Source organism: Marinomonas posidonica (genome assembly GCF_043643765.1).
Classification (GTDB): domain Bacteria; phylum Pseudomonadota; class Gammaproteobacteria; order Pseudomonadales; family Marinomonadaceae; genus Marinomonas; species Marinomonas posidonica_A.
The window spans coordinates 78,260-135,930 of sequence record NZ_JBHZSP010000002.1; the positions used below are offsets into that span (position 1 = coordinate 78,260).

60 protein-coding genes and 2 tRNA genes (2 of these 62 running past the window's edge) are annotated in these 57,671 nt (G+C 42.5%); 19 read left to right on the plus strand and 43 right to left on the minus strand.

The genetic code is table 11. The features are described from left to right. The 3 genes in view from ACHUFM_RS02380 to ACHUFM_RS02390 are tightly spaced (at most 9 nt apart) and all read left to right on the plus strand, a layout consistent with a single transcriptional unit that may run on beyond the window. Positions 1-185, plus strand: the final stretch of a protein-coding gene (locus tag ACHUFM_RS02380; protein WP_394179199.1) for an arylesterase. It extends 439 nt beyond the left edge of the window; 185 of the gene's 624 nt are visible here — the last part of the coding sequence; the start codon falls outside the window, past its left edge; the stop codon is at positions 183-185. Between the two features lie 9 nt (positions 186-194). Further along, the gene (locus tag ACHUFM_RS02385; RefSeq protein WP_394179200.1) at positions 195-1,133 is read left to right on the plus strand and encodes a D-2-hydroxyacid dehydrogenase; all 939 of its coding nucleotides are present in this window, start codon (positions 195-197) and stop codon (positions 1,131-1,133) included. Continuing rightward, on the plus strand, positions 1,130-1,858 hold the full coding sequence (locus ACHUFM_RS02390) for a pseudouridine synthase (RefSeq protein ID WP_394179202.1): 729 nt from the start codon (positions 1,130-1,132) through the stop codon (positions 1,856-1,858). The genes ACHUFM_RS02385 and ACHUFM_RS02390 overlap by 4 nt, the downstream gene beginning before the upstream one ends. On the opposite strand, the gene ACHUFM_RS02395 is transcribed toward ACHUFM_RS02390, so the two are convergent. Next, positions 1,827-2,375: a GNAT family N-acetyltransferase gene (locus tag ACHUFM_RS02395; protein ID WP_394179204.1), complete on the minus strand. Its 549-nt coding sequence runs from the start codon at positions 2,373-2,375 to the stop codon at positions 1,827-1,829. The two genes, ACHUFM_RS02390 and ACHUFM_RS02395, sit on opposite strands and share 32 nt — an antisense overlap. 151 nt (positions 2,376-2,526) lie before the next feature. On the opposite strand from ACHUFM_RS02395, the gene yciH reads away from it, so the two are divergent. The 5 genes from yciH (at position 2,527) to ACHUFM_RS02420 (ending at position 6,344) form a co-directional block, all read left to right on the plus strand. Continuing rightward, entirely contained in the window at positions 2,527-2,871 is a 345-nt protein-coding gene (yciH, locus tag ACHUFM_RS02400; RefSeq protein WP_394179206.1) for a stress response translation initiation inhibitor YciH, read from the plus strand. A gap of 153 nt (positions 2,872-3,024) precedes the next feature. Then, positions 3,025-4,035, plus strand: a complete 1,011-nt coding sequence (locus ACHUFM_RS02405) for a GGDEF domain-containing protein (RefSeq protein WP_394179208.1) — start codon at positions 3,025-3,027, stop codon at positions 4,033-4,035. A 12-nt stretch (positions 4,036-4,047) separates the two neighbouring features. Further along, positions 4,048-4,455, plus strand: coding sequence for an acyl-CoA thioesterase (locus ACHUFM_RS02410; RefSeq protein ID WP_394179210.1), 408 nt, complete (start codon positions 4,048-4,050; stop codon positions 4,453-4,455). Positions 4,456-4,710: 255 nt separating this feature from the next. Then, entirely contained in the window at positions 4,711-5,034 is a 324-nt protein-coding gene (locus ACHUFM_RS02415) for a helix-turn-helix transcriptional regulator (protein ID WP_394179212.1), read from the plus strand. After that, positions 5,028-6,344, plus strand: coding sequence for a type II toxin-antitoxin system HipA family toxin (locus ACHUFM_RS02420; protein WP_394179214.1), 1,317 nt, complete (start codon positions 5,028-5,030; stop codon positions 6,342-6,344). Before ACHUFM_RS02415 ends, ACHUFM_RS02420 begins: the two co-directional genes overlap by 7 nt. A gap of 204 nt (positions 6,345-6,548) precedes the next feature. Here ACHUFM_RS02420 and ACHUFM_RS02425 read toward each other — a convergent pair. Both ACHUFM_RS02425 and ACHUFM_RS02430 read right to left on the minus strand, forming a co-directional pair. Continuing rightward, positions 6,549-6,636, minus strand: a tRNA-Ser gene (locus tag ACHUFM_RS02425). Positions 6,637-6,730: 94 nt separating this feature from the next. After that, entirely contained in the window at positions 6,731-7,297 is a 567-nt protein-coding gene (locus ACHUFM_RS02430) for a nitroreductase family protein (protein WP_394179216.1), read from the minus strand. Positions 7,298-7,408: 111 nt separating this feature from the next. Here ACHUFM_RS02430 and ACHUFM_RS02435 point away from each other — a divergent pair, with 111 nt between their 5' ends. After that, positions 7,409-8,932 carry a hypothetical protein gene (locus tag ACHUFM_RS02435; protein ID WP_394179218.1) on the plus strand — a complete coding sequence of 508 codons (1,524 nt, stop codon included), beginning with the start codon at positions 7,409-7,411 and terminating at the stop codon, positions 8,930-8,932. Positions 8,933-9,013: 81 nt separating this feature from the next. Here the strand turns inward: ACHUFM_RS02435 and nadA are convergent, their stop codons facing one another. The 13 genes from nadA to ACHUFM_RS02500 all read right to left on the minus strand — a co-directional run bounded on the left by nadA (position 9,014) and on the right by ACHUFM_RS02500 (position 19,886). After that, entirely contained in the window at positions 9,014-10,060 is a 1,047-nt protein-coding gene (gene nadA, locus ACHUFM_RS02440; RefSeq protein ID WP_394179220.1) for a quinolinate synthase NadA, read from the minus strand. A gap of 117 nt (positions 10,061-10,177) precedes the next feature. Next, positions 10,178-10,253: transfer RNA gene (locus ACHUFM_RS02445), tRNA-Lys, on the minus strand. Between the two features lie 41 nt (positions 10,254-10,294). After that, positions 10,295-11,110, minus strand: a complete 816-nt coding sequence (gene ybgF, locus ACHUFM_RS02450) for a tol-pal system protein YbgF (RefSeq protein ID WP_394179222.1) — start codon at positions 11,108-11,110, stop codon at positions 10,295-10,297. After that, positions 11,110-11,697: a peptidoglycan-associated lipoprotein Pal gene (gene pal, locus ACHUFM_RS02455; RefSeq protein WP_394179224.1), complete on the minus strand. Its 588-nt coding sequence runs from the start codon at positions 11,695-11,697 to the stop codon at positions 11,110-11,112. Before pal ends, ybgF begins: the two co-directional genes overlap by 1 nt. 19 nt (positions 11,698-11,716) lie before the next feature. Then, entirely contained in the window at positions 11,717-13,012 is a 1,296-nt protein-coding gene (tolB, locus tag ACHUFM_RS02460; protein WP_394179226.1) for a Tol-Pal system beta propeller repeat protein TolB, read from the minus strand. A gap of 1 nt (position 13,013) precedes the next feature. After that, positions 13,014-13,976 carry a cell envelope integrity protein TolA gene (locus tag ACHUFM_RS02465; protein ID WP_394179228.1) on the minus strand — a complete coding sequence of 321 codons (963 nt, stop codon included), beginning with the start codon at positions 13,974-13,976 and terminating at the stop codon, positions 13,014-13,016. A gap of 2 nt (positions 13,977-13,978) precedes the next feature. Continuing rightward, positions 13,979-14,404 (minus strand): protein TolR, encoded by a 426-nt coding sequence (gene tolR, locus ACHUFM_RS02470; protein ID WP_394179230.1) that lies wholly within the window; start codon positions 14,402-14,404, stop codon positions 13,979-13,981. Then, positions 14,404-15,084: a protein TolQ gene (gene tolQ, locus ACHUFM_RS02475; RefSeq protein ID WP_394179774.1), complete on the minus strand. Its 681-nt coding sequence runs from the start codon at positions 15,082-15,084 to the stop codon at positions 14,404-14,406. Before tolQ ends, tolR begins: the two co-directional genes overlap by 1 nt. Positions 15,085-15,093: 9 nt before the next feature. Then, entirely contained in the window at positions 15,094-16,107 is a 1,014-nt protein-coding gene (gene ruvB / locus ACHUFM_RS02480; RefSeq protein WP_394179232.1) for a Holliday junction branch migration DNA helicase RuvB, read from the minus strand. A 2-nt stretch (positions 16,108-16,109) separates the two neighbouring features. Further along, positions 16,110-16,712 (minus strand): Holliday junction branch migration protein RuvA, encoded by a 603-nt coding sequence (gene ruvA, locus ACHUFM_RS02485; RefSeq protein ID WP_394179234.1) that lies wholly within the window; start codon positions 16,710-16,712, stop codon positions 16,110-16,112. Beyond that, positions 16,709-17,266, minus strand: coding sequence for a crossover junction endodeoxyribonuclease RuvC (gene ruvC, locus ACHUFM_RS02490; RefSeq protein ID WP_394179236.1), 558 nt, complete (start codon positions 17,264-17,266; stop codon positions 16,709-16,711). The genes ruvA and ruvC overlap by 4 nt, the downstream gene beginning before the upstream one ends. Before the next feature lie 161 nt (positions 17,267-17,427). Beyond that, complete coding sequence (aspS, locus tag ACHUFM_RS02495; RefSeq protein ID WP_394179238.1) at positions 17,428-19,209, minus strand: aspartate--tRNA ligase; 1,782 nt, start codon at positions 19,207-19,209, stop codon at positions 17,428-17,430. 188 nt (positions 19,210-19,397) lie between these two features. Then, positions 19,398-19,886, minus strand: a complete 489-nt coding sequence (locus ACHUFM_RS02500) for a transcription elongation factor GreAB (protein WP_394179240.1) — start codon at positions 19,884-19,886, stop codon at positions 19,398-19,400. 172 nt (positions 19,887-20,058) lie between these two features. Here ACHUFM_RS02500 and ACHUFM_RS02505 point away from each other — a divergent pair, with 172 nt between their 5' ends. Next, entirely contained in the window at positions 20,059-20,415 is a 357-nt protein-coding gene (locus ACHUFM_RS02505; protein WP_394179242.1) for a MarR family winged helix-turn-helix transcriptional regulator, read from the plus strand. Between the two features lie 88 nt (positions 20,416-20,503). Continuing rightward, positions 20,504-21,238: a siderophore-interacting protein gene (locus tag ACHUFM_RS02510; protein WP_394179244.1), complete on the plus strand. Its 735-nt coding sequence runs from the start codon at positions 20,504-20,506 to the stop codon at positions 21,236-21,238. 98 nt (positions 21,239-21,336) lie between these two features. Here the strand turns inward: ACHUFM_RS02510 and cysN are convergent, their stop codons facing one another. The 3 genes from cysN to ACHUFM_RS02525 all read right to left on the minus strand — a co-directional run bounded on the left by cysN (position 21,337) and on the right by ACHUFM_RS02525 (position 25,010). After that, positions 21,337-22,950, minus strand: coding sequence for a sulfate adenylyltransferase subunit CysN (gene cysN, locus ACHUFM_RS02515; RefSeq protein ID WP_394179246.1), 1,614 nt, complete (start codon positions 22,948-22,950; stop codon positions 21,337-21,339). A 17-nt stretch (positions 22,951-22,967) separates the two neighbouring features. Next, positions 22,968-23,873 (minus strand): sulfate adenylyltransferase subunit CysD, encoded by a 906-nt coding sequence (gene cysD, locus ACHUFM_RS02520; protein WP_394179248.1) that lies wholly within the window; start codon positions 23,871-23,873, stop codon positions 22,968-22,970. A 195-nt stretch (positions 23,874-24,068) separates the two neighbouring features. Further along, on the minus strand, positions 24,069-25,010 hold the full coding sequence (locus tag ACHUFM_RS02525) for a hypothetical protein (protein WP_394179250.1): 942 nt from the start codon (positions 25,008-25,010) through the stop codon (positions 24,069-24,071). 156 nt (positions 25,011-25,166) lie between these two features. Between ACHUFM_RS02525 and ACHUFM_RS02530 the strand changes: the two genes are divergently transcribed. Next, the gene (locus ACHUFM_RS02530; protein WP_394179252.1) at positions 25,167-25,751 is read left to right on the plus strand and encodes a superoxide dismutase; all 585 of its coding nucleotides are present in this window, start codon (positions 25,167-25,169) and stop codon (positions 25,749-25,751) included. Between the two features lie 93 nt (positions 25,752-25,844). On the opposite strand, the gene ACHUFM_RS02535 is transcribed toward ACHUFM_RS02530, so the two are convergent. Both ACHUFM_RS02535 and ACHUFM_RS02540 read right to left on the minus strand, forming a co-directional pair. Beyond that, positions 25,845-26,285: a tellurite resistance TerB family protein gene (locus ACHUFM_RS02535; RefSeq protein WP_394179254.1), complete on the minus strand. Its 441-nt coding sequence runs from the start codon at positions 26,283-26,285 to the stop codon at positions 25,845-25,847. Then, positions 26,286-26,735, minus strand: coding sequence for a DUF6942 family protein (locus ACHUFM_RS02540; protein ID WP_394179256.1), 450 nt, complete (start codon positions 26,733-26,735; stop codon positions 26,286-26,288). A gap of 106 nt (positions 26,736-26,841) precedes the next feature. On the opposite strand from ACHUFM_RS02540, the gene ACHUFM_RS02545 reads away from it, so the two are divergent. The 4 genes from ACHUFM_RS02545 to ACHUFM_RS02560 all read left to right on the plus strand — a co-directional run bounded on the left by ACHUFM_RS02545 (position 26,842) and on the right by ACHUFM_RS02560 (position 30,040). Continuing rightward, on the plus strand, positions 26,842-27,240 hold the full coding sequence (locus ACHUFM_RS02545; protein WP_394179258.1) for a YeeE/YedE family protein: 399 nt from the start codon (positions 26,842-26,844) through the stop codon (positions 27,238-27,240). A gap of 9 nt (positions 27,241-27,249) precedes the next feature. Further along, complete coding sequence (locus tag ACHUFM_RS02550; RefSeq protein ID WP_394179260.1) at positions 27,250-27,669, plus strand: DUF6691 family protein; 420 nt, start codon at positions 27,250-27,252, stop codon at positions 27,667-27,669. A gap of 260 nt (positions 27,670-27,929) precedes the next feature. Next, a complete protein-coding gene (locus ACHUFM_RS02555) occupies positions 27,930-29,096 on the plus strand; it encodes a type III PLP-dependent enzyme (protein ID WP_394179262.1) in 1,167 nt (388 codons plus the stop codon). Between the two features lie 107 nt (positions 29,097-29,203). Further along, positions 29,204-30,040: an MOSC domain-containing protein gene (locus tag ACHUFM_RS02560; RefSeq protein ID WP_394179264.1), complete on the plus strand. Its 837-nt coding sequence runs from the start codon at positions 29,204-29,206 to the stop codon at positions 30,038-30,040. Between the two features lie 87 nt (positions 30,041-30,127). On the opposite strand, the gene ACHUFM_RS02565 is transcribed toward ACHUFM_RS02560, so the two are convergent. Continuing rightward, a complete protein-coding gene (locus tag ACHUFM_RS02565) occupies positions 30,128-31,714 on the minus strand; it encodes an ABC-F family ATPase (RefSeq protein ID WP_113874865.1) in 1,587 nt (528 codons plus the stop codon). Between the two features lie 316 nt (positions 31,715-32,030). On the opposite strand from ACHUFM_RS02565, the gene ACHUFM_RS02570 reads away from it, so the two are divergent. Next, the gene (locus ACHUFM_RS02570; RefSeq protein WP_113874777.1) at positions 32,031-32,525 is read left to right on the plus strand and encodes a cyclic nucleotide-binding domain-containing protein; all 495 of its coding nucleotides are present in this window, start codon (positions 32,031-32,033) and stop codon (positions 32,523-32,525) included. A gap of 41 nt (positions 32,526-32,566) precedes the next feature. On the opposite strand, the gene ACHUFM_RS02575 is transcribed toward ACHUFM_RS02570, so the two are convergent. The 11 genes from ACHUFM_RS02575 to ACHUFM_RS02625 all read right to left on the minus strand — a co-directional run bounded on the left by ACHUFM_RS02575 (position 32,567) and on the right by ACHUFM_RS02625 (position 46,821). Further along, positions 32,567-32,920 (minus strand): RidA family protein, encoded by a 354-nt coding sequence (locus tag ACHUFM_RS02575; protein WP_394179267.1) that lies wholly within the window; start codon positions 32,918-32,920, stop codon positions 32,567-32,569. A 107-nt stretch (positions 32,921-33,027) separates the two neighbouring features. Then, positions 33,028-33,636 carry a cob(I)yrinic acid a,c-diamide adenosyltransferase gene (gene cobO / locus ACHUFM_RS02580; protein WP_394179269.1) on the minus strand — a complete coding sequence of 203 codons (609 nt, stop codon included), beginning with the start codon at positions 33,634-33,636 and terminating at the stop codon, positions 33,028-33,030. A 26-nt stretch (positions 33,637-33,662) separates the two neighbouring features. Then, positions 33,663-37,397: a methionine synthase gene (gene metH, locus ACHUFM_RS02585; RefSeq protein ID WP_394179271.1), complete on the minus strand. Its 3,735-nt coding sequence runs from the start codon at positions 37,395-37,397 to the stop codon at positions 33,663-33,665. Between the two features lie 469 nt (positions 37,398-37,866). Then, positions 37,867-38,196 carry a hypothetical protein gene (locus tag ACHUFM_RS02590; protein ID WP_394179272.1) on the minus strand — a complete coding sequence of 110 codons (330 nt, stop codon included), beginning with the start codon at positions 38,194-38,196 and terminating at the stop codon, positions 37,867-37,869. Between the two features lie 310 nt (positions 38,197-38,506). Next, positions 38,507-39,991 (minus strand): coiled-coil domain-containing protein, encoded by a 1,485-nt coding sequence (locus ACHUFM_RS02595; protein WP_394179273.1) that lies wholly within the window; start codon positions 39,989-39,991, stop codon positions 38,507-38,509. 148 nt (positions 39,992-40,139) lie between these two features. Continuing rightward, complete coding sequence (pepN, locus tag ACHUFM_RS02600; RefSeq protein WP_394179275.1) at positions 40,140-42,773, minus strand: aminopeptidase N; 2,634 nt, start codon at positions 42,771-42,773, stop codon at positions 40,140-40,142. Between the two features lie 10 nt (positions 42,774-42,783). Beyond that, a complete protein-coding gene (locus ACHUFM_RS02605) occupies positions 42,784-43,608 on the minus strand; it encodes a DUF2797 domain-containing protein (RefSeq protein ID WP_394179277.1) in 825 nt (274 codons plus the stop codon). Continuing rightward, positions 43,608-43,889, minus strand: coding sequence for a YeaC family protein (locus ACHUFM_RS02610; protein ID WP_063334332.1), 282 nt, complete (start codon positions 43,887-43,889; stop codon positions 43,608-43,610). The genes ACHUFM_RS02605 and ACHUFM_RS02610 overlap by 1 nt, the downstream gene beginning before the upstream one ends. A gap of 34 nt (positions 43,890-43,923) precedes the next feature. Beyond that, a complete protein-coding gene (locus ACHUFM_RS02615) occupies positions 43,924-44,808 on the minus strand; it encodes a rhomboid family intramembrane serine protease (RefSeq protein WP_394179279.1) in 885 nt (294 codons plus the stop codon). A gap of 51 nt (positions 44,809-44,859) precedes the next feature. Then, positions 44,860-45,741, minus strand: coding sequence for an NAD(+) kinase (locus tag ACHUFM_RS02620; RefSeq protein ID WP_394179281.1), 882 nt, complete (start codon positions 45,739-45,741; stop codon positions 44,860-44,862). A 150-nt stretch (positions 45,742-45,891) separates the two neighbouring features. Further along, entirely contained in the window at positions 45,892-46,821 is a 930-nt protein-coding gene (locus ACHUFM_RS02625; protein WP_394179283.1) for a cysteine desulfhydrase, read from the minus strand. A gap of 187 nt (positions 46,822-47,008) precedes the next feature. On the opposite strand from ACHUFM_RS02625, the gene ACHUFM_RS02630 reads away from it, so the two are divergent. Next, a complete protein-coding gene (locus ACHUFM_RS02630; RefSeq protein WP_394179285.1) occupies positions 47,009-47,749 on the plus strand; it encodes a spermidine synthase in 741 nt (246 codons plus the stop codon). Between the two features lie 60 nt (positions 47,750-47,809). Here ACHUFM_RS02630 and pgm read toward each other — a convergent pair whose 3' ends face one another. Together pgm and ACHUFM_RS02640 are read right to left on the minus strand one after the other, a co-directional pair. Next, positions 47,810-49,450: a phosphoglucomutase (alpha-D-glucose-1,6-bisphosphate-dependent) gene (gene pgm, locus ACHUFM_RS02635; RefSeq protein WP_394179287.1), complete on the minus strand. Its 1,641-nt coding sequence runs from the start codon at positions 49,448-49,450 to the stop codon at positions 47,810-47,812. A gap of 164 nt (positions 49,451-49,614) precedes the next feature. Continuing rightward, positions 49,615-50,739: a beta-ketoacyl-ACP synthase III gene (locus ACHUFM_RS02640; RefSeq protein WP_394179289.1), complete on the minus strand. Its 1,125-nt coding sequence runs from the start codon at positions 50,737-50,739 to the stop codon at positions 49,615-49,617. A 206-nt stretch (positions 50,740-50,945) separates the two neighbouring features. Between ACHUFM_RS02640 and ACHUFM_RS02645 the strand changes: the two genes are divergently transcribed. Next, the gene (locus tag ACHUFM_RS02645; protein ID WP_394179291.1) at positions 50,946-52,088 is read left to right on the plus strand and encodes a patatin-like phospholipase family protein; all 1,143 of its coding nucleotides are present in this window, start codon (positions 50,946-50,948) and stop codon (positions 52,086-52,088) included. Here the strand turns inward: ACHUFM_RS02645 and murI are convergent. The 8 genes in view from murI to ACHUFM_RS02685 are tightly spaced (at most 26 nt apart) and all read right to left on the minus strand, a layout consistent with a single transcriptional unit that may run on beyond the window. Further along, a complete protein-coding gene (murI, locus tag ACHUFM_RS02650) occupies positions 52,085-52,888 on the minus strand; it encodes a glutamate racemase (RefSeq protein ID WP_394179293.1) in 804 nt (267 codons plus the stop codon). The two genes, ACHUFM_RS02645 and murI, sit on opposite strands and share 4 nt — an antisense overlap. Next, positions 52,885-53,982, minus strand: coding sequence for a UDP-N-acetylmuramate dehydrogenase (gene murB / locus ACHUFM_RS02655; RefSeq protein WP_394179295.1), 1,098 nt, complete (start codon positions 53,980-53,982; stop codon positions 52,885-52,887). Before murB ends, murI begins: the two co-directional genes overlap by 4 nt. A 23-nt stretch (positions 53,983-54,005) precedes the next feature. Then, positions 54,006-54,473, minus strand: coding sequence for a low molecular weight protein-tyrosine-phosphatase (locus ACHUFM_RS02660; RefSeq protein WP_394179297.1), 468 nt, complete (start codon positions 54,471-54,473; stop codon positions 54,006-54,008). Further along, the gene (locus tag ACHUFM_RS02665; protein ID WP_394179299.1) at positions 54,470-54,667 is read right to left on the minus strand and encodes a Trm112 family protein; all 198 of its coding nucleotides are present in this window, start codon (positions 54,665-54,667) and stop codon (positions 54,470-54,472) included. The genes ACHUFM_RS02660 and ACHUFM_RS02665 overlap by 4 nt, the downstream gene beginning before the upstream one ends. Beyond that, a complete protein-coding gene (lpxK, locus tag ACHUFM_RS02670; protein ID WP_394179302.1) occupies positions 54,660-55,697 on the minus strand; it encodes a tetraacyldisaccharide 4'-kinase in 1,038 nt (345 codons plus the stop codon). The genes ACHUFM_RS02665 and lpxK overlap by 8 nt, the downstream gene beginning before the upstream one ends. Further along, positions 55,694-56,116: an ExbD/TolR family protein gene (locus ACHUFM_RS02675; protein WP_394179304.1), complete on the minus strand. Its 423-nt coding sequence runs from the start codon at positions 56,114-56,116 to the stop codon at positions 55,694-55,696. The genes lpxK and ACHUFM_RS02675 overlap by 4 nt, the downstream gene beginning before the upstream one ends. Continuing rightward, positions 56,113-56,739 carry a MotA/TolQ/ExbB proton channel family protein gene (locus ACHUFM_RS02680; protein WP_063334339.1) on the minus strand — a complete coding sequence of 209 codons (627 nt, stop codon included), beginning with the start codon at positions 56,737-56,739 and terminating at the stop codon, positions 56,113-56,115. The genes ACHUFM_RS02675 and ACHUFM_RS02680 overlap by 4 nt, the downstream gene beginning before the upstream one ends. Before the next feature lie 26 nt (positions 56,740-56,765). Then, a protein-coding gene (locus ACHUFM_RS02685; RefSeq protein WP_394179307.1) for a ComEC/Rec2 family competence protein crosses the window boundary here: on the minus strand, positions 56,766-57,671 show its end. 1,005 nt of this gene lie beyond the right edge of the window; 906 of the gene's 1,911 nt are visible here — the last part of the coding sequence; its start codon lies beyond the right edge, outside the window; its stop codon occupies positions 56,766-56,768.

The following is a 57,671-nucleotide window of genomic DNA, read 5'->3' on the forward strand; positions in this document are numbered from 1 at the left end:
TTTTTGAGCTCTACAAAGACGTTGCCGATCAATATCAAATTGCCTATTTGCCCTTCATGCTGCAAAACGTCGCGCTCAATAAAGAACTTATGCAAAATGACGGACTACACCCTAATAAAGCAGGCCAACCGATAGTGCTAGAAAATATCCTGCCATATTTACAGCCATTATTAGACGAAAAATAAGGAAAATTAATGAAAGCCGTTTTTTTAGACAGAGGCTCCTTCCCTGAAAATTTGAGCATTCACTTCAACAAGAGCATTACCAACTATGTTGAATACCATAACACTCATGAAACAGAAGTCGTTGAGCGCATCCAAGATGCTGATATTGTACTCACAAATAAAGTGGTGATCAGTCGCGAGCAAATTAACAACGCCTCAGCCCTGAAACTCATTCAAGTGATGGCGACAGGAACCAATAACGTAGCCATGGAAGCTTGTGAAGAAAAAGGCATAAAAGTACAAAATGTAGAAGGATATTCCACCACCAGTGTCCCTGAACACACATTTGCCATGTTGTTAGCACTGCGTCGTAATCTTGTGCCCTACCTTCAAGAAGTACAGTCTGGTGCTTGGGGGAAATCGGAATTCTTTTGTTTAATGGATTACCCCATTAAAGATTTATCGGGTTCGAAAATAGCCATTATCGGTAGCGGTCAATTGGGAACACAAGTTTCTATACTGGCAAAGGCATTTGGCATGCAAGTCATGTTTGTAGAAAGGAAAAATCGAGCAGATATACGTGATGGTTATGTTTCTTTTGACCAAGCCATTCAGGACGCTGACATCATCAGTTTGCATTGCCCTTTAACCCCGGAGACTCAAAATTTAATAAGTGAACGTGAATTTAAGCGAATGCGAAATCATGCATTACTGATAAACATGGGCCGAGGCGGTATCGTCAATGAAGAAGCTCTTGTTAAAGCCATAGAATCAAAACAAATTGCTGGCGCGGCGTTTGATGTTGCAGCACAAGAACCTATGCCAAGCAACTCGCCATTATGCCGTTTAACACAATACCCTAACTTCTTACTGACGCCCCATGTTGCGTGGGCAAGTCAAGGCGCGATGGAAAAGTTAGTGCAGATTGCCATTAATCGTATACACGCGTTTGTAGAAACTCAAAAATGACGCTCGACATTCTTTATCAAGACGATTTTCTTGTGGCCGTAAACAAGCCCGCTGGTTTACTGGTGCATCGAACGTATTTGGCAAAAGGCGAAGAAGATGCTGTCGTTCAACGTTTAAGGGATCAAACCGGACAATGGGTATTTCCCGTCCATCGATTAGACCGAGGGACGTCTGGTGTTTTAGTGATGGCATTTTCGCCTGAGATCGCCCGTAGTTTGGCGGAGCAATTTAGTCAATCCCAAACCGATAAAATTTACCATTGTTTAGTGCGTGGATTCAGTCCAGAAGAAGGTAAAATCAATTACCCTCTTGCCAAATTGAATGAACAAAAAGGTCGTGCCCGATTCAAAATTTCCGGCACAGAAAAAGAAGCAGAAACATTTTTTAAGCGACTGCATCGATATCAACTCCCCATTCCAGTAAGTCGTTACCCTGAAATGCGGTTAAGTTTATTAGAAGTGACGCCCAAACAAGGTCGTAAGCATCAAATACGCCGGCATTTTAAACATCTGCTCAATCCATTAGTTGGTGATACGTGTTATGGCTGTCGGCACATAAACAAAGCCTTACGAGCGGAATGGGGAGAAGAATTACGACTCATGTTACATGCTTCTTCTTTGTCTTTTACTCATCCAATTAATGGCCATAGGTTAACCATTCAGGCTGAGTTCCCTGATACGTTACAAGATGTGATTAATAGGATAACACCCTATCAAGTTGATTAAAGTCTTGGCCTGGCTGTTGGTTTGCCGACCACCTAAAAACCCACCCTCCTTGAGGTTGCGCTTTTAGATTAACCGTTTCTGGGCAATATTCATCAACCCAAAAACCGCAGGATAACAAGACTTTCATTGAAGATTTATTAAAATCAGCGACTTTCGCATAAATTTCTTTTACCCCACGGCATGCCCAGACAAGCAATAGATGCTTCAAGGCAAATCGCGCGATGCCACGATTTATAAAGTGTTTATCTATGCGATACGAGACTTCAATAATTTCTTTAGTTCTGTCCAAGTATTGGGCATTGAAACGACCAATGATTTTGCCATCATGTAAACAGACTAAAAACTGCATTCCTGCCTCTTGGCTTTTAAGTCTTTTTTTTAACAAAGTTGGTGTTGGTCTATGGTCTACATAATGAGGTAAGAAATGAGCAAACCATTCTTGATTGTTTGTTTCAAATTGCAAAATATTGACTAAATCTTCTAATTTTGCAGGGCGTATGTACAGTAAATTGTTCATGTGTCTTTAGTGTCATTGAAGCGTATTTAAATGTTAGACCAGTTCACCAAAAATTGCGCTTTCTTGTTTTAATATTACTAATATTCACTTAAGCCCCTTCCTTGAAGTGATATACTTATTTTAAGCTGTATAAACATTTTAGAAGTTAGTTATGAAGAATCGTAATGTCGTTTATTCCACAGATCAGGGACGTTTATGTCCAGACTGTGAACAACCCTTCTCTGGGTGTCAATGCCAAACAACAGAAATTGTCGGTGACGGTAACGTTAAAATCGCGCTGGAAACGAAAGGCCGCAAAGGTAAAGGGGTGACAACGGTAAAAGGACTACCTTTAACAGAATCCCAACTAAAAAGCTTAGCCAAAAAGCTTAAGGCGCAATGCGGTACAGGTGGCTCTGTCAAAGACGGCCAAATCGAAATTCAAGGTGATAACCGACAAAAACTGAAAACACTGCTTGAAAAAGAAGGCTATTCCAGTAAATTTGTGGGTGGCTAAAATCACAATAATGGCCTTTAATTAGATAAGCTCATATTTCTGTCAATTTTTTATATATATCAACATCATCGATATGGCTGAGTAATTACTCAAAAGATGGAATACCGCCAAAAAAAGACTCTTTAATGGTGATGAGTTGCAGTAGAGGTACCTATGTTCCAACATAGTATGAAACAGGCCAATCAGCTTATGCGTTCGGCCCTTCCATTAATGGTCAAGTTGGACATTCCGCCAACGCCATACAATTATGGTATTTGGTATGAATACGCGTCAAATAACAACCCCAAATTGAATCAAGTTGTTGACCGCACCATTCGTCGTTTCGGCAGCTTACCGGCCTTTGTTTCAAAAGAACTGTTCAATGAATTTATTATTGCTGATGACATTAAGCAAGCAAATGCACAACACAAAAGCCTGGACGAACTTACAGAGAAACTGAATGACGAGAGTGCTTCTGTTACTAAAGAGCTGTCGACCTTTACTCAGTCTCTCAGTCATACCCGTGCAGCATTAAAAGTAAATACAGACAAAGAAAAACTCATACACATTGCGAATTTGCTTGATCGACGTACGTTCAAAGCTAACCAAGTAGTAGAGCAATTTGGTCAAACCGTGTCGGAAGTTCAAAATGAATTGACGCGTCTTAGACGAGAATTAGCTGAGGTTAAGAAAAGCACTGAAGTAGATCAGATGACCCTATTGGCAAACGAGAAAGGATTTGAACGCACCCTATTCTCTTTAGCCCCCTTCGCTGAAGATGACCTGACCCTCTTGATGATGGATATCGATAATTTGGCCCAAATAAATCAAGATTATGGCAAGAAAGTCGGATCTTCACTTATTTTGTATATAGCAAAGACGGTATCAAGCTTTTTACCTGATCGAGCGTATGTTGCGCGTCTTAAAGGCGGTCAGTTTGCGGTATTAATCAATGACATGGAGCTTGGTGAAGCCTCTGAACTGGCGGATGCCGTTCGATTGAATATTTCAAATCAGAAGATCCGCAACAAAGACAGCAATACGTTGTTGAAGCAAATTACAGTATCCATAGGTGTAGCGACATTACTAGGTGATGAAGGTCCAACGGAACTAGTACAGCGAGCTCAACATTATTTAACGTATGCGAAACGCTCTGGCAAAAATCGCATTGCTCATCATGTATAAAGGTAGAATATTGTGACATCGTTTGAATTCCAATCGAACCAAATACTTTTAGAAGTAAGAGACTATGAATGTGATATGCAAGGCATAGTCAATAACGCGGTCTATCAAAATTATCTTGAGCATGCTCGTCATAAATTCATAAAAACCAAAGGGTTGGATTTTGCAAAAATAACCGAACAGGGAATTAACTTGGTGTTAATTCGTGCTGAAATTGATTACAAGCGCTCATTAAAAAGCGGGGACACATTTTACATAGAAACGCATGCTGAACGTGAGTCAAAGCTCAAATTTGCTTTTTATCAGAAAGTGATACGTTGCCATGATCAACAAGTCATATTACAAGCAAAGATGCTGGTAGCATCCACCAATCAACAGGGAAGACCAATTGTTTTTGACCAAGCTGATACGTTGTTTGAATAAATCAAATAGCGTATTCATCAACATCGGTTTTCTCTTTTTAGACGCGTATTCTTAGCGCCAACCTACTCCTTGTTTTATTCCAGGCTTATCAAAATCGAACTAAAGTCCTTTTTTGGTTACTCTAGATATCATTTACCCATACAAAGTTACCAAAATGGAACTTTACATGGCCTATTGACATATCTTGAGTGAAGTCCTATTTTTAACTCATTAGTATCTAGAATATCATTAATGTAACTAATTTGGACCTTAATAATGTCAACAACTACAGCATTAGCCCTTGCAGAAGAGATTGGCGAACGCTTAAAACAAGCTAGACTCAATAGAAACTTAACTCAATCTGAGGTTGCCACACTGGCTGGCGTCGCTCGAAAAACCGTTCTGAATGCCGAAAAAGGTAAGGTCCAGCTTGAGGTTTTCATCGCTCTTTTGATGGCACTTGATTTAACCGAACAATTGGATTTATTTTTGCCAAAACAGCAAATCTCTCCTTTGCAACTCGCAAAATTACAAGGTAAGCAACGCCAAAGAGCCTCGGGCCAACGTCGTAATACAAATGAGGAACAAACCTCATGGTAATGGAAGTCGTCACTATCAAATATCATGATAATGAAGTCGGTGCCTTGAGTTTTGATTCAGAAAGAGGTGTAGGAGCTTTTGAATATGCGCCTAGTTTTATTAAAAAAGGTATTGAACTATCCCCCATCAAAATGCCATTAGCAAAACGCATCTACAGTTTTCCAGCATTAACCTATGACACCTTTAAAGGATTGCCCGGTTTGATTGCCGACTCATTGCCTGATGATTTTGGCAATGCTGTTTTAAACGCCTGGGTTGCCGCACAAGGCCGATCTCCAAGTGACATTACACCTTTACAGAGACTTCAGTATACCGGTAAGCGAGGCATGGGAGCTTTGGAATACACCCCAGCCACAAAATTCCGCAGCCTCAACGCATCACAATCCATTGAAGTCAAAACACTCATCACCATTGCCCAAGACATATTGGATTCCCGCAATCACTTTGAAATCGAATTGAATAAGAATGAACAGGAAGATCGTGAAGCCATGATGTCTTTGCTCTCAGTGGGCATGAGTGCTGGCGGAGCAAGACCTAAAGCAGTATTAGCATTCAATGACAAGTTTACTCAAGTGCGCTCAGGACAGACTGATGTACCAGATGGGTTTACGCACTACTTAATGAAGTTTGATGGTGTGAGCGAACACAACAAAAATCAAGAAACCTTTGGCGATCCACTTGGCTATGGCGCTATGGAATTCGTTTATCATTTAATGGCCAAAAAATGTGGCATTGATATGATGCCTTGCCACCTACTTCATGAAGGCAATCGAAGGCACTTCATTACCCAGCGTTTTGATCGAATTAAAAATGAAAAGATACATGTACAGACACTGAATGGACTGGCTCACGTTGATTACAAACAGCCGGGGTCATTCTCATACGCAGAATTATTTGGTATTGCTCGTCAGCTGAAGCTTTCCGCAGCGGAAGCAGAGCAATTATTGAGACGTATGATTTTTAATATCATCGCACGAAACCATGATGACCACGCAAAGAATTTTGCTTTTCGTCTAATAAACGGAAAATGGTCTCTCGCACCAGCTTATGACCTTGCCTACAGCTATAAGCCTGGCAGCAAATGGGTAAACAGTCACTGGATGAGTTTAAACGGTAAAAGAGACGATTTCAGTCGTGCTGATTTTTACAGCCTTGAAAAACTCAGCCCACTATTTAACAAAAGAAAAATAGACAGCATCATAGATGAAACCATTAAGCATGTCTCTTGCTGGCATCAATTGGCAACGGAATGGGAAGTCCCTAACACCTTAATAATAGAAATTAACAATAATCTTAGGCTGAACATTTAAAGATTAGATGCATACCAGATCGTTTTATATAAACATAAGATTCATGGTTTTAAGGCTAATTAAAAGAATTTCAGGTAACAGGTTGGGTAAATGAAGATATAGAGTTTTCTCTACCGTGCTAGTTATTGCTACTAGTACGATAGAGAGAATCTTGGATAAATCATTGATAAGTTAAATTTTTAACTATCAATGATTTAAGAAGAATGGCGGTGAGCAAGAGATTCGAACTCTTGATGCCTTTCGACATACACACTTTCCAGGCGTGCTCCTTCGGCCACTCGGACAGCTCACCAAAACCGATCAATACGCTCCGCGTAATGAGTGCGCATATATTAGTGATGGCGAACTCTTTTTGCAACCGATTTTTAAGGAATTATTGTTAAAAATTAATCTCTTACCCATTCCAGTCTGTCTGCAAGCATTGGATCCGGAGAAGGCTTTGCTTGCTCTTTAGCTGTCCCAACATAAATCAGGCCAACAATTTGATCATTTGAATCCAATTCCAAAAGATCTTTCGTTTTCTGGGTAAAACAAGCGGGTCCACTGCGCCACATACCGCCATAACCTAATGCGTTAAGCCCTAAAAGTACCTGCTGAGCTGCTGCAGATGTCGCCATAATTTGCTCAATGGCAGGTACTTTTGGATGATCTTGGATGTGCGCATAAATTAACAAAACAGCAGGAGCTCGATAGGCTTTTTTGATAAAGGAGTCTTTTTTGCTTTCAGGTAAAGCAGCCACTTCGGATAAAGCATGCTGCCAATATATCTCCCCAAGCTTAGCGCGCCCTTCTCCTTCATATATACGGTAACGCCATGGCTTAAGGTTACCATGATCTGCCGCTCGACTTGCTGCCTCAAGAATTTCTTGCCATTCATTATCTTGTGGCGCAGGTTCGGTTAAAGCAGGCTGAGATACACGATTACGTATAAACGTTAAAATTTCTTTACTCATAGAAAAACAAATTCCTTTAATATAAATCGTATGGATGGCAATACTTTAACATCCAGCAAACGTTAATGATAATGGATATCACATAAAACCTTTTTAGGTCTAGGAGTTTTTATGCCAAAGTGGCTAATTTGGACAACCCTTGAATTGACAACACTTCTCTTGGTGGGCTGTATTGCACTTGTTTGGTTATCCTATTCCCTAAAGAAGAAAATCTCTGAGCAAGAAGAAGCAGATCAAGCGGAATCCACAGAGAATGAACCACTGCCACAGGAAGATTCAAAAGAAGAAGATCAGTCCTATAAGCATTTTGCCCAATATCTTGATAAACAAATTAGCCATGCAGCTGAATCCATTAAACCTAACACAATGGAGCCACACCAAGTCAACACCTTGAAAATTTGGGGGACCGTATTAAAAGCAGAACGGGCTATTGTGCTAAACCAGGTCAGCGATAACCCAAAACCCATTTTAACGCGCTTCCTATCCAGTTTGTTGTATGCTCTATCCACTCCCAAGTTACAAACAACCAATCCTGAGGATTTAAATAAAAACCTTAAGAGCATGGAAGAGGAATTTTATCAGACCTCTGAGCTGCTGATTAGTAAAGAAGCTTTATCAAAGAATCAACAAAGACTCAATGACGATTTGCGTAAAAGTATTGACAATGCCGTCGCTAAATTACAGCGTTTAAAAGTCAAAAAGAATGAACAGCAACGATTACAAAAAGAAGCCGAAGCATTAAAAAAACGCATTTTACGACTTGAAGAATTACAGAGCCAAGAAGCCAGCCAAGCCAATGTCGTCTCTATCAAGGCCAATGCTGCCACAAAATCCAGTCAGCAAAACCGCTCAGCATCATATAAGCAAATTATGTCATTAAATAATTTAGCAGATCGACAAAAAATGGTGATCGATCAATTAAGAAATGAGCTTGAACATGCCGGACAAAACGCCTCTTCAAAACAAGCTGAAGAAGCACAAAAAGTCGCTGTTGATAAATTAGAGCGCATGTCAAAAGAGTCGCAAAGCCTCATTTTACAATTAGAGGCGGAGCTAGAAAATTCTGATTTAAGTATAGAGTCATTAAGACAGGACATTCAGTCTAAAGACGCTAAATTAGCAGAAATGGACAAGAAACTAAGCTCAAACAATGAAACAGTTATCGGCAACTTACAAACCTTGTCGAGTAATAAAAAAGCCGCATTAGGATCATTGAAAGAAGGTTTAAGTAATGCCATTGAATCCAACTCAACCAATAATTTATTAGAGCAAGAAAAAGATACTCAATCTTTAGAACGTTTACTACAAGAATCAGAAACCTGTGTCACCCTGCTGGCACAAGAGCTCGAAATGGCAGAGCAATCCAATAACGAATTGCAAACAAAAATGGACGCGCTCATTTTAAGCAACCCTGATTTTGGTGCAAACTCAATCCCATTAAAACAAGAGAAAGAACGAAATCGTAAGTTGGCACAAGCCACGACGCAACTAAAAGAGCAATTAGCCACTCATGTTGGGGAAAAAGATTACCAAGAATTGAGAATCAGCTATAACAAGAAGAGCTTAGAATATGATCGCTTGCAACTGGCGTATTCTGATTTGGAAATGAAATATTTGGGTACGCTAAATAAATAACCTTAAACCTAAGTGCAAAGTCTTTACAAGATTTACTTGATATAAAGAGCATGCACTCAGCTCTATTGCTTCTTTGAATGCCTAGCTTTTATTAAAATTTAGCATTCTTTGAAGCGGAATTAACGCCTTCTCGCGCAAAGAACCAGAAACTTCAATCTGACCAGACCCATCTCTCAAAGCATTGCGTAATAACTCTAGACTATTTAACGCCATCCATGGGCAATGTGCACAGCTTCGGCAATTGGCTCCTGAGCCTGCCGTAGGCGCTTCAACAAAACGCTTATCTGGTGATGCCTGTTTCATTTTATAAAAAATGCCACGATCAGTCGCAACAATGTAGGTGCTATTTGACATGGACTTAGAGGCATTTAATAGCTGAGACGTTGAGCCAACTACATCGGCAACTTCAACAACTGATTCTGGAGATTCTGGGTGCACCAAAACAGCGGCATCTGGATAAATGGCTTTCAGGTCCAATATGCCTTTTGCCTTAAATTCCTCATGAACGATACATGCTCCATCCCACAATATCATGTCTGCACCTGTTTCACGCTGAATATAGCCACCAAGATGCTGATCTGGTGCCCAAATGATTTTTTTACCTTGATCTACAAGATGATTTACAACATCAAGAGCAATACTTGAGGTAACTACCCAGTCAGCTCGCGCTTTCACCGCAGCAGAAGTGTTTGCATAAACCACAACGGTACGATCAGGGTGTTGATCGCAAAACGCAGAGAATTCATCAATTGGACAGCCAATATCCAAAGAACAGGTAGCTTCTAGGGTGGGCATTAAGATGGACTTTTCTGGACTTAATATTTTTGCAGTTTCGCCCATGAATTTTACCCCAGCTACAACTAAGGTTTGAGCGTCATGATTTGCCCCGAAACGAGCCATCTCAAGAGAATCCGCAATCACGCCGCCGGTTTCTTCTGCAAGCTCTTGAATGGCATCATCTGTGTAGTAATGAGCAACAAGAACAGCATTTTTGGCTTTTAACAGTTGTTTGATTTCTTGACGAATCTGATCGTTGTCAATTACAGGCGACTCTAGACTCTTTTCAGCATCAGCTAAATATTGTTGGACAGTATTACGAAGAGCGGCTTTTGTGGAAGTATCAAACATCTTATTACCCCTGCTAAAACTGGGCGCGAAAAGAGCATTGCTAACAGAATGTATGGTGTCACGCCAAGACATTATGGCGAAGTATCAAGATATAGCCAATGCCATGAAAAAGAAAATTGGTGGGTCGTACTGGATTCGAACCAGTGACCAATTGATTAAAAGTCAACTGCTCTACCAACTGAGCTAACGACCCAACGGGATGCGTATAATACAGAGCCCGTTGAGAAATGCAAGTTATTTAAGTTTACTCAAATAACCCGCAGCTAACTTAGCTGTCTTACTGTTTGGAAAACGTTGGATCACGTCTTGCAGATAAGTCTTTGCCTGCTCTGTACGACCTAGTTGATCATTAACCGTACCAAGTTTATAAAGAGCATCTTTTTCCTTACCATGACCAGGAAACATCTGGATAACAGTATTAAAAGATTCTAACGCTTCTTCTGATTTACCCTGCACTAATTTAACTTCACCTAACCAATAGTAACCATTACCCGTTAATGTATTGTCTGGGTAACTCATTACAAACCGACTGAATGCTTGCTCAGCTTGAGCAAAATCTCGTTGATGGATTAAATTATAAGCTTGGGTGTAAGCCTCTTTTGCTGCTGCACTTGGCGTTTTTAAAGAAACAGGTGCTAATGGTGTTGCAGGAAGATTGGCTGTTTGACCGGTGCTTGCTTCAGCATTCCCAACAGTTTGTGGAGATGATTCAACAAGAACTGGATTTGATAGAGCTGGTTGTGAAGGGTATGTCGCCGATGCTGAATCTTTTTTTGCAGAAGCTGACATCAATAATGAAATGCGCTTATCAAGATCAATGTATCGATCTCTTTGACTCTGTTTCATTAGCTTGAGTTCATGACCTTGCTGCTCTAATTGACCTCTTAAATGTTGCACTTCCTGCTGTAAAGTTTCCAGCTGGAACAACAAGTCAGCGGCTGCACTAGGCGACAAACCGACTGTTGGTTGGCTTGATTCAGACAAAGCAAGTGGTGCTGTTAAAGACAGCACCACTGCTAAAGAGCGAATCTTTATGTCTTTACCATTCATTATTCGTAGCGAACTTCAACGCGACGATTAAGTTGCCAAGCATCAGCATCGTGACCGAAAGCAACTGGCACTTCTTCACCAAAACTTACTGTTTCGATCTGAGAAGCTGCAACGCCTTGGATTGTAAGATAACGACTAACCGCTTTAGCACGGCGCTCACCTAGAGCCATGTTATATTCACGAGTTCCACGCTCATCAGCATGACCTTCAAGAACAATACGTGCATCTGGGTTAGCAACCAAGAACTCAGCATGTTTCGCTAGCGCTTCACGTGCTGCTGGACGAACGATAGATTTGTCGAAATCGAAGTAGAATACAGTATCAACACCAGCAAGTGGGTCAACCATTGGCTCTTCTGTTGCTTCAGCAGAATCATCAACAATCACACTTGTTACAGCACCATCTTCACCAGCACCAAATGATTGGTCTGTAGAGCCAGCAGCTGCTGAATCTTCAACTTGTTCAGTTGAAGTTGCGTCTTCTGCAACTGTTGAAGAATCAGTATCTGTTGCTGTTGTACTACAGCCTGCTAGCCACGCAGCAGACAACCCAATTACAGCAAACTTACCTAGTTTGTTTACACTCATTATTCACTCCTCAATGTCTTTATTTGAAATACGGGGACCAAGATGGTTCACGTACATCACCGTCTGCTGATGGTAACCTATATTTAACAAGTCCATCAACGGATACTACGGCTAAGATACCCTTTCCTTTATAGGTTGTGGCATATATCACCATGCTGCCGTTCGGCGCGATGCTTGGCGATTCGTCTAAGTAAGTCTCTGTTAGAATCTGAACTCGGCCTGTTTTCATATCCTGTAACGCAATATGATAATTGCCATCATTCTTCTGAACAGTCACAAGGTAACGACCATCAGGTGTCATTCTTGCTCTGGTATTAAGGTCACCTTCAAATGTCACCCTTTCTACCTGCTTACTATTAACATCTAATCGATAAATTTGTGGATTACCACCACGATCAGACGTAAAAACTATTCCTTTACCATCAGGCTCCCAACTCGGCTCTGTATCGATCGCATAATGGTTTGTCATACGCTCGAGCTTTTGTGTTGCAATATCAAGCGTATAGATTTCTGGATTGTTATCTTTTGATAACACAATCGCCAGTTTCTTTCCATCTGGAGACCAAGCAGGCGCACCATTTAGACCTCTAAATTGTGCTATTTGCTGACGTTTTCCAGAAGCTAATTCTTGTATAAAAATGTTAGGGCGTCGGTTGCGAAACATTACATAAGCAATCTTACGACCATCACTACTCCAAGATGGCGATAATATTGGTTCTTTCGATTCAACGACAACCTGAGGTCTATGACCATCAGCATCAGCCACTTGTAATCTAAATAAAGGCGACTTTCGATCACCTTCAGCAGTAACATATAAGATTCTAGTACTAAATGCACCACGAGAACCTGTTAATAATTCGTAAATTTTGTCACTAATATAATGCGCAGCATCGCGGAAATTATTTACACCAACATCAATAGAAGAATGTTTTTGTACTGGCTTTTGACTAAGTACGTTTAATAACTCAAAACCAATTCGATATTTATTGTTCGGCAACTTATTAACCGAGCCAATGACCACATAATCACTTTTTAATAAACGCCAGTCACGATAAAAAACATCTTCTTCTTTGCTGGGCATACTCAACATATTGCTACGAGGAATAGGCTGAAACAACCCACTTCGCGCTAAATCATCTTGGACAATTTGTGCAATATCTTCAGGTAAAGCCTCGACACCATCATAACCAAAAGGCACAACCGCAATGGGCAATAATTGATCAGCACCACTGGTTATTTCAATCACTAATTGCGCTTTCGCTGTGCTTATAAAAAAGAAAAAAACAAAAACAGCACTTAAGCATCTTTTAAACATATTAGTTTCTCAAGTCTTGCGGGTTAAAAATTAAATCTACTTTACGGAAGTTGCGTTCAAAAATATACGAATCGACTTCGGCCAATTCTTCTATACGTCTGACTTTATTAACAGCGTCTAATGCTCGTTGATCAAATAAGGCATCACCACTTCCCTTGGTAACTTGAGCATTCATTACCTCACCATTCGGTAAGAAATCAATACGCAACTCGGTTTTCATACCATTTCGTGCACTGGGAGGCCGATTCCAAGCCGCGGCCACTCTTGCATTAATCAAACTACTGATTGACTGAACCATTTGAGCTTCTTCAGCAGCCAGACGTTGCGCTTCTTTTTCAGCGGCTGCTTTTCGTGCAGCCTCATCTTTAGCACGCTTTTCTTCTGCTATTCGCGCAGCTTCTTGCTGACGTTTGCGCTCTTCCTCAGCTAATCTATCGGCTTCAGCTTGTCGAATTAAAGCTTCTTCACGTTGTTTTTGCTGACGCTCTAACTCTTGTTGACGTTTCTCTTCAGCCAAACGCTTTTTCTCGGCTTGCTGAGCTTGCTTTTTCTTTTCAGCTTCCTGTGCGAGACGTTTTTGCTCAGCCGCTCTCTTTTCAGCTTCCTGTTTTTTCTTGGCTGCGGCCTGCTCTTTGAGTCGTTTTGCTTGGGCAGCTTGTTTACGTTTTTCCTCTAAAGCCTTTCTGGCAACCTCTTTCTTACGCGCTTGCTCTGCTGCTTTTTTCTTTTGCTCAGCGATAGCCGCGGCTTGCTTTTGGGCGGCTTTTTTCTCAGCTTCTCGCTGACCTATGATCGTCTGTGAAACATCGACCACTTTGGCGTTTACTATAACGGGGCGTTTCGGCTCAGACTTTTCAGTATCTGAAAAATTTACGGCCAAAACAGCGGTTAATACAATACCAGCATGCAAACCAACTGCTAAGACAATGGGCAAGCTGTAACTGTCACTACGCAACCACTTCATACTCAGTTATCCGGCTCTGTCACTAAGCCTACATTAGGTGCACCAGCACCTTGTAATGCGACCATCAATCCAACGACATCACCGTAAGGCACATTTTTATCACCTCTAACCAATACAGACATATTTGGGTTTTGGTTAAGAATCTTACGAACTTTCGTTTGTAAGTTTGCTAATGAAATCGTCTCTTGCTGGCCGCCAACATCTAAATAAAACTGACCGCTTGAATCAACGGATGCAATTAATACATCATTTTCATCGTTTTGTATCGGCGTTGCATTTGCATTAGGCAACTCAACATCAACACCTTGTGTCAACATGGGGGCAGTAATCATAAAGATAACAAGCAACACCAACATAACATCAATGTAAGGCACCACATTGATTTCCGCCATTGGGCGACGCTTATCTCTCCGTCTTGAGCGAGCCACTATGCTGCGCCTCCCTCTTTGACATGAACCTTGCGATGCAAAATACTCGCAAACTCTTCGGCGAAATTATCGTAGCTAGCGCTAAGAGACTCGGCAGCCGTAGAGAAACGGTTATAAGCGATTACCGCTGGAATAGCCGCCGCCAAGCCAATTGCCGTGGCAATAAGAGCTTCTGCTATGCCTGGAGCCACTGTTGCGAGTGTGGCTTGCTGTACTTCGGCCAAACCGATAAAGGAATGCATAATCCCCCAAACAGTACCAAATAAGCCAACGTAAGGACTGGTCGATCCAACAGTAGCGAGGAATGGCAAATGCTGATCGAGCTTTTCTTCTTCACGATACAGCGCCACTCGCATGGCTCTTTGTACGCCATCCATCACCGCATCAGGATCGACATTTTGATTCTGTCTTAAGCGAGTAAACTCTTTAATGCCTGCCGTAAAAATGGTTTCCATCCCTTCAACTTTGCGACTTTCTTGAGTCAATTTGCGATACAACTGACTCAAATCCATACCAGACCAAAACTGGTCTTCAAATTCAGAACGTATTTTCTTTGCTTGTTTAATAACTCGAATGCGTTGAAAAATAACGATCCAAGAAAACACGGAAGCAGCCAACAAGGTCAACATAACAAGCTGTACTACTAAACTAGCGCTGGCGATTAAACCCCAAATTGACATCATGGACCTCTATTTTAAATCGTTTGGTAATTGGTAATTAAAATGTTCATACGCTCTTTTCGTTACTTGGCGGCCTCGCGGAGTGCGTATGACAAACCCCTGCTGTATCAAAAACGGTTCAATTACATCTTCAATGGTATCTTTATCTTCACCAAGTGCGGCAGACACACTGTCAAGACCGACAGGCCTACCATCAAACTTTTCTATCATAGTCAACAACATACGTCTATCTAAATGATCAAAACCTTGACTATCTACACTTAACATATCCAATGCTCGTTGGGCAACTTTTTGTCCAACTAAGTCAACCCCATCAACTTGTGCAACATCGCGAACACGACGTAACAAACGATTCGCTATACGAGGTGTACCTCTTGACCGCCTAGCCACTTCAAAGCTGCCACTATCGTCTAACTGAATACCCATTTTTGATGCAGATCGCGATACAATCGTAGTTAATGATTCCACATCGTAAAATTCCAGTCGTTGCACAATGCCAAAGCGATCACGTAATGGCGACGTTAATAACCCCGCGCGTGTTGTAGCTCCGACAAGCGTAAAGGGCGGGAGTTCAATTTTTATTGAACGTGCAGCTGGACCTTCCCCAATCATAATGTCCAATTGGTAATCTTCCATCGCTGGGTAAAGCACTTCTTCAATAGCAGGGCTTAAACGGTGTATTTCATCAATAAATAAAATATCACCTTCATTCAAATTGGTTAGCAAAGCTGCTAAATCCCCTGCACGCTCTAACACAGGACCAGAAGTAGTTCTAACTTCTGCGCCCATTTCATTTCCGATGATGTGTGCTAATGTTGTTTTACCAAGCCCTGGCGGACCAAAGACTAAGGTATGATCCAAAGGTTCACTACGTTGTCGAGCCGCTTGAATAAAAATCTCCATTTGCTCACGAACGACTGGCTGACCTATGTATTCAGACAAGGCTTGTGGACGAATCGCTCGGTCTACCTGCCTATCATTGCCTTTTAATTCTGCTGAGATAATACGATCTTGCTCAATCATGGTTATTTCCTCAACATTCCCTGTAACGCCGCTTTAATAACAGACTCGCTGTCTGCATTGTCCATTGGCACAGCAGCAATCGCTTTCGCCGCTTCTTGGGGTTTGTAGCCTAATGAAATCAATGCGGCCTCGGCTTCTTGTCTTGGGTCCGCTTGAACTTGTTTTAATACGGCAGGTGTTGCAAACAAGTCGCCTTTAGCGGCCTGCCCCAGCTTATCTCGTAATTCAATAATCAATCTCTCGGCGGTTTTTTTACCGACACCAGGGATGCGAGTTAGTGCAGTCACATCGGAATCTTGTACATTCGCAATAAGTTCTTCCGCTGACATACTCGATAAAATCGCCAATGCCATTTTAGGACCAATGCCATTCACTTTGATTAAGACTCTAAACAATGCCCTTTCGTTTTTGTCTATAAAACCAAACAGCGTATGGGAATCTTCTTTTACAATGAGGTGTGTGAATAATGTGACTCGCTCGCCTACTTGCGGTAAATCATAAATCGTCGTCATGGACGCACTAATCTCGTAACCTAGCCCCTGTACATCGATTAATAATTCTGGCGGTGATTTTTCCACCAAGGTTCCGATAATTCGTCCTATCACAACACATTCCTTACATCTTGTTCTGACCAACGTTTCGTACTTCGACCGGCACGCTTACCCGTACCGTACTCTAGACCTCCGGATGTTCTGGTATTGGCATGACACAAAGCAATCGCCAAAGCATCGGCCGCATCGGCTTGTGGCTTCGCCGTTAAACCCAGTAATAATTGCACCATGCTTTGAACCTGAGTCTTATCCGCGCCACCTGTTCCCACCACGGATTGCTTTACTCGGCGAGCAGCATATTCGTTCACCGTTAATTCTTGCAGTGATGCCGCAACAATGGCAGCACCTCTAGCTTGACCAAGCTTTAAGGCAGAATTGGCATTTTTTGCCATAAAGACTTCTTCAATGGCAAACTCCGTTGGTTGATACTCATTCAAAAGCGATTCAACACCATTAAAAATGTGCTTTAACCTGACCGATAAATCTTCATCAGGTAAGCGAATGCAACCACTGTTTACGTACACCGGCTTACCTTTAATAATATCGATAATACCAAAGCCAGTGACACGTGAACCTGGGTCAATCGCCATAATTCTAGTTTTAGTCATGGTTTTCTCATATGCACCATCATTACTGTATATTTCAACAGGGCTTTACACTAGATGCAATGTGTAAATACAAAAAAGGCCGCGAAGTAGCGGCCTTTTACGTTTTTCTTTCGTTTCCTTAACAGCAACCGCTTAATTTAAGCGATTCGTTTGCAAAAAAGTTATTCTGCAACCGGCTTACGAACACGAATGCTTAATTCTTTCAATTGCTTCTCGCTAACTTCACCTGGCGCTTGAGTTAACAAACAAGTCGCACTTTGAGTTTTAGGGAAGGCAATAACATCACGAATAGAGCTTGATCCTGTCATCAACATAACCAAACGATCTAAACCGAATGCCAAACCACCGTGCGGTGGCGCACCAAATTTCAATGCGTCTAACAAGAAACCAAACTTCTCTTCTTGCTCTTCTTTTGAAATATTCAACAATTCGAACACAGACTCCTGCATATCGGATTGGTGAATACGAATCGAACCACCACCAAGCTCTGTACCATTTAGGACCATGTCGTATGCCTGAGACAATGCTGTCAAAGGATTCGCTTTTAATTCTTCAGGAGAACAAGAAGGTGCTGTAAATGGATGGTGAATCGCGGTAATACCGCCATCACTGGTTTCTTCAAACATTGGGAAATCAACAACCCAAAGTGGTGCCCACTCACAAGTGTAAAGATTCATGTCTTCGCCAAGCTTGCAACGTAACGCACCAAGCGCTTCGTTAACCACTTTTTCAGAATCCGCACCAAAGAAGATCAAATCACCATCTTGCGCATCAAGACGAGTCATCAAAGCTTCACGAACAGACACAGGCAAGAACTTAACGATTGGCGACTGCAAGCCACAATCATCACCATCTTCAAGCTTGGTCTTATCATTCACCTTTATGTAAGCCAAACCTTTCGCACCGTAAATGCCAACAAACTTGGTGTAGTCGTCGATTTGTTTACGAGTCAATGAATTGCCATTTGGCACTTTCAATGCGGCAACGCGACCTTTAGGATCTGTTGCAGGGCCAGAGAAGACTTTGAAATCAACTTCTTTCATCAAGTCAGACACAGTAACAATCGTTAATGGAATACGTAAATCAGGCTTATCGCTACCGTATGTTTCCATTGCTTCTGAGTAAGGCATGCGAGGAAAAGCCCCCAGATCCACATTCAATAACTCTTTGAACAAACCGGTAATCATGTCTTCCGTCATACCCATAATTTGCTCTTCACTCATAAAGGAGGTTTCAATATCCACTTGAGTAAATTCAGGCTGACGATCAGCACGCAAGTCTTCATCACGGAAACATTTAGCAATCTGATAATAACGATCAAAGCCAGACACCATCAACAATTGCTTAAACAATTGTGGCGATTGTGGCAAAGCAAAGAAGCTGCCCTGCTGCGTGCGGCTTGGCACCAAGTAATCACGAGCACCTTCTGGTGTTGCACGTGTCAAAATTGGTGTCTCAATGTCTAGGAAGCCGTTGTCATCTAAATAACGACGAAGAACAGACGTTACTTTTGAACGGAAGCGCATTTTTTGTTGAACTTCTGGGCGACGCAAATCGATGAAACGATTCTTAAGTCGAATATCTTCACCTACGGCCTGATGCTCGTCTAATTGGAACGGCGGCGTTTGCGCAGCATTAAGAATCTCTAAGCTAGTGCCTAAAACCTCAATTTCACCCGTACGCATGTTCGGGTTAACTGTCCCTTCAGGACGAGCTCGAACCAAACCAGTTAACTTGATCACATATTCGTTACGAACACTGTCAGCCAAAGCGAAGCTATCCGCACGATCTGGGTCAAAAACAACCTGAGTGATCCCTTCACGATCACGTACGTCTAAGAAGATAACACCACCGTGATCACGGCGACGATGAACCCAACCGCATAAAGTAATTTCTTGTGAAATGTTAGAAGCATTTAATTCGCCGCAATAATGGCTGCGCATAATTTCTTTCCTATTACTGTCTCAGTAAGAGAGCTATGTTCTTAGTGTGTCATCCTGACAGCTAATCAACGAGAATAACGCTGTCATTTCAACTAGCAGGATAACAGAATATTTTAAGGCCAAGCATTATATGCGAAGCGAGTCCGACTCTCTATAGGTAGAACCAAATTTGTCACGAGACAATGCAATTATTGAATCGAGTCAATCTCAAATTCCGTTGTTTGCCCTGCTAAAGTGAGCGAAATACACTCCCCTTCTTCTTGGCCTAACAGAATTTTACCAACCGGTGTCTCTGGCGAAATCAGCACCAAGGATGAATGCAGATACTGCAAACTCAAACCACCAGCAATATTTGAGATGAAAAAATACCTCAGAGACAATGCTTCATTTAAGGGAACTAACCTAATTAACGACCACAAAACTACTTTATCATTCGCATCGTTTTCAATCGGGACTTGGCGACTAAATTGCAACCAATCATTTTCACACTCGATGACACGTTGTGATTGTCCATGAGCTAAATAAGAGGATTCAAGACCAAACGTATCGTATTTAGTTTCAGCCACACTCTCTTCGTTTATCGCCGCCTCTCTTGCTTGCTGTGCAGCCGCTCTGGCTGTCTCAAAACGCGCCTCAAGCGCCCTTATAATTAAATCAATAGCTGTCTTTCTGTTCATATGGTGACTTACATTCTCAATATTTAAGAGCCTAGTTTAGGCATCATTTATACTAGCGCCCTGCTATTAAATTATGCAAACAGTGAGGTCTTATTCGACAATAAAAAAATCAAGTTGACAAAGTCAACCAATGAAATTAAAGTAAAATCATTCTCAAATAGAGGCTAGCCATATGCAGCATAATATCAGCGAAGCGCTACATGGCTTAATGTTAAGCTATCGTAAAGCATTGAAATATCTCGCGACTGAAGGCGGCATCTCAATCCCTGTCACTCATATTCGGGCACTAAAGTGCATCACTAACATTGAAAATTGCAGCGCCCGCGATATCACTCAAAGGTTAAGATTAGACAAATCTCAAGTCGCAAGACTAGTGAGAGATTTACTGGAACAAGATTACATCGAAAAAGACAAACATCCGACCAATAATCGTTGCCAAGTTATTTCATTAACGGCCGCAGGTAAAGGATTACAAAAAAAATTACCCATATTGAAAACCAAGCACGCACCCAAATGTGCGGTGGCTTGACGCAACCAGAAATAGAAAGCTTTATTCAACTGACCGAGTTGATGAAAAGCAACCTAACTCAGTATTCAAAAGATTAAGGCCAAACATTATGAGCAGAATGCAACCTAGAGACTTCATCGTTATTCGTAAAGAGTTAATCTCGCCAAATATGCTAAGAGTCACGCTTGGCGGGGACAATATCCAAACCATTCCAGACGATCAGGAAAGTGGCTACGTAAAGCTAATCTTTCCCACCGATGGCAAACCTTTATTTCGAACTTATACCATACGCCACCAACGTCACAATGAAATAGATATCGATTTCATGCTCCATGAAGATGGTGGTCCGGCATCATCTTGGGCAAAATCTTCTCAACCTGGAGATAGCATTTGCATTGGTGGCCCAGGCCCTAAAAAAATGATTGCTAACACTGGTGATTGGTATTTATTACTGGGAGACATGACGGCCCTACCAGCCATTAGTGTCAATCTAGCCCAATTGCCAGAAGACGCAAAAGGCTACGCTGTCATTGAAGTCGTATCTGAAGCTGACATTCAACCCCTTGCACACCCAGAAGGCATAAAGATGGTATGGGCAATCAACCCGCATCCAGGCCAACAAAGCGACCTATTATTAAAACAATTGCAATCACTTGAATGGCTTCAAGGCTCTCCAGCTGTTTGGACCGCTTGTGAGTTTAATAGCATGAAAACGCTACGAAACTTCTTTAAGAAAGACAAAGCGGTGTCAAAAGAGAACCTTTATATTTCCAGCTACTGGAAATTAGGCAGTAATGAAGATCAGCATAAAGAAGTAAAGCGACAAGATGCTGAGATGGCTTAACCCCATTGATCATTATGCTTTGCACCTGACTGTATTTCATAAGAAAAAAGCCTACTCTAAGAGTAGGCTTTTTGTATTGGAAGATCGCAAAACGTCTTTTATAGACGAATGCTCTCTATAATTTGCTCGACAACATCATCAACCTCAATGCCACTGATCGAATAATCCGCCACATTGTCATCAGAAACCAAAATAGCCACACCTGTTTCGCGCACTAAATTAGCTTCTTCACTGGTTGCATTGGCTTTTGCAAGGGCCGTTACGCCACTTCTTAGCAACAAGCGCTCAATCACATCCGATTTATCCAGTACTTGAGAGGACAAAGCAATAATGGCTGGCTTTTGACCAAGACGAGCCGCACGATCTTCAGCGGTTACTAGAGATTCTTGGTCTAGCTCAACGACCGCCTCTTCAACCATACCAGCACCAACGGTAACATTGGTGAGGCGATCAATGATGACCAAGGCCCCTGTCAATCGACTGTTCTGATATTCGTCAAATGCCACAGGCGTATCGAACTGCAATACAGCGTCTCCAATACCATTTAATTCAAGTTCATCAATGGTGCTGTGTTCAAGAGTATTCACATCAATTTTGTGATTAAAGTGATGTACTTTACCTGGTACGGTTTGTGTACCTAACTTAAAGTCATATAACTTACCTGCTACTAATGGCTGTTCGGCCATCCACACAAGAGACGCGCGTAATGCTGATGAAATTAACGGTTCCTCATCAGCATGAGACAGCATATCGCCACGACTGATGTCAATTTCATCCGTTAAAGTAATGGTAACGGCTTGGCCCGCTTTTGCGGAGTCCAACTCACCATCGAAGGTGACAATTTTATCCACGTTAGAGGTTTTACCGGAAGGCAAGGCCACCACTTTATCACCTGGCTTTACTTGACCTGCTGCTATCGTGCCAGCGAAACCACGAAAATCCAAATTAGGACGATTTACATACTGCACAGGCAATCTGAAGGCCGACTGCTTAACGTTACGATCAATTTGCACCGATTCGAGAATCGACATTAATGAACCGCCTTTATACCAAGGCGTGCTCTCAGATGGATTAACAACATTATCACCACGTAACGCTGACATAGGAACAAATTGAATGTCTGCTGGTTTACGATCACCAAGCTGATCGACAAACTTCAAATAGTCTGACTGGATGTCATTAAAAGTTTGCTCAGAGAAATCGACCAAGTCCATCTTGTTAACGGCCACAACCACATGCTTAATGCCAAGCAAAGACGCAATGTAACTATGACGACGTGTTTGCGTTTGCACACCATAGCGGGCATCAATCAAGATGATCGCCAAATCACAGGTCGACGCACCGGTTGCCATATTACGGGTGTATTGTTCGTGTCCAGGTGTATCGGCGATGATAAATTTACGCTTTTCCGTTGAAAAATAACGGTATGCTACGTCAATAGTAATGCCTTGTTCACGTTCAGCTTGTAAACCATCTACTAGAAGCGCGAGGTCAACTTCTTCGCCCTGTGTACCGGATTTTTTACTATCACGTTTGACGGCATCCAAATGATCTTCATAAATCAATTTAGAATCATGTAATAAGCGGCCTATTAAGGTACTTTTACCGTCATCAACGTTACCGCATGTCAGAAGACGCAGTAAGTCTTTTTCTTCATGCTGTTTTAGATAACCAAGTATGTCTTGGCTGATCAGTTCTGACTGGTGAGACATGCTCTTTTACTCCAAACTTAGAAATAACCTTGTTTCTTCTTTTCTTCCATAGACCCAGCTGAGTCATGGTCAATCATTCGCCCTTGACGCTCTGAACTCTTGGTCAGCAACATTTCCTGAATGATTTCAGGGAGTGTGTTGGCTTCCGACTCCACCGCTCCAGTCAATGGATAGCAACCTAACGTACGAAAACGTACCGATTTCATTTCAGGTTGCTCACCGTTTAATGGCATACGATCATCATCCACCATAATCAAAGTACCATCACGCTCGACAACAGGACGTTTTTCAGAGAAATACAAAGGAACAATTGGAATACTTTCTAAGTAGATGTATTGCCAGATATCCAGCTCAGTCCAGTTTGACAAAGGGAAAACACGAATACTTTCGCCCTTGTTTACTTTCCCATTATAGATATTCCATAATTCAGGACGCTGATTCTTAGGGTCCCAACGATGTTGTTTATCACGAAAAGAATACACGCGCTCTTTGGCACGGGATTTTTCTTCATCGCGACGGGCACCGCCAAACGCCGCATCAAAGCCATATTTATCTAAGGCTTGCTTCAGGGCTTGGGTTTTCATCACATCCGTATGTTTCGCACTACCATGAGTGAAAGGACCAATGCCTTGATCAAGTCCTTCTTGGTTTTGATGAACGATAAGCTCAAGACCAAGCTTGGCAACCATCTCATCACGAAACGTAATCATCTCTTTAAATTTCCACCCCGTATCCACATGCATTAATGGAAACGGAGGCTTTCCTGGATAAAAAGCTTTCATGGCCAAATGCAGCATGACCGCTGAATCTTTGCCTATGGAATAAAGCATTACAGGATTATCAAATTCAGCAGCCACTTCACGGATAATATGAATACTTTCCGCTTCAAGCTGTTTTAGGTGTGTCAGTCTTGCCTCTGTCATAATGTCCCATCTCTAATATTAAGGCTTTAGCATTTCTTACACTATAACATGCCTTTAAGTTATAAAAACCACATCATCTAGACTTTAGTAGAATATGTATATTAAAAAAGCTATATAGATTCCACTTATGTAACAGCATAAAAAAGGCTAAAGCGTCTCCGCTTTAGCCTTTTAATTAGGGTATCTTACAGATGACTATTGAGCGTTCAATTGTTGCTCTAACATCAGCTGATTAATCTGCTTGCGCAAACGAATGATTTCTGCATTTACTTGCGATCGGAACGCATCGCTGGATTGAATTGCTTCCTGCTGCTGTTTCAAGGTCTGCTGCACCTGCGTTAAATCTGAAGCATTTGATGCAGTGGCTTTTTCTTCAACCGTGTTTAACTGATTCTGTAATCGGCTGAGTTCCTGTGACACGCTTTCAACACTCAAACCAAGCGCTTGAGTTGTTCCTGTTTGCTCGTTGAGATTTTTCTCTACCTTAGTAAGCTGCACTGCTTGCTGTTGAACTTTATCGCTTTGACTATTAACTTGCGTCCCCAGATCTTTTGTTAAACCATCAAGCGCCGCCACCGTGGGTAACAACTTATTGTAAGCCGCTTCCAAATCGCTAAATGCGTCATCTTGGTAAGCGATGCGTTTCGCTTGTGTGGACAGATCTGATTTTAGGGTTTTAATTTGCTGCTTCAATAAATCAACAGCGTCACTGTTTTCAGCGATGGTTTTGCGGTTTCTGTCATAAGACACCCCCCACAGTTTACGAATCTCACTCTCATGAGTTTTAAGCGTTTGCTCAACGGTTTGTCCTTGTTCATTAGCCGATACATCCGCGGCCAGTAATTGATGATCAAGGTTTTCAATTTCGCTTTTTGCACCGTAAAGCTCGTTACGTAATTGTTGATTTTGCTGCCACAACCAAAAACCAGCCGCCCCTGAAAAGGCTAATATCAGAAACAAAAGAAGGTATATACCAAATAAGCTTTGCTTCTTATGAACCACAGCAGGGGCATGAGCGGGTTTAGCAGGAGAAGGCGCTGGGCGTGTTTTTGGCACGTCAGCCTTCTGCCTTCTCTCACTTACTTCATCTTGATCCAAAGTCATACTTGGGATCTCTACATCATCGTCTCTTCGCATGAAAATCTAATATATTGGTTATTAACAAAAATTATGGAAAATCCAGATAGAACAATTCTAAATAATATTATCTTAGTTCTTTCGATGCTACTATATAAGCACCATTAACTGCTTGATAACAAGCACTTTAGTTAATTAAAAGCAAGGAGAATCGTAATGTCTTTTGAATTGCCCGCGCTACCATACGCGAAAGACGCACTTGAGCCACACATGTCTGTAGAGACATTGGAATATCACCACGGTAAGCACCACAACACTTATGTTGTTAAGCTTAATGGTCTTGTTCCTGGCACGGAATATGAAGGCAAAAACCTTGAGGAGATCATTGAGTCAGCTCCTGCAGGTCCAGTCTTCAACAATGCGGCACAGATCTGGAACCACACTTTTTTCTGGAACAGCTTAAGCCCAAATGGTGGCGGTCAGCCAACAGGTGCACTAGCGGATGCGATGAATGCTAAATGGGGTTCTTTTGAAGCCTTCCAAGAAGCATTTAACGATAAAGCTGTTAACAACTTTGGTTCAAGCTGGACTTGGTTGGTCAAAACCGCTGCTGGTGAATTAGAAATCATCAATACCAGTAACGCTAGCACACCATTAACTGAAGGCCAAACACCGTTAATCACGGTTGACCTTTGGGAACATGCTTATTACATCGACTACCGTAATGTTCGTCCAGATTACCTAAAAGGGTTCTGGGCGCTTGCAAACTGGGAATTTGCAGCAGCGAACTTTGCCGCTTAAGATTCGTCAATCTTAAGCCAGTCAATAAAACGGCCTTAGTTTCACTAAAGCCGTTTTTTTATGATCAAAATTCTCAACTCATTCATTGTGGCACTATTGCTGTAACTCTTCTTGGACCGCCAATTTAGACTGTATAAATTCAGAATGCGGCATAAAGAGCAATTCACTGATTCGACGTATTCGATGATCTTCATGAGCATCAAGATCGCCATCAGACAAAGCCACATGCCAAAGCCCTTTTAACAGCTGCATTTTTTGCTCTAACGAAGCATGATCATTGATCACTTTGGTAAACTGATATAAATCATTGGCCTCATCGACACCTTTTCGTGCTTCTTCATATATTAACTCTATGTCATCACCAAGATCACTGACTTCATTTAAAATGCGTTTAATTTCTTTCTCTTCTTCTGGCGCCACGTGATGATCCGCTAACATCACCTCCATTAATAATGCCGCCACGGCCTTCTGATAGGATATTTGCTCTTCTGGCTCAATCGGCATGGAGAAAAGGCTTTTTAGTAGGTTTAACATTTATAAGGTCTCTCTTAACTCTGAAATTAATGCATTCGGAAATTGACGATAATCTAAATATGGACACCAAACATACGGGCGCTTAATCCAGCAATCCAGACCAACCTGTACACTTCCCTCTAATACAGGCCACTGCTGCCGTAATTTAAGGCCAACAATAAAGATCGTATTTGTTTTATGTGCAATAGACATTAGCTCTGTTGCGTTAAACGTAATGCCCACCTCGCCGAATAAAGTAACCTCTCTATGTTCTCGCCACTGGTCAGGGTTCACTGACGTCAACTTAGCCATTATGGTAAGAATTTTACGCCAGTGATTACCATTCAGCTCAATCAACAGGTCGACACTATGCTCTGAGGGTAAAATGTTTTCGTCCAGTTTGGGTTCGTTTGGCAACAGAAACACATAATTTGCCGTGTTGATATTATGACCGAGTTTCATCGCATCCATATACCCTCTTTCAATAAATTAGGTAATTTTTACTAAATTCAACCCAAAACATTAGACAATACTAATAAATATACATTAGAATTATCTAATATCTAAGGAGATCCCAATGGAAAACTTAACTTACCCAATATTGGGCGGCCTATTGATTGGCCTTACTACCAGTTTTTACCTTATTACAACAGGTCGTGTTATTGGAATAAGTGGAATTTTAGCACAGCTCTTATTTAATAAAGGTCGCCTTCTTCCATTATTATTTATCTTGGGCCTCATTCTAGGAGGCAGTGCTTATGGCACGTTTTTTCAGCCAAGCGTCCCTTTTCCTGAAATAAGGAGTCCATGGCTATTGATTATTTCTGGCTTATTAGTTGGTTATGGTACGCGCTTGGGTGGTGGTTGTACGAGCGGCCACGGGGTTTGCGGCATTTCTCGCTTATCCATTCGATCCATCGTTGCCACCTTAGCGTTTATGGCAACCGCCATTATCACCGTTGCTGTTACCCAATAGGAGTTAATCATGTATGCATTCGTCACCTTTATAACTGGCTTATTATTTGGCTTAGGGTTAGCCATCTCGGAAATGACCAACCCAGCTGTCGTGATTGGTTTTTTGGATATTTTCGGCGATTGGAATCCTTCACTCATAGCCGTGATGGGAGGCGCAATCTCGGTTGGCATGCTTGGTTATTGGATCAAAAACAAACGCCTTAGTCCTATTATCGCAAACGAATGGCAAGTACCCAACCTAAAGCACATTGATCGTAAGTTGCTGATTGGCGCAGGACTATTTGGCATTGGTTGGGGGTTAAGTGGCTACTGTCCAGGACCTGGCTTAACGGCATTAACAAACAACCCAATGGAAGGCATCTACTTTGTTGGAGCCTTAATAATAGGTAGTTCAATCCACCACTTTCAAAATGTGTTGTTACGTAAATAACGTCTAAAAAAGGTGCAAACTATCCAAGGGGCTTTTTATTGCCCCTTTTTTTGTTTAAGGTGCCAAAAAATACTTGACGGGCAGTTAATTCAGCCTTAAATTGCGCCCGCGTCATTGCTGAACATAATCCGCACCGCTTCAACTGCTGCGCTAGTCGCTTAAGGCCATCGAGCCGGATAAGTAACAGCCATAAGTAGGACGGGAGAAGGTAAAGGCGTTTACTAATTTTCGGTTTATGTTTGCTTAATAGGAGCACCTCCATGTCTATTGACGTTAATGAATTCTACACTCCAGAACGTTTTGCTCGTCTAAAAGCGTTTGCAGATAATAAAGACACCCCTTTTGTTGTCATTGACACAGAAATCATCGATGAAGCTTACACAGAATTAAGCAAAGGCTTTCCAGTTGCTGATATTTTTTATGCGATCAAAGCCAATCCCGCTCCACAAATTCTAGAGCTACTAAGAGATCGCGGCTCTAATTTTGACGTAGCATCTCGCTATGAGTTGGATAAATTATTTGCCATTGGTGGCATATCTCCAGATCGTGTAAGTTATGGTAATACTATTAAAAAAGCCAAAGATGTACGCTATTTTTATGAAAAAGGCGTACGTATGTTCGCAACGGACTCAGAAGCGGATTTACGCAACATTGCTAAAGCGGCTCCAGGCTCTAAAATCTACGTACGTATTTTGACAGAAGGCACGGTAACGGCTGACTGGCCACTATCACGTAAATTTGGTTGTCGTCCTGACATGGCGATGGATTTGCTAATTTTGGCGAAAGAACTTGGACTTGTTCCATACGGTGTATCTTTCCATGTTGGTTCACAACAGCGTGATATTGGTGCATGGGATGCAGCCATTGCTAGCGTAAAAGTGATTTTCGAACGTCTTAAAGAAGAAGATGGGATTGTTCTTCAAATGATCAATATGGGCGGTGGTTTCCCGGCGAACTACCTTTCTAAGACAAATGAGTTATCTGTTTACGCAGAAGAGATCACTCGCTTCTTAGAAGAAGATTTTGGTGATGATATTCCACGTATCATTTTAGAACCTGGTCGCTCATTGATTTCAAATGCCGGCATTCTAGTCAGTGAAGTGGTGCTTATTTCTCGTAAATCCCATACGGCGTTAAACCGCTGGGTCTTTACCGATGTGGGTAAGTTTTCAGGCTTAATTGAAACTTTAGATGAATCGATTAAATACCCTATTCACGTTGAAAAAGGTGGGGAATTGGAAGAAGTGATCATTGCGGGCCCAACTTGTGATAGTGCAGATATCATGTATGAGAACTATAAATATGGTCTGCCTTTGAATTTAGCAATTGGTGATCGCATGTACTGGTTGTCTACTGGCGCTTACACGACGACATACAGTGCCATCGAATTTAACGGCTTTCCACCATTAGAATCCTACTATCTATAAGCTATTCGATTAGCTAGTTCAAAACCTCGGCGGCTTACGCCCCGGGGTTTTCTCCTTTCTCAAGCCCCTAAAATACGTAATAATGGTTGCTTAAAGCAGGAGTTGTTATGTCTTATTTACTCAGTGAACTTGCCATTTACCCAATTAAATCCATTCATGGAATCAAGCACACTCGCGCTGAAGTGCAATTGTCAGGACTTAAAGATGATCGTCGCTATATGCTCATCAAGCCAGACGGCGATTTCATTACGGGTCGAAAATACCCACAATTAACCCAAATCAAAGCTCAAATATTACCAAATAATTGCCTTGAACTCAGCCACCCTGATGCTAGAAGCAAATTAATCCTAAATACAAATGATTTTTCTCAAACCTATCGAGACGTCACGATTTGGGGGAACACCATCTCAGCACAGTCGGTAGGAGAAACAGCAAGCCTTTGGTTTCAAGCTTTCTTACCCATCGAAGCCGAGCTGGTATTTTTTGGCAAATCTTCACAACGCTTTACCAGTCGTCGTCCTGATTCTCCTGTTGGTTTTGCAGATGGTTACCCTTTTCTGCTAACCACCGAAGCATCATTAGAAGAATTAAACCGAACGTGCCCAGAACAGATTCGTATGGCGCAATTTCGCCCTAACATTGTCATCAAAGGCAGTGAAGCATTCGCAGAAGATACCTGGAAGCGCATTCGCATAGGTGAGGTAGAATTTGAAAACATTAAGCCTTGTGTGCGCTGTATCTTTACCACCATTGATCCGGATAATGCCGAGCGCAGTAAGCTAGGTGAGCCGCTAAAAACTCTCGCAAAATTCCGTAAACTGAAAAATGCAGGTATTACATTTGGTATCAATATGGTTGCCTTAAATCAAGGCGTGATCCAACAAGGTGATGAGGTAGAAATATTGGAATATCAAGCAGCGGACAGCTATGAAGACAAACGCTGAACAAGCATTATCCATGTTGGGGCAGAAAAACTAAAAAAGGGAAATCAATCGATTTCCCTTTTTTTAAAGAAAAAACGTCAGTTAAACTTAACTGTCCATCTTAGCGAGGTATTCATCGTATGTACCATGGAAATCAACAATGCCATCTGCTGTGACTTCAACGATACGTGTTGCCAAAGAGGAAACAAATTCACGGTCATGACTGACAAACAACAAAGTACCTGGGTAATGTTCAAGCGCTAGGTTTAAGGATTCAATCGATTCCATATCCATGTGGTTAGTCGGTTCATCCATCACAAGAACATTTGGCTTTTGCAGCATCAACTTACCAAACAACATGCGGCCTTGCTCACCACCAGACAAAACTTTAACCGACTTTTTGATGTCGTTTTGTGAGAACAACAAGCGACCAAGAGTGCCACGAATGACCTGCTCGTCGTCTCCTTCTTGTCCCCATTGCCCCATCCATTCCAAAAGATCCACGTCTTTTTCAAACTCATGAGCATGATCTTGAGCGTAGTAACCGATATTAGCATTATCTGACCAGTTCACATCACCTTGAGTCAATTCCGTATCCCCTACCAGACATTTCAATAGGGTTGTTTTACCGATACCGTTTGGACCAATGACCGCAATACGCTCACCTACTTCGACCATCATATTCAGATCACTGAAAATCTTTTCATCGTAGGATTTCGCAACATTCTCAACCTGTAAAGCTAAACGGTGAAGCTTCTTCTCCTGCTCAAAACGAATAAATGGGTTTTGACGGCTAGACGGCTTCACCTCTTCCAATTGAATTTTATCAATCTGTTTGGCACGAGACGTGGCTTGTTTCGACTTAGATGCGTTAGCAGAGAAACGGCTAACAAAGGATTTCAATTCATTGATTTGCGCTTTCTTCTTCGCATTGTCGGCCAACAAGCGTTCACGTACCTGAGTCGCTGCCGTCATGTATTCATCATAATTACCAGAGAACAAACGCAGTTCACCGTAATCCAAGTCAGCCATATTGGTACAAACAGAGTTCAAGAAGTGACGATCGTGGGAAATAATGATCATGGTACAAGTACGTTCGACAAGTACCCCTTCCAACCAGCGAATGGTATTAATGTCCAAGTTGTTGGTTGGCTCGTCCAACAATAAAATATCAGGATCAGAAAACAAAGCTTGAGCCAGCAACACTCGCAATTTCAACCCCGGCGCAACTTCACTCATTAAACCGTAATGCTGTTCAGTTGGAATACCAACCCCTAACAATAGCTCACCGGCACGAGCATCCGCCGTGTACCCATCCATTTCAGCAAATTCGGCTTCCAAATCGCCCGCTCGCAAACCATCTTCTTCAGTCATTTCGGCTTTTGCGTAGATGGCATCTTTTTCAGATTTAATCGCCCATAGCTCAGTGTGACCCATAATGACAGTATCAATGACTGAATACTCTTCGTAGGCAAATTGATCCTGCTTCAGTTTACCCAAGCGCTCATTAGGATCTTTAGACACGTTACCTGCGCTCGGCTCTAAGTCACCACCTAGAATTTTCATGAAGGTGGATTTACCACAACCGTTTGCACCGATGAGTCCATAACGTTTGCCTTCGCCAAACTTTACAGAGACGTTTTCGAATAGAGGTTTTGCACCAAATTGCATGGTGATATTGGCTGTTGTTAACAAGGTTTCATTCCACTCTTCAATAAATAATTTGTTTTTACCCCATTGGGGCAATTAAGTGCGCGTATTATCGCATAGAAAGCCCATGGGTTGCGAACCTGTTCTGATATCGATCAATACAGTTATGGCGAATAACGGACATTTCATCACCGCACTCTCACTTATGATTACAAAGGAATATGATGTGTTACTCGACCACACAAAAAGCACCTAGTTTATTGGCATCAACCGCGCCACACTTAAATTATGAAAAAATCATTTAGAAACACCAAAATTGGTCGATGATTAATAGAACAAAGAAAATGACGGGAGGGTTCTTATGCAAACCGTCTTAGCAAATGAAGCAAAATACGACATATCACCAGCTGAATTAAAAAAAGGCTCCATTTTTGGTGCCCTATCTGATTCTGGCATTCAATATCTATTGGATAATGGTGTGATTCATCAAGTGGGTATGGGGGAAGAGATCTTTTCCTATGGTAGCAAAGGCAATAGTTTTCACGCTGTGCTGCATGGCAATTTGGATTTCTATAAACAGCATGGAGATAAACAAACTCGAACCCGAACAATTAAGTTCGGTGAAGCCATCGGGTTTGTCTCTATGATTGCACTTCATGAGCGAGTAGGAAGCCTGCACGCTAATGAAGACAGCCTATTGCTGGAAATATCAAGTCAGCTGTTTAGTGACTTTCATGACGATTACCCATTCGATTTTGGCATCTTACTCATGAACCTTTCAAGAGATATGGCAAGAACCATCCGAGTATTAAGCAACGCTTTAGTCGAAAATGATGTTGTCGTAAAAAGAAATTAAAAACTGGCATCGAACGACACCAGTTAATATTAAGCGAAAAATTATTTTTCAGCGGCAACTACAGAGACTTCAACTAGCAACTCTGGACGAGCCATTCTAGCCTCAACGCAAGCACGGGCAGGAGCATGACCTTCTGGCACCCAAGCATCCCAAACAGCGTTCATCGCAGCAAAGTCTTTCATATCACGAATGTAGACTGTCGCCGAAAGAATGTGCTCTTTGTCAGATCCTGCTTGAGCTAACAAAACCTCTACTTTATCCAACATGGTTTGTGTCTGCTCAGCAATACCTGCATTCGCATCCGCTGCTACCTGACCACACAAATAAATGGTGCCATTGTGTTTTACAATACGGCTCATGCGTTGACCCACTTCCAAGCGCTCAATAGAAGACATAACTCACCTCAAATACTGTTGGATATAAAGGAACAAATCATACCAGCGAGCGAGTAGCATATTCATCTAAATAAAACCAAAAATCCAGTCAAATACACTAGCAAAAGCTAAAACTCTAAGCCTTTTTGCGCCTTGACGCCTCGTTTAAAAGCATGTTTCACTTCTTTTATCTCACTTACGGTATCTGCAAGTTCAACCAACACATCTGAAGCGCCACGCCCAGTCACCACTAAATGTTGATTTTCTGGACGCGCCATCAAGGCATCCAACACCTTACCTTCATCAAGGTATTCATAATGCAATAGGTAGGTTAATTCATCTAACACCACGAGATCGAAACTATCGTCTTGCAACATTTCTTCAGCTTGACACCAAGCTTGCTCAGAGGACTGAATGTCGGCGTCACGACTTTGTGTTTCCCAGGTAAAACCGGAAGGCATAATTTCCCATCGAACATTATCCTGCTGACGAAAGAAATCTATTTCTCCTGTGTTCCACTCCCCTTTTAGAAACTGCACCACTCCCACTTTCATGCCATGACCCAAAGCACGTGCCACCATACCTAAAGCAGAACTGGATTTACCTTTACCATTACCAGTAAGTAGTACAAACGTCCCTTTGTCTTCTTGTGCCTTAGCAATGCGCTTATCTACATGCTTTTTAATGGCTTGCATGCGATTTTTATGTTGCTCGGAATCCTTAATTACCTTAGCCATGAAATCTCTCAGTCGTTTGACTTACTTTATACACGATCGTCTTCAGGATCGTATCCTAAGTTTGGCGCTAACCAACGCTCAGCGTCATCTTTGCTCATGCCTTTACGTTCAGCATATTCTTCCACTTGGTCTGGACCAATTTTACCGACACCAAAGTAAGTGGAATCCGGGTGCGCGAAATACCAGCCACTCACCGCAGCCGTTGGTAACATAGCGAAGCTTTCAGTGAGCTCCATACCAATACGTTCATTGGCCCCCAACAGATCCCATAATTTGCTTTTTTCTGTGTGATCAGGGCAAGCTGGATAACCCGGCGCAGGTCGAATACCTTGATATTTCTCTTTAATCAACTCTTGATTACTTAAGCTTTCTTGTGGGGCATATCCCCATAAATCCTTACGTACTTTTTCATGCAAGTATTCAGCAGTGGCTTCTGCCAAACGATCCGCTACGGCTTTAATCATGATGGAATTGTAATCATCATGGTCGGCTTCGTACTGCTCTACCAAAGGTTCAATACCAAAACCTGCAGCACAAGCGAAGGCCCCCATGTAATCCGCAACGCCCGATTCTTTCGGAGCAATAAAGTCCGCCAAACTGTGATTGTATTTGCCTGGCGCGGTTAACTCATTTTGAATGCGTAAGAAGGATAAGGTTTCTACAACGTCGCTGCGTGACTCATCGGCATAAATCTCAATATCATCATGATTCACCTGATTCGCTGGGAACAAGCCGACGACCGCTCTTGCCTGTAAGCTGGCCTCAGCAATGACGTTATCCAACATGACCAACGCATCTTGGTAAACTCGAGTCGCTTCCTCTCCCACTACGTCATCGGTCAAGATACGCGGATAAGCACCTGCTAATTCCCATGTTTGGAAAAATGGCGTCCAATCTATGTAGTCTTTCACCACGGCAAGGTCGATATCCTTCTCACTGAGCACAGTCACCCCAAGCTGATTCGGTGTTACCACTTGTCCGTCAAAGGTTACTGGAGGCTTGTTTTTTCTTGCTTTATCAATACCCACACGACGCCCCGCTTTGGCTCTGTCTTTATAGCGAATGCGAGTCTTTTCATAATCTGCTTTGATGTCATCAACAAAGCTCTGGCGACGCTCAGTATCTTTACTTAGCAAAGCGCTGGCGACGCCCACACTGCGTGATGCGTTCGTGACATGAACGACTTGATTACGTTTGTAGTTTTGTTCAATTTTGACGGCGGTATGGGCTTTTGAAGTGGTTGCGCCACCTATCATCACTGGCAAATCAAAACCTTGGCGCTCCATCTCTTTAGCCACGTGCACCATTTCATCCAAAGAAGGCGTGATTAAACCGGACAAACCTATCATGTCGGCACCTTCTTCTTTCGCGGTACGTAAGATGGTTTCCGATGACACCATAACGCCTAAGTCAATCACTTCAAAGTTATTACATTGCAACACCACACCCACAATGTTTTTACCAATGTCGTGCACATCGCCTTTCACCGTTGCCATGACAATCTTGCCATTACTGGACGAAGCTGTGTCCATGTTTCGCGCTTTCTCTTCTTCAATGAAAGGCATCAAGTAAGCCACGGCTTTTTTCATTACACGTGCCGACTTCACTACCTGAGGCAAAAACATTTTGCCTGAGCCAAATAGGTCACCAACGATACCCATGCCATCCATCAAAGGACCTTCAATTACCTCTAAAGGTCGGTCGAAAGACAAACGAGCTTCTTCTGTGTCTTCGTCAATAAACTCCGTGATCCCTTTTACCAATGCATGGGATAAACGTTCAGCCACTGGAAAACCACGCCATTCTTGCGTTTCTTTCTCAGCGGCTTCTCCTGTACCAGCAAACTCTCCGGCAATGGCTAATAAGTTATCCGTGGCATCCGGTGTACGGTTCAAAACCGCATCTTCTACGGCGTCGCGTAATTTCAAAGGAATGTCTTCGTACAAGGCCAATTGACCCGCATTGACGATACCCATTGTCATGCCTTGTTTAATGGCGTGATAAAGGAAAACCGCATGAATGGCTTCACGAACTGGGTTATTGCCACGAAATGAGAAAGAAACATTTGAGACACCACCAGACACCTTGGCATAAGGCAATTCACGGGTGATATCCCCCGTCGCCTCGATGAAGTCCAGCGCATAACGATTGTGTTCTTCTATGCCGGTAGCGATAGCGAAAATGTTCGGATCGAAAATAATGTCCTCTGGCGGGAAGCCGACTTCGTCAACCAATATATGATAAGAGCGACGACAGATTTCAATTTTGCGCTCACGAGTATCCGCTTGCCCAGCTTCATCAAACGCCATAACAATGACAGCCGCGCCATATTTCATCAGTTTTCTGGCTTGCTCTTTAAACTTCTCTTCGCCTTCCTTGATGCTGATCGAGTTCACCACCCCTTTGCCTTGAATCCACTTTAGCCCAGCTTCAAGAATTTCCCATTTGGAAGAGTCCAGCATGATCGGCACACGAGAAATATCTGGCTCAGATGCGATTAATTTCAAGAAGCGTTCCATCGCCGCTTGCGAATCCAACATGCCTTCGTCCATGTTGATGTCAATGATTTGCGCGCCGTTTTCCACTTGCTGACGTGCCACATCCAAGGCGGTATCAAAGTCACCTTCTTTGATTAAGCGCTTAAACATAGCCGAACCGGTAACATTAGTTCGCTCTCCGACATTAACAAACAAGGAGTCGGCGCCAATGTTGAAAGGCTCAAGTCCAGACAAGCGACACTCTTTCACGATCTCAGGAATAACACGTGGTTTGGCGTCCGCAAAAGCGTTCGCAAAGGTTTCAATGTGCTCTGGCGCTGTACCACAACAGCCACCAATGATGTTCAAGAAGCCAGACTCAACCCAACCTTGAATTTCATCCAACATTTCATCTGGTGATTCATCGTATTCACCAAAGGCATTCGGTAAGCCAGCATTCGGGTGCGCAGATACATGCGTGTCGGCGATACGGGATATTTCTTCCACGTACTGACGCAGTTCTTTTGGACCCAGCGCACAGTTAAGGCCAACAGAAATGGGTTTAGCATGGGCAATGGAATTCCAGAACGCTTCTGTCGTTTGACCCGATAAAGTTCGGCCAGACGCATCCGTAATGGTGCCAGAGATCATAATGGGATAACGCACACCGGTTTTCTCAAAGTAATCCAGCACAGCATAAATAGCCGCTTTGGCATTCAAGGTATCGAAAATGGTTTCGATCAACAGAATGTCGACACCACCTTTAATTAACCCATCTACGGCTGTGGTGTAGGCGTCTACTAATTCATCAAAGTGAATATTTCGAAAACCAGGATCGTTTACGTCTGGTGATATGGTACAGGTTCGACTGGTTGGCCCCACTGCCCCAGCCACGAAACGCGGCTTAGTTGGATTCTTGGCCGTAAATTCATCCGCCGCTTCGCGAGCCAATCGAGCGGACTCAAAGTTCAATTCGTAGCTTAATGCTTCCATGTGGTAATCCAACATGGAAATATAGTTGGCATTGAAGGTGTTGGTTTCTATGATGTCCGCACCCGCTTCAAGATACTTAGCGTGTATCTCTTTGATGATGGCGGGCTGGGTGATCGACAATAAATCATTATTGCCTTTCAGATCACTCTGCCAATCGGCAAAGCGTTCGCCTCGGTAATCCGCTTCCTCAAGTTTATAAGCTTGAATCATGGTTCCCATTGCACCATCTAGAATCAATACATTTTCAGATAGACGCTGCTCAAGAACAGAATACGATACCGATTTAGCCACGCTTTACACCTCACAAAATTATAAGCAAGCCTACTATAGCAAAAGCATTCAGCTTTACGTTGAAAAATAGTAATGTGCAAATGAATGATTCAAAAGATCAAATGGTTAGCATAAAAAAAGCCCACTCAACAATGGGCTTAAGGTGTTTGACCTGGGTTTAAATTTTACAACGCTGTATCAAGCACCCTTTAAAATCTTAGGATCAGTTTCATTGGATCTAAGGATTACCATTAGTGTCCCAAATATAGCCACTGCTTCCATTCCCTGCTCTATCACTCTTTCTGCCAATTCGTTGTTAGATCATCCAAGAAATGCCGACATTAAAAATACCTTTATTAAACTGATGAGCGCCTCAAAAAATCATTCATCGACTTTTAAAAAAGGTCTAAATCGCTATCTATAAAGTGATTCTTTGGCTAAGAATGGCCGCTTTAGGGAAAACAAACACCTAAAGCGCTTGTTTCACTTACTAGTCATATTTCGGCTTTTTATTTGGAAAGTTACTGATCGCTAAAGCCAAAACGGCTGCGGTATCACTCGTGACAGCAATAAAGCTATTGCGACTAGTATGGCGAACCGAACCATTGTAATACTCTTGAGCCTTGCCATCTACATTGCTTATACGGTAATCGTTGTATTCTCTTACGCGGTTACGACCAATATTATTAGCATGTGGATGATCTTGTGTGATTCGCCCAAATCGATTTCCCTTTTGAAAATAGACCGTTGGATTATCATTTAGATCCCCTGTGTAGCCAATAATATTGGCTTTTACATAAAAATCATTGCCATATGCCATTTTTATTACTCCTTTCTATAATTAAAGCTAGGTAGATTATTTAAGTTAACAAAAGTGCTATTTGAATAATCATTCAAATACATTAAGAAAACGGTGAATTTAATCAAAAAGATAATTGAGGGAAGATACCGTCTTGGAATTTGAGAATTCAAGAGGTCAGAGCGGTTGATTTTTGAACACTTTTGATTTTCTATCCCTGCCGTGTCTTACACGTTTTACCAGCTGCGCGTTCAACCACAGCAACACTAGGCTAAAAAAAGCCAACTCTCAGATAAGAGTTGGCTTCGATTTACATAACGTTATTTCTAGGTTAGCTAATCTGTTCTGATGCTTTTCCTTTACCAATACGACCAATTAGGAAACCGCCAAGTAGGCCAAGCAAGATGGCGATGGCCCAGTAACCGTATTTTTCAAATAGGTTGGTGTTAATTAACGCTAGGCTCTGGTTATCTTGATACACCAATCTTTGGATAGTCTGATTTTTAAAACTCATTTGCTGGCGAATCAAAAGGTTGAGCTCCGCTTCTGGCTTTTCATTCAAACCCGCTAATCGCCAACGCCATTGCAGCTGACCACCTTCTACATTGGCTTTGACTTTAGCATTACTAATCATTTGAATTTCACTGTCAGTAATCAATTCAGCCTCATAACTCTGTCCTAATACAGGCTGAGCTACGGTGGCCGTTACTAATATCTCAAACGTATCGTTTAAAGCCATTTCATTTGGTAGTTGCCAATTCACCGTTTGGATACTAGATACCAATTGCGAATCCATCGAGTGGCTTTCCGCTTGTAAAGAAATGGTATCGTTTTCTAATATACCAAGATCGTTTTTGAGTTTTACTAAAGCCTGATTAAGATCTGACACTTGTTGATTCTTCTCATTCAAACTTGCTTGAGCACTTGCTAGTTGCTGAGCTAGGCGGACGTTATTGGCTTGTGCAGTAGCCAATTTTTGGTCCATCGCCAGCCAGCGAGCTTCCATATCGGCATGACCATCAATGGCTCCTTCCAAAGCAATTACCTGCGATCGATAATCTTTTAAAACCATCTCTTGACGGCGTATCGTAGCTTGATAATCAGCAATACTTCGTTGTAATGACGTTATTTGTTGAGCTTGCGCTTGCTCCAAGGCATTGGATTCCGATGGCGCCATAGATAATTGATTATACTGTTCTCTTAGTAACTGATGCTCTTCACGGGCATCAGCTAATTGTCTGGCTAAAATACTGTTTTGCTGACGTAATTGCGCTACTTGTTGCTGTAAGCTTTGTTTTTCATCCAAAACCAATTGGTAGTTTTGTTGCCATTGCTCACTTTGACTAGATTGACTGGCCAGTTGCGCCAATTGGTCATGGAGCGTTGTATTTTCTGAGCTTAATTGTTGAATTTTGTCTTTTAGCTGATTGTTTTCAAGCTGTAAAGCTTGATATCGAGATTCCAACGCATCACGTTGTGTTTTTTCATTTTCTAGATCAAGCAAGACTTCAGCATTACTCGTTGATGACTGCAATTGCGCAATTTGGCTGTCTTTATCGTCTAGTAAACTGGCTAGTCGCTGAAGTTCCGCTTCGTTATCTGCTAACGCTTGGTTAAGACGAAGAATTTCTGAATCGGACTGAGCCGAAGCTGGGGTTGCTTGAATAGGGGTCACTGTTTCTGTAGACAATTCCGTGTCTAATGGCGATTCTTCGCTACTGCTTTGGTCACTTGTGCTGGTACTTTGGTTACTGCATGCCGATAACAATAAGCCAACTGCAACGGGAACCCATAACGCCGTACGTGCTTTCATCATTCGCTCCTTAATCCCAAGGTAGTTAAACCTTATGCCAGATTTAAGTATAGAATGCAAAAAAGCCGTAAAGAAAATTATTACAAAAAGTATAAAAAAGCCAGTAAGTTAAAGCCGATAAAAGCCAACTTACTGGCTGTGTCCCGTTGTGTTAAGCGAGACTTTTTGAAATCACTTCATACACATCTTTCGATAAGTCATCGGCCATAATACGCTCTAGTTCAGCTTTCATTTTAACACGTAATTCTGGCGCCATTTTCTTCCAGCGTGTTAATGGCGTGCAAAGACGAGAAGCGATTTGCGGATTTCGCTTATCCAAGACTAATATTTGATCCGCTAGGAATTGATAACCGCTGCCGTCAACATGATGAAACGCGGAAATATTTTGACCAAACCCACCCAAAAGAGAACGCACTTTATTTGGATTTTTAAGGTCAAACGCGTCGTGTTTCATTAACGTTTTCATACTATCAACGGCCTTTTCCTGCTCGCGGCTGGCGCTCAGCATTAACCATTTATTCACGACCAAAGGTTCATTCTGCCATTGCTGATAAAAAGCATCGAGCAGATTGTCCGCTTTATCATGACCGTTGTGGACGGCAATGGATAACGCGGCAAATTGATCCGTCATATTATCTGCCGATTCAAACTGGTCAACAACGGACTGTTTCGCTGCCTCAGCACCACTTTCCAACCAATAAGACAAAGCAAGGTTTTTTAATGAACGACTGGCAATGTCTTTTGCTTCCGCCTGATATGGACCCGTAACCTGATGTTGCTGATAAGCTTGAGCAAATTCAGTTTGCAAAGACTCTGCTATCTGTTTTTTCAAATACTGGCGAGCTTGTTTAATGGCATTAGGATGAATTACCTGAGCCAACTCTGACAAATAAGCCTGACTTGGCAGATTCAAGATCAAAGCCACCATCGCAGGGTCTAAATTATCGTTTTGTAATAGCGCTTTGAAACCTTCCACTAAGTTTGAGGTTAGAGACAGAGCTTCTCCAGCGATCGCTTGCTCAATTAAGGTATTAAGCTCATTCACCGCTAACTGCTGGCCAGCGTTCCAACGATTAAAACCGTCCTGATCAGCGGACAACAGCAACAACAAATCCGCAGAAGAATAGTCGTAAGACAGCTTCACTGGCGCAGAGAACCCTCTTAGCAAAGAAGGCACAGGCTTGGTTGCAACTTGCGTGAATTCAAATACTTGCTCGGCTTCTGTCAATTCCAACAAATGCTCGTCGGACGAATCGTCATTGAACGAGGCTAAAAGCGCATTACCTGATTGATCAATCAAGCCAACACGCACGGGAATATGCAAAGGCAACTTAGTTGGTTGGCCAGGGGTGGCTGGTGTTTCTTGCTGTAAGGTTAGACGATAGGTTTGACCTTGTTCATCGTATTCATCGACGACATGAATCTGTGGTGTGCCAGCTTGAGAGTACCAGCGTTTAAATTGCGTCAGATCGACACCGGAAGCCTCTTGCATGGCGGCGACGAAATCATCACAAGTCACGGCTTGGCCGTCGTGACGCTCAAAATACAAATCCGAGCCTTTGCGGAACTTCTCTGCGCCTAACAAAGTATGAATCATGCGCACAATCTCAGCGCCCTTTTCATACACGGTTAAGGTATAAAAATTAGAAATTTCAATAAAGGAAGCAGGACGAACAGGATGCGCCATTGGACCTGCGTCTTCAGCAAACTGAGCGGTTTTCAAGAAGGACACATCTTCAACACGCTTTACTGTGTCTGAATGCATGTCCGCTGAAAAGCTTTGATCACGGAATACAGTGAAGCCTTCTTTCAAACTTAACTGGAACCAGTCACGACAAGTCACTCGGTTACCAGACCAGTTATGAAAGTATTCATGCGCCACAATGGCTTCCACACGCAAATAAGTATCGTCTGTGGTGGTTTCAGGACTGGCGAGCAAGCATGAGGAATTAAAGATATTCAAGCCTTTATTTTCCATCGCCCCCATATTGAAGTCATCCACCGCGACAATCATGAAGATATCTAAGTCATACTCTCGACCATAAACTTCTTCATCCCAACGCATGGATCGCTTTAAGGCTTCCATTGCGTAGTCAACTTTGTCGATGTTGTGGGCTTCCGTGAAAATTTGCAGCTTTACTTCTCGCTGGCTCTGCGTCAAAAAGGTGTCATTTTTGACTTCTAGATTACCAGCGACAAGAGCAAACAAGTACGCAGGTTTTGGGAAGGGGTCGTGCCAGACCACAGAGGTTTTGCCATCATCCTGAATCTCACGAGCAATTTCATTACCATTAGACAGCATCACTGGGTATTTTTCTGCATCAGCAATGATTCTTGTGGTGAATACCGACATCACATCAGGGCGATCAAGGTAATAGGTAATGTGACGGAAACCTTCTGCCTCACACTGAGTGCAGAACATAGAAGAAGAACGATATAAACCTTCTAAGCGAGTGTTGTTTTGCGGTTCAATTAGGGTTTCGCAAGTCAGTACAAAGCTGTCTGCTGTGGCGGTGATTATTAGCTGATTGTCCACCAGCTGATATTCACCAGACGGTAACACATAATCATCCATGGCAACCGCTACTAACTTAACATCTTCACCGCCATCCAAAACCAAAGGAGCAGTATTTTCCTTTGAGTCTGGGTTGCGTCGCATGTGCAACTTGGATGTCACTACCGTTGTGGCTTCGTCTAACTCAAAGGTTAATTCTGTTTTATCGATCAGAAACGGAGGGACTTTGTAGTCTTTCAGGTAAATCGCTGACGGATGACTCTCTTTCATAATCACTCTCCTAGAAACTTAAACTGGCTTGGTAACCTGTGTATTTGCGTAAATTGATGACACCAGTATCGAGAATCAAATATTGGCCTTTGATACCCATTAACACCCCTTCAATCACGGGTGTTTTCTCTGCATTTAGACTGGTGATCTTAGTGGGGTATTCCAACACTGGATAGGTAAATTCGTGGGTTTCATTCTGATCCGACAAATCGGTAATGGCTTGTAGGCCAAACTCTTGCTGCAGTGAGTCTAACCCCTCGTATAACTGACTAATCAAGCGTTCTTGTTCGGCCTCAAGATCCAACACCAGATCCGAACCTTTTAGCATATTACGCCAGTTGGTTTTATCCGCTACTTCGGATTTAAATAAGGTTTCAACCAAACCAGACAAACGACGATTCTCAACACGAAAAATCGGTCTAGCTTGGGTAGCCCCTTGGTCAATCCAACGGATTGGCAGCTGATCGCCACGAGTAATACCAATTTTTAATGCAGATGAATTAGCCAGATAAACATAATGGCTTTGCATGCAAAATTGCTCAGCCCACTCAGGCTCACGACAAGTACCCAAATGAAAATGGCATTTCTCCGGACTCATGATGCACGTATCGCAAGCGGCAAGTTTACGAAAGCAATTAAAACAATAGCCCTGACTGAACGATTTCTTGGTCTTTTTGTGACAGTGAATGCAATGAATGTCACCACTGAAGTCCAAACGAATTCTTTGCCCCAAAAGATCATTCATCTGCTGGCATTGATCGTCCAGATTAAGTTGGTATTGCACCTTGCCATCGATGGCTTCAACCTTCATCTTACGAATTTGACCTTGCAGCATTAGGACTTGCCTTCTGCTGAATTATCCACCCATTTTATGGTTTCATGTTCATTGGTCGATTGTTTGCTGTCACAACCCTGGTGAACTTGCGTATCAATGAAACCCACGCGTTTTTCTTCAGACTTATTGGTGTAGTCGTAGGTAATTACCGCTTGCAAGCATAATTCTTTTTGTTCTTCCGTTAAGCGTACGCCATTTGGCCACTTGCCAAGCTCTACGGCTTGTTTCAGGCTGGCGTAGACTTCTGGTGACATATTGTCGATCATTTCTTTAAAGTTCATGTTTTCTCTCTTTAAACCGAATCAGCTCAAGCATTTAATCGGCTTTAATCTGTTTACCAAAAAATGCATCAAATAACCCAAAGCACACACAAAGCGCCAACCCGGAGAGCAAACCGATTGTATGTGCTGTGTTAGCGATATTGCCTAACCCCAGTGTTTCAGGCAATGACGTGAAGCCCACGCCCAACCAAATCATGAAAAAGACCATTAAGCCCTTACTGATCAAAACAGGGTAATGTGAACGAACAATCGGCAATAACCAAGCAAAACCGATCAAACCATATACCACACCAGACAAACCGCCAAAAATTGGATAACCACTGAAATAGAATTGTAAAACGTTACTTAATATTGCGGTAATCAACACCGTCAATATCCACACAAGCTTACCAACCAGCACCTCTAACTTACGGCCAATATCCCATACCCATAGGCAATTAAATACAATATGAACCACACTAAAATGCAAAAAAGCTGGCGTTAAAATACGCCAATATTCAGCTTTCGCCATAACATCGGATAAATTCATAAAATAAATATGACCGTTCGTCACATCAAATGGACTAATGGTAAACAGACTGACTAAAGAAAGGTTGGCTCCTAATTCGGTCGCAACGGCAACAACAAAGCTGATCATCAATACCATCACAGTTAAAGGTGATTGTTTGGCCTGCATCATTAAGTTGCTTGGTGATTTTCGTTCGGGAGCCTGATTGACATGAGAATTTTGTAACAGGGATGGATCTTCTTTCCAAATCAAAATTAATTGTTGAACTGTGGCCTGTTGACTGGCGTCCAGCAGCCATAACTCTCTTGCCCCTTGATTCTCAACAATTTGATGAGCTACTTTATGATGCCATAAAGCATTAGCCAGTAATTGCGGTTCTTCTGTCGTGTCAAAGCGATATACGAAATACATGAAATTCTAAAAAGATACCTTTTTTAGACAATACCAGCTTAATCTATCAGATTAAGGACGATAACTTGACTGCCACCCCAGCTTATCACGACAAACATTGTAGAAGTCATGATCCTTTGGATGAATAAGGCGAATGCCACCCTGCTTCTTGGTAATATGAATCTCGTCACCAGGAGCCGCAGTAATGTTCAATTGCCCATCACAACTTACGCTTGGATAGGTCAAATTGGACTCACATACCACAATTCGAATTTTCGCATTAGCATCAATCACAATAGGACGATTACTTAGGGTATGTGGGTGCATAGGAACCAGCACCAAGGCATCTAGTTTCGGTAACATGATTGGTCCACCAGCGGATAAAGCATACGCCGTTGATCCTGTTGGCGTGGCCACAATCAAACCATCGGACTTTTGATTCATGACAAACTGATCATCAATAAAAAGATCAAAACGTATCATTCGAGCCGATTTACCTGGGTGCAAAACCAAATCGTTTAACGCGATGCCATCACCACTTGGTCGATTCTGGCGTTTAATCTTAGCCTCTATCATAAAGCGTTTCTCTTCATGATATTCGCCTGCCAAAATAGGGTCTAATTCTTCTTGTAGGTGTTGAGGAGAAATGTCGGTCAAAAAGCCCAAAGTACCACGGTTAATCCCCAGTACTGGAATATCATAGTTACAAATTGCACGGGCAGCGCCTAAGAAACTACCGTCGCCACCTACGACCATGACCATATCACAATGATCACCCAACTCTTTAAGTGGGGCTTGCGCTACTTTGATGCCAGGCATCATCGCCGCCAATTGGCTTTCGAGAACAGGTTGCACCTCTTTATCCTGAAGATAATCCATTAACTTCTTCACGGTGTCTAAAATTTGCGGTTTGTCTAATCGAGCAATAATGCCAATACGTTTAAAAAGACTCATGCGTCCTTCTCTTTCCTGCTTTCAATGTATACAAATGAACTCACTGCGATCGCTATTGGAGTCTTACATAATTTGCGCCACTTTAACATGAAGCAGGCTATATTCGCTATGAGCGAAGCTTAATATCAAACTCAGATTGACTTTTTTCTTTCAAAACGGAGTCTGATGCGACGCGTATCCTCGCCACCCTTGCATTCCTCCAGTATGAATCATAAGGGTTTTAGTATGCGGCCAAGAACCAGCTTTCATTTTATGCCAAAGACTAAAGAGCACTTTTGACGTATAAACAGGGTCTAATTCAACATCGGGGTTTGCCTCAAAAAAGGCTTTTAAAAACATCGTTAATTCCAATGGAAGCTTAGCATAACCGCCCAGATGTGCGTCATCATGAAACCCTAGACGATCACTAATATGTTGTAAGTCGTCTTGTTGTTTTACAATATTAGCCGCCAAGCTAATAATCTTAGCACGCTGTTGAGCCATACCTTTTAGGGCGCTAAACACCTCAAGTTTCGGGCAGGCCTCACTTGATAAAATGCCCGCTGCTGTGGTCCCCGTACCTGCCGCAATAGCCCAAGCGGAATATTGACCAGATGTAGCTCCAATAGTATTCGCCCAATCCGCACAACCTTCTGCACCTAATACACCACCGCCCCCTTCAGGGACCCAATAAATTTCTGGATAGAGCTGTGAAATATGTTTTACCACATTCGCTTCCAAGCCTAAGCGGAAATCCGAACGTTGACTCGGCCAGAGTTCCGCTCCGTCTGCAACTGCGTCTTGTAACGTTGGCGTTAAGCCAGTCTGTAACTCGCCTCGCACTAGCAGAATAGCCTGTTCATCTCTATCCGCTAGACTGGCCGCCAAGGCATGTAAATGATTTGAATAAGGCCCACCTAAAGAACCAATGTATTTGGCATTTTGTTGTTCTGCAGCCTTTAAATGATAGCGCAACTTATGCCACTTGTTTCCTGGCGCTTTAGCGTGCTCTAAATCGCCACGATAAATGTCCAACTGATACGTTTGGTTAAGTGTAGACGCACCTAAAAAATTAAGATTGATGGATTGAATTAATGACACAAACAGCCTAACCAAAGTCGATTCATAAAAGGAATATGCTCATTATACTCAGAATGGCACATAGACAGATTATCCTAATGTTTTTTTTGTTAGAATCCGCCACTCTAATTATTTGTATTGCGCCCTTTCTTCAGGCCTAAATTCTGGTCGAATTTACATGAGGGAACGATACTCAACAAGGATCACCATGAGCCAACACAACTTATTGTATGATGCTGCCGATGAATTTGGCCCCATTCGAGTTTTTGATGATGGGCAATATCGAATTTTGTCTTTTGCTGACGGTGATGAACAAAGTCGCATTCGCTTATCCACACCGCACATATTACAGCACGAATACACTCAAGCCATGATGCTCTCATTGTTGTTTTGTCAGCCAAAGAGAGTATGCATTTTGGGTCTAGGTGGTGGCACCTTGATTCATGCTTTGTATCACACTGTGCCCAGTGTGCAAATTAGCGCCGTTGAATTAAGGGCGGACGTTTTGGATGCCGCTGAGCTATTTTTTAAACTGCCAAGAGGCAAACGCATTCAGCTAACCTTAGATAATGCCATTGACCATGTTGAACAAGGACTCGACAAAAAAGTCGATCTGTTAATGACAGACATCTACAACACTCAAGGCATGGACATTCATGTTCTTGCACCTAGCTTTATTGAAAACTGTGCCAAAAACATTAAAGAAACAGGCTGGCTTGTTCTTAACTGTTGGATAGATCAAAAGCACAATGACGATTTAACCCAATGCCTAAAAGAACATTTCCGTTCCGTCAGTGCGCTGGACACAGGAAGCGGTAATTGGGTGATTTTAGCCGGCAAGCAAAAACCAGATAATACTGCTAAAGAGCTTAAAACCATGGCGCAAAAACTGAGTAATCCCTTGGGGTTTTCCCTCAATAAATGGCTGACCCGCCTGACTGAGCTTTGACATAAAAAAGCCAGCTTATCGCTGGCTTCTCCTTAATGGATGCGACATCCTAATATTCAGTTAAGACAGTACAGAATCGACTAAGGCTTTTGCTTCTACTTCAAGTGCTAATAAATGCGCCTCTGAAACAAAACTTTCCAGATAAATTTTATAGACATTTTCCGTACCGGATGGACGCGCCGCGAACCAACCATTCGCGGTAGACACTTTTAGTCCACCAATGGCGGCTTGATTTCCCGGAGCATGAGTTAGAATCGACTCAATTTTCTCTCCTGCGAGTTCTGTTTGCGTCACATTGTCAGCCTGTAAAGCACCCAATAAACGTTTTTGCGCAGGCGTCGCAGCCACATCAATACGTTTATAGTGAGGTTTGCCGTAACGCGCCACTTGCGCCTCATACAGACTCTGCGGGTCTTTACCTGTTACCGCTAATATTTCCGCCGCCAATAACGCCATAATGATGCCGTCTTTGTCTGTGGTCCAAACGCTAGCATCCTTACGCAAAAAAGAGGCACCAGCACTTTCTTCGCCGCCAAACCCCATGGTGCCTTGGTACATACCTTCTACGTACCATTTGAAACCAACAGGGACTTCGCACAATTGTTTGTTTAAGCCATTCACCACACGATCAATCATGCCGCTAGAAACAAGGGTTTTACCAAACATGGTATCCGCAGGCCAATGTGGACGATGTTGTGACAAATATTCGATGGCGACAGCCAGATACGCATTTGGGTTCATTAAGCCAGACTTGGCACAGACGATACCATGGCGGTCGTAATCAGGGTCATTGCCAACCGCAATATCAAAATCGTCTTTTAATTTGAGTAAAGACTGCATGGAATAAGGCGATGAGCAGTCCATGCGGATACGACCATCTTTATCCAATGGTACAAATCGAAATGTCGGGTCTACTTCTGTATTAACAACAGTAATGTCTAACCCATATCGATCTGCAATGGGTTTCCAATAGTGAATACCGGATCCGCCCATAGGATCAACACCAATGCGAATCTTGGCTTTCGCAATGGCTTCCATATCAATCACATTTTCTAAATCACTGACATAATGCTCAATATAATCAAATGATTCGATCAAATCTGAGGTGTCTATTTCACTTTGCTGAGCCGACTTAACATCTTGTAAACCCGTCACTAATAATTGATTCGCACGATTGGCTACCCAATCTGTAATGTCTTTATCAGCTGGACCACCTTTGATGGAGTTGTATTTTATGCCGCCATCTTCTGGTGGATTATGAGACGGTGTAATGATAATACCATCACTTAATTCGCTTGCATTCGCGTTGTGAGTTAAAACAGCATGAGAGACTACTGGTGTCGGCGTAAAGCCACCTCCCGCCTGTACGAGCACCTTGATATTATTTGCTACCAACACACTTAATACGGTTTGAAAAGCCGCCTCAGACAAAGCATGAGTATCTTTAGCTAAGTAGACGGGGCCAGTGATCTTTTGAGCCACTCGATATTCTGCCAATGCCTGTGAAATGGCGAGAATGTGATCTTCATTAAAAGTGGTTTGTAGAGCGCTACCGCGATGACCAGAAGTACCAAAGCTGACTTTTTCATCTGGATGATTTACAACATCTGGCTTATTGCGATAATACGCTGTCATCAGTTGCGGTAAATTCACCAAAGAATCGTGATGTGCAAGCTGTCCTGCTTGTGGATGGATTGCCATTTAGAGAGCCCTATTGAATGTATTTACAATAAAGTCTCGCCTAAAATCATTAAATTTTCAATGAGTTATCTTAACCACAAAACGGGCTCAACCAGTAAACAGAAATACCAGTTGAGCCCGTGCTGGCTGAGTTCGTTCAATGTTACTCACTAAACCAATCAGGATTAACGTTTTTTCAGTATCAAACTACCAATAGAGTAACCTGCTCCAAACGAACAAATCACACCAATATCACCTTGTTGTAGATCTTCATGGTATTTCGCAAAGGCAATAATGGAACCGGCAGAAGCGGTATTCGCGTATTCATCCAATACCACTGGCGCTTCCTCTAACGTCGCATCACGTCCTAGCAAACGCTTACTGATTAATAAATTCATATTAATATTCGCTTGGTGCAGCCACCAGCGCTTCAGCTGTGATACTTGAATGCCTTCGCTACTCAAATGGCTTTCAATATGATCGGCTGCCATAGGGCATACTTCTTTGAAAACCTTACGACCATTTTGATGAAATAACTTATCTGCACCATAAGGGTCTTCGTCTGTAATACGAGTCAGATAGCCAAAGTTCGAACGGATATTATTAGAATAGGACGTTACACACTTGGTGCTTAACACCTCAAATGAATGATCAGATTGGCAGGTTTCCGCCAGCTCAACCACTGTCGCTGTCGCCACATCACCAAAAATAAAGTGCGAGTCGCGATCCATATAATTCACCTGTGCTGAAGTCAGCTCTGGGTTGATCACCAAGACCCCTTTTGCCGTTCCCGCTTTTACCGCATCAACTGCGCGCTGCAAACCAAAGGTCGCCGCAGAACACGCCACCAGCATATCAAAGGCAAACCCTTCAATACCTAGTGCAGACTGCACTTCAATAGCAATGGCAGGATAAGATCGTTGGGTATAAGCGCAAGAGACAATGACCATATCGATGTCGGCAGGCTTTTTATTGGCTGCAACCAAGGCCTTGTTTGCAGCGGCAATCGCCATTTCGGCCTGATGAGAGACTTCATCATCCCCGCGAGGGGATAGCAAAGGGCGCATTCGATCAATGTCTAACGCGCCCTCTTTCGAATAAATATAACGACTTTTAATACCCGACGCTTTTTCAATAAACGCCGCACTGGATAAGGGCTTTGCCTCTAATTCGCCTTGCTCAATCGCTTTTGCATTCGTTGAATTGTATTTTTCCGCCCATGCGTTATAGCTATCGACGAGTTCTTCATTCGTGATGGAATGTGCAGGAGTCCATAACCCGACTCCGCTAATGACAACAGAAGAATTCATTTAATTCGTCCTTATTATTGTTTTGCAATGTTAAGTATAGATGAGATTGTGAACGACAAATCCGTCTTCGTCCACATAAATGTAATATCAGAACGGCACAATAATTATCTAAACGCATAACAGGATTGGATTTTTTGATCTTTCTTCATCATACTCAATGACAGTGATAAATTGTTTATAAGAAACAATCAGCTGGCTTGGATGTTATGAAAAACAATAATGCTTTGATTTTATCGGGTGGTGGTGCAAGAGCAGCCTATCAAGTCGGCGTTTTATCTGCAATGGGGAAAATGTTACCGAAAAAAACCGCGTTACCCTTTCCGATATTATGTGGCACATCAGCAGGCGCATTAAATGCCACTATGCTGGCATCCTATGCGGATAATTTTTCTAAAGCAGTTTCCACTCTGGCGTTTGTTTGGCGGCACTTAAGCCCAGATCAAATTTATACGTTAGGAAGATGGCCGTTAGCCACCTCTGTGACCAAGACCCTGCTGTCACTTTTTCACCTTCACAATCACGCTGAAGCCATTGCCATCATGAACAATGCCCCCTTACGGGAACTACTCAGCAATCATTTGGATTTCACAAAAATTCAGCAAGCCATCGATAACGAACGACTATCAGCCCTAGCGGTGACGGCGATGAGTTACAGTACAGGAGAATCAACGACGTTTTTTGAAGGACGAGACTCATTGCAAAACTGGCAAGGTAAACGCCGTAAGGGTATGAAGACTAAGCTGGGGGTGGATCATTTACTGGCATCCAGTGCCATACCTGCGATTTTTCCTGCCCATAAAATCAATCAACACTATTACGGAGACGGTGCGATTCGTCAAAAATCCGCCATCTACCCTGCTCTGCAATTAGGCGCTGAGAAATTATTTATTATCGGAGTAAGTGGTAATCGAAGTCCAAAAAAATGGTCGCTATCAGATGATAAAAATGAAGTCAGTGCACCAAGCATGGCGCAGATTCTAGGCCAGCTATTAAACAGTGCGTTTATTGATAACTTAGAAGATGACATTAATCAGTTAGAATTGATGAACTCACTAATACGAGACTTACCTGCTGAGAAGCGACAAAACTACCCTCAATTGCCAACTGAAACTCTGATTATTTCCCCTTCAGAGGAATTAAATGAAATTGCCAACCATTATCTGCATACACTACCAAAGAATATCCGGGTGTTATTAAAATCGGCTGGTGGATCATCAACAGACAAAATCAGTTCAGCGGCCAGTTATCTGCTATTTACACCACAATATTGCCGCGCGTTAATGGAATTAGGCTACCAAGATGCCATGTGGGAAAAAGATAAAATTTTGGCTTTTATTAATCCAGCCTAAATAGAGACAATACGCTTGTTTTTTACTCGATCAGGCTGGCACACCCAATGTAACAACCGCTCTATACTGTCTTCTGATGAACTCGTGCATAAATCAATCTGTCCCGTTTTATCGGAACAGATAGCCAAACTCATTTGTTCAGGATAAGCAGCTTCTAAACGCCTTTTTAATTGCGAAGACACCCCTTCGCTGGGCTCAACAATGTCACAATCAGCACCTAGATACTCGACAAAATATGACTTAACTAAAGGATAATGTGTACAAGCAAGCACCAAGGTATCTACTTCGTCCTGATTCATCTTTTCACACAATGACTCAATGGTCTGGCGAACTCGTGTCTGACTTTCTGGCCAAGCATCAATATCGTAGGCCAGACTAGCGCTCGACATAATGTGCACCTGACTGTCTGCTTGCCACAACTCGATTAATTGATTTAAACGACGACTTTTCGCTGTCACTGGCGTTGCCAACACGGCCACCCTACGTTGTTTACCTAAACGAAAAGCGGGCTTTACCGCTGGCTCAACGCCAATAACCGGTAAATAGGTATTCGCTCTAAGAGTATCAATAGCGGCCACCGTCGCGGTGTTGCATGCCACAACGATAGCGGCAACTTGTTCCCGCTCAAAGAATTGACCAATGGTGATCAAACGCTGCTGTAGTTGCTCTGTTGTTTTGTCACCATAGGGAGCAAAACCATCATCCGCTAAATACAGTAAATCCAAATAGGCTTGCTTCTTATGGATAGCGTTTAAGATGGTTAAGCCTCCAGCGCCAGAATCAATCACTCCAACCTTCAAGTTTGCGGCTCCCCACTAAGCTTATCACTTAGCTCTTTCTGACCAAGTAGGGGTAACTGCACTGGCTCACGTTCTAGCTCAACACCATATAGATTGAACACATTGGCTTTTATATTGGCTTCAAGCTCCAATAATGGCTCGGCTTTTATGGCTTGATGATTCACCAATACCAAAGCTTGTTTTTCATACACCCCTACACCCTGCTGCGTTTTGCCTTTCCACCCAGCTTGATCAATTAGCCAACCAGCAGCCAGTTTAAATGCATCACCATGGGGGAATGAGACTAATGATGGAAACGATTTCTTGAGTTGAGTGTGCTGCGCCATACTGACAATTGGGTTTTTGAAAAAACTGCCGGCATTGGCTAATACTTTGGGGTCTGGCAGTTTACTACTGCGAACCTGACAAACCGCTTGAAACACTTTTTTCAAGCTTGGCTCACCATCAATTTGATTGACTAGTCCGCCATAGCTAAGCATGAATTCAGCGCGTTTTTTTAAACTTAGTTCGATGGCAGTAATGAAATATTTATCTTTCCACTGACCTTTAAAATGACTATCACGGTAAGCAAAACCACAGTCTTGCGCATTAATCCAGTAGACATCCAAAGTGTTTCGATCTAAAACCTGAACACGGGCTAATGCATCCTTTACTTCAACACCATAAGCACCAATGTTTTGTACTGGGGCGGCCCCTGCTGTGCCCGGAATTAACGCCAAATTCTCAACACCAAACCAATGTTTTTGCACAGTAAACTCAACTATTTCATGCCAATTTTCACCAGCGCCCACAATCAAACTAATACGATTGCCACTTTCTTCCTTGGCATGACAACCTCTAAGGCGATTGATGATCACCAGACCAGGAATGTCCGCACTGATTAGAAGATTGCTGCCCCCCCCTAACATGGTGACCTTGATATTGTGTTGTTTGGCCCAATCCACTAGTGATTTTAGGGTCATTAAATCGTCTACAAGGGCAAAAAATTCAGCCTGATAGTCAAATCGAAATGTATTGTATTGCTGCAGAGAAACGTTTTTTTCTACCCTTGGTGGTAAAATCGTCGCATCACTAATATGTTGAGTCGAGTCCATGAGTCCATGCTTATGGTTATACGTTAATGGGAAGCGATATGATCTAAAAAGCGCTTAGCGATTTCAATGAGGTGATGACGCATTTCAGTAAAGCCTTCTTCACCACCATAGTAAGGATCGTCCACTTCACCTAATGACACATAATCTGCAAATTCACCAAACATCACTAACTTAGCAGGAGATTGACTTGGCTGAAGCTGCTTTAGTTTCTGATAATTCGCACGATCCATTGCTAAGATCCAATCAAACACGTAGAAATCGTCTTCTGTCACCTGTCGTGCCCGTTGACCGGTGATATCGATACCCACTTGTTTTAATGTTTCTATGGAACGAGGATCTGGAAGCTTGCCGATATGGTAAGCCGCTGTTCCAGCTGAATCTAGAGAAAGATTAAGACCTTTACGCTCAGCCTCATGCTGCAAAATCCCCTGTGCAGCAGGTGAGCGACAAATATTTCCTAAGCAAACAGTAAGTACCCGTATTGGTGTCATTTTGATGAACCAGATTCCAGGCGTTCATCCGTGCTTAACGTGCGGGCTTCTGTCTCTAAGAGAACCGGAATGCCATCACGAATCGGGTAAGCCATGCCGCCCATTTTACTGACCAGCTCAGTGCCATCTTTACTCAAGGTTAAACCAGACTTGGTCACTGGGCAGACTAAAATATCTAATAATGATTTATTCATGAGTCACTTCTACTTTTATCGAATTAAGTTTGGCTAAAAAAGCCTCTTTAAAGTCATCTGGTAAGGCTAACGAAATAGGCAGATACCAAATATTTGAGTTGTTGAGGGCTAAAGCCTGACACTTTACGGCGTCTTTTTCCGTCATAATAACGGCTTTGTCATTCGGAATGTCCGACGCTTTAAACCCATGATGGTCAGAAAACCATTGATAAGTGCAAGCAGCTTCGTTTAAGCCCTTATCCTTTAAGGTTCGCTTAAACCGCTCGGGATTTCCAATACCAGCCATCACATGCCACTGTCGGCGCTCTAAAAAAGCTGTCTCACAAGCAAGCTGACGTTTACCATCCAACGAATATAAATAATCAGAGGTTATCGCCATCAAACGCACGGGGTGATTTAAAGCCTTTAAAGAATCGGTTTGCTGCGGCGTAATACTCACCACAAAATCCACGTCATTGAGGCGAACTTGTGGTTCTCTTAATGGTCCAACCGGCAACAATTGCTCATTTCCCAACCCTCGTTGAGCATCTATCATGGCAATTTCAATATCACGATCTAAAGCATAATGCTGCATACCGTCATCACTAATGATGACATCCAATATATGTTCTTCTAATAGCAATTCAATGGCTTTTTTTCGTTCCGGAAAGACTACCATTGGGCACTGAGTTCGACGTGCTAACATAACAGGTTCGTCGCCAACGACCTCTGCTAGGCTCTCGGCATCTACCTTCTCCGGTTTGGATAATGTAACCCCATGACCACGTGAAATAATACCGACCTTCAATCCACTTGCTGTGAGTAATTCACATAGAGCGATCACCATTGGTGACTTACCCGTGCCGCCAACGCTAATGTTACCCACCACCACGACAGGTACCGGTGCACGATAACTGGGCGTTATCCCTAATAAAAAATTTTGGCGTTTTTTGGCAACAAGATAACGAACTATAGGTTGAATGGGTTGGAAGACATGAGTCCAGCCGAATTTTCGATACCAAGCACGTGTAAAGCAAGACTCGATGTTCACGGATTAGACTCTTTTTGCGCGGTATGAGCCAGCTTAGTAATACCCAACTTAGCGGCCGCATCATACACTCTTAACACCATTTCATAAGATGACTGTGCATCAGCCGTGATAATCAAAGGGCGAGTATTATCTCCTTGCGTGACTTCGCTTAAACCTTGAACTAATGTTGCAACTTTTTCATTGATCAGCGTCTGTCCATTAATCACATATTGACCATCAGCGGTAATGACTAACTCAACCGTCTTATCTCGATCACTCGCTGGAGCATCGGAAGTCGCCGTTGGTAGATCAATGGTCAGTTCCGTACTTTGGTTAAACGTAGTGCTGACCATAAAAAAGATTAACAACAAAAAAACCACATCGATTAACGGCGTCAGGTTAATTTGTACGTCATCTATTTTTTGACGACGAAATTTCACTGGGCCACTCCCGATTTTTCTCTATCACCATGAATCGCATCAACTAACTTAGTGGATTGTTGTTCCATGGTCACAACAAGCTCATCAATACGGCGGCTAAAAAAGCGATGGAAGATTAATGCCGGAATAGCAACACCTAAGCCTGCCGCCGTGGTCAGCAATGCTTCTGAAATGCCGCCGGCCAATAAAGCGGTATTGCCCGCGCCGTTCTCCATTAGTACGGAAAAGACCTTAATCATACCAACCACGGTGCCCAACAAGCCCAATAAAGGCGAGATGGCAGCGATGGTCCCTAAGGTATTCATAAAACGCTCTAGCTCATGAATAACATGGCTTGCTGCCTCTTGCACACTCTCTTTCATCGCACCACGACCATGCTTAGAAGACACTAAACCAGCGGCAAAGATAGAAGCTAACCCCGTTTTAGACTGCATACCACGAATGTAATCTAGCGTCATTTTATCGTCTCGCAGACGCATCATCACATCGCCCAGTAAACCTTTTGGCGCCACACTATTTTTTCGCAATGTCCAAAATCGTTCAAGAATGATGGCCAATGTTAAAATTGAACAAGCCAATAATGGCCACATAAAAACACCACCAGTTTGAATAAAGCTTAGCAAGGGCATTCTCCATTTAAAGTTTGATGCTAATTTAACACACTCTCTAACTTTTCTGCACGCTTGCAAGTGTCAGATTTAAAGAGAAAAAATGAATATCGACATTGGCTGTGCTTAAGGCTAATGCCATCATCACGAAAATAAAAAGATAACATCTCAGAATGATCGATATTCAACCAATTAATCGACAGTGCCGAGAGGATCACGTTGTCTAAATACTCGTCGTTGTGGGCAAGGATAAGCCAATCGGGATTCATTTTTAACAAGGTTGATGGGGAAAGCCTATCGACTTTATCTGGCACCATCCTAATAGAGACCTTGTTGGTATTGCTGGTTAATAAGTTGTTTAGCTCCAAACCAGCAGAAGACTGAACCCAATCATTTATCCATTGCTCTTCGCCTTTTTCCAATACTAACTTACCTTGATGATTTCTCAACACCATATCAGCCTTAGGCTCAATGAACAGAGAGTTTGAAAACAACGACATCCAGATAATGCCAAGTGCTATTCCGCCACGCTTCAAAGGCGTTTGAAAAACCCAAAACAACAGCCACAACAATAAAAGCAACTTAGGTATGCTAGACGTAATGACATTAAAATTCAGTAGTGGACACTCAAATGCAACCCACTCAAGCAGACCAATAACATAGACCAGCCCCCAGTCTAGAAAACAATACACAAACTGAGTTTGAAAGATTAGGGATTCAAGACAAGCGATCATACCGATCGGGAACCACAGACTGGCAGTAAAAGGTATCATTAATAAATTAACCGCAATGGATACGATGGATATAGCGTCTTGCCACCCCAGAATCAACACCATAGACGCAGTACTCAACATCACTTGAGTGGAGATCATTCGACGCCATTGCCATTGTGTTATTGGATAAAAACCAATTAACAAATACACCATGCTAAACGACAGCCATAGCCC

Bases quoted from the DNA above. Each gene is read 5' to 3' on its own strand.
- ACHUFM_RS02385 (WP_394179200.1), top strand. From the start codon at position 195: ATGAAAGCCGTTTTTTTAGACAGAGGCTCCTTCCCTGAAAATTTGAGC.
- ACHUFM_RS02390 (WP_394179202.1), top strand. From the start codon at position 1,130: ATGACGCTCGACATTCTTTATCAAGACGATTTTCTTGTGGCCGTAAAC.
- ACHUFM_RS02395 (WP_394179204.1), bottom strand. From the start codon at position 2,375: ATGAACAATTTACTGTACATACGCCCTGCAAAATTAGAAGATTTAGTC.
- yciH (WP_394179206.1), top strand. From the start codon at position 2,527: ATGAAGAATCGTAATGTCGTTTATTCCACAGATCAGGGACGTTTATGT.
- ACHUFM_RS02405 (WP_394179208.1), top strand. From the start codon at position 3,025: ATGTTCCAACATAGTATGAAACAGGCCAATCAGCTTATGCGTTCGGCC.
- ACHUFM_RS02415 (WP_394179212.1), top strand. From the start codon at position 4,711: ATGTCAACAACTACAGCATTAGCCCTTGCAGAAGAGATTGGCGAACGC.
- ACHUFM_RS02420 (WP_394179214.1), top strand. From the start codon at position 5,028: ATGGTAATGGAAGTCGTCACTATCAAATATCATGATAATGAAGTCGGT.
- ACHUFM_RS02430 (WP_394179216.1), bottom strand. From the start codon at position 7,297: ATGAGTAAAGAAATTTTAACGTTTATACGTAATCGTGTATCTCAGCCT.
- ACHUFM_RS02435 (WP_394179218.1), top strand. From the start codon at position 7,409: ATGCCAAAGTGGCTAATTTGGACAACCCTTGAATTGACAACACTTCTC.
- nadA (WP_394179220.1), bottom strand. From the start codon at position 10,060: ATGTTTGATACTTCCACAAAAGCCGCTCTTCGTAATACTGTCCAACAA.
- ybgF (WP_394179222.1), bottom strand. From the start codon at position 11,110: ATGAATGGTAAAGACATAAAGATTCGCTCTTTAGCAGTGGTGCTGTCT.
- pal (WP_394179224.1), bottom strand. From the start codon at position 11,697: ATGAGTGTAAACAAACTAGGTAAGTTTGCTGTAATTGGGTTGTCTGCT.
- tolB (WP_394179226.1), bottom strand. From the start codon at position 13,012: ATGTTTAAAAGATGCTTAAGTGCTGTTTTTGTTTTTTTCTTTTTTATA.
- ACHUFM_RS02465 (WP_394179228.1), bottom strand. From the start codon at position 13,976: ATGAAGTGGTTGCGTAGTGACAGTTACAGCTTGCCCATTGTCTTAGCA.
- tolQ (WP_394179774.1), bottom strand. From the start codon at position 15,084: ATGTCAATTTGGGGTTTAATCGCCAGCGCTAGTTTAGTAGTACAGCTT.
- ruvB (WP_394179232.1), bottom strand. From the start codon at position 16,107: ATGATTGAGCAAGATCGTATTATCTCAGCAGAATTAAAAGGCAATGAT.
- ruvC (WP_394179236.1), bottom strand. From the start codon at position 17,266: ATGACTAAAACTAGAATTATGGCGATTGACCCAGGTTCACGTGTCACT.
- aspS (WP_394179238.1), bottom strand. From the start codon at position 19,209: ATGCGCAGCCATTATTGCGGCGAATTAAATGCTTCTAACATTTCACAA.
- ACHUFM_RS02500 (WP_394179240.1), bottom strand. From the start codon at position 19,886: ATGAACAGAAAGACAGCTATTGATTTAATTATAAGGGCGCTTGAGGCG.
- ACHUFM_RS02505 (WP_394179242.1), top strand. From the start codon at position 20,059: ATGCAGCATAATATCAGCGAAGCGCTACATGGCTTAATGTTAAGCTAT.
- ACHUFM_RS02510 (WP_394179244.1), top strand. From the start codon at position 20,504: ATGAGCAGAATGCAACCTAGAGACTTCATCGTTATTCGTAAAGAGTTA.
- cysN (WP_394179246.1), bottom strand. From the start codon at position 22,950: ATGTCTCACCAGTCAGAACTGATCAGCCAAGACATACTTGGTTATCTA.
- cysD (WP_394179248.1), bottom strand. From the start codon at position 23,873: ATGACAGAGGCAAGACTGACACACCTAAAACAGCTTGAAGCGGAAAGT.
- ACHUFM_RS02525 (WP_394179250.1), bottom strand. From the start codon at position 25,010: ATGCGAAGAGACGATGATGTAGAGATCCCAAGTATGACTTTGGATCAA.
- ACHUFM_RS02530 (WP_394179252.1), top strand. From the start codon at position 25,167: ATGTCTTTTGAATTGCCCGCGCTACCATACGCGAAAGACGCACTTGAG.
- ACHUFM_RS02535 (WP_394179254.1), bottom strand. From the start codon at position 26,285: ATGTTAAACCTACTAAAAAGCCTTTTCTCCATGCCGATTGAGCCAGAA.
- ACHUFM_RS02540 (WP_394179256.1), bottom strand. From the start codon at position 26,735: ATGGATGCGATGAAACTCGGTCATAATATCAACACGGCAAATTATGTG.
- ACHUFM_RS02545 (WP_394179258.1), top strand. From the start codon at position 26,842: ATGGAAAACTTAACTTACCCAATATTGGGCGGCCTATTGATTGGCCTT.
- ACHUFM_RS02550 (WP_394179260.1), top strand. From the start codon at position 27,250: ATGTATGCATTCGTCACCTTTATAACTGGCTTATTATTTGGCTTAGGG.
- ACHUFM_RS02555 (WP_394179262.1), top strand. From the start codon at position 27,930: ATGTCTATTGACGTTAATGAATTCTACACTCCAGAACGTTTTGCTCGT.
- ACHUFM_RS02560 (WP_394179264.1), top strand. From the start codon at position 29,204: ATGTCTTATTTACTCAGTGAACTTGCCATTTACCCAATTAAATCCATT.
- ACHUFM_RS02570 (WP_113874777.1), top strand. From the start codon at position 32,031: ATGCAAACCGTCTTAGCAAATGAAGCAAAATACGACATATCACCAGCT.
- ACHUFM_RS02575 (WP_394179267.1), bottom strand. From the start codon at position 32,920: ATGTCTTCTATTGAGCGCTTGGAAGTGGGTCAACGCATGAGCCGTATT.
- cobO (WP_394179269.1), bottom strand. From the start codon at position 33,636: ATGGCTAAGGTAATTAAGGATTCCGAGCAACATAAAAATCGCATGCAA.
- ACHUFM_RS02590 (WP_394179272.1), bottom strand. From the start codon at position 38,196: ATGGCATATGGCAATGATTTTTATGTAAAAGCCAATATTATTGGCTAC.
- ACHUFM_RS02595 (WP_394179273.1), bottom strand. From the start codon at position 39,991: ATGATGAAAGCACGTACGGCGTTATGGGTTCCCGTTGCAGTTGGCTTA.
- pepN (WP_394179275.1), bottom strand. From the start codon at position 42,773: ATGAAAGAGAGTCATCCGTCAGCGATTTACCTGAAAGACTACAAAGTC.
- ACHUFM_RS02605 (WP_394179277.1), bottom strand. From the start codon at position 43,608: ATGCTGCAAGGTCAAATTCGTAAGATGAAGGTTGAAGCCATCGATGGC.
- ACHUFM_RS02610 (WP_063334332.1), bottom strand. From the start codon at position 43,889: ATGAACTTTAAAGAAATGATCGACAATATGTCACCAGAAGTCTACGCC.
- ACHUFM_RS02615 (WP_394179279.1), bottom strand. From the start codon at position 44,808: ATGTATTTCGTATATCGCTTTGACACGACAGAAGAACCGCAATTACTG.
- ACHUFM_RS02620 (WP_394179281.1), bottom strand. From the start codon at position 45,741: ATGAGTCTTTTTAAACGTATTGGCATTATTGCTCGATTAGACAAACCG.
- ACHUFM_RS02630 (WP_394179285.1), top strand. From the start codon at position 47,009: ATGAGCCAACACAACTTATTGTATGATGCTGCCGATGAATTTGGCCCC.
- pgm (WP_394179287.1), bottom strand. From the start codon at position 49,450: ATGGCAATCCATCCACAAGCAGGACAGCTTGCACATCACGATTCTTTG.
- ACHUFM_RS02640 (WP_394179289.1), bottom strand. From the start codon at position 50,739: ATGAATTCTTCTGTTGTCATTAGCGGAGTCGGGTTATGGACTCCTGCA.
- ACHUFM_RS02645 (WP_394179291.1), top strand. From the start codon at position 50,946: ATGAAAAACAATAATGCTTTGATTTTATCGGGTGGTGGTGCAAGAGCA.
- murB (WP_394179295.1), bottom strand. From the start codon at position 53,982: ATGGACTCGACTCAACATATTAGTGATGCGACGATTTTACCACCAAGG.
- ACHUFM_RS02660 (WP_394179297.1), bottom strand. From the start codon at position 54,473: ATGACACCAATACGGGTACTTACTGTTTGCTTAGGAAATATTTGTCGC.
- ACHUFM_RS02665 (WP_394179299.1), bottom strand. From the start codon at position 54,667: ATGAATAAATCATTATTAGATATTTTAGTCTGCCCAGTGACCAAGTCT.